The sequence below is a fragment of the Streptomyces sp. NPDC041784 genome (assembly GCF_055591025.1).
On record NZ_JBVJAB010000005.1, the window covers coordinates 397,844 to 453,818 of the forward strand.

Annotated in this window: 53 protein-coding genes (1 of these 53 only partly in view); 26 read left to right on the plus strand and 27 right to left on the minus strand. The window is 72.2% G+C overall.

Annotated features, from left to right (window positions below):
* Positions 1–182: 182 nt before the first annotated feature.
* The 3 genes from ACZ6D7_RS14100 to ACZ6D7_RS14110 form a co-directional block, all read right to left on the minus strand.
* The gene (locus ACZ6D7_RS14100) at positions 183–1,781 is read right to left on the minus strand and encodes an alpha/beta hydrolase (protein WP_469489182.1); all 1,599 of its coding nucleotides are present in this window, start codon (positions 1,779–1,781) and stop codon (positions 183–185) included.
* A gap of 187 nt (positions 1,782–1,968) precedes the next feature.
* A complete protein-coding gene (locus tag ACZ6D7_RS14105) occupies positions 1,969–2,148 on the minus strand; it encodes a DUF397 domain-containing protein (RefSeq protein WP_469489185.1) in 180 nt (59 codons plus the stop codon).
* Positions 2,145–3,014 (minus strand): helix-turn-helix domain-containing protein, encoded by an 870-nt coding sequence (locus ACZ6D7_RS14110; RefSeq protein ID WP_469489188.1) that lies wholly within the window; start codon positions 3,012–3,014, stop codon positions 2,145–2,147. The genes ACZ6D7_RS14105 and ACZ6D7_RS14110 overlap by 4 nt, the downstream gene beginning before the upstream one ends.
* A gap of 142 nt (positions 3,015–3,156) precedes the next feature.
* On the opposite strand from ACZ6D7_RS14110, the gene ACZ6D7_RS14115 reads away from it, so the two are divergent.
* Positions 3,157–3,573 (plus strand): ATP-binding protein, encoded by a 417-nt coding sequence (locus ACZ6D7_RS14115; protein ID WP_469489192.1) that lies wholly within the window; start codon positions 3,157–3,159, stop codon positions 3,571–3,573.
* Positions 3,574–3,877: 304 nt separating this feature from the next.
* Here ACZ6D7_RS14115 and ACZ6D7_RS14120 read toward each other — a convergent pair whose 3' ends face one another.
* From ACZ6D7_RS14120 to ACZ6D7_RS14130, 3 genes are all read right to left on the minus strand, one after another.
* Positions 3,878–5,380: a cellulase family glycosylhydrolase gene (locus ACZ6D7_RS14120; RefSeq protein ID WP_469489195.1), complete on the minus strand. Its 1,503-nt coding sequence runs from the start codon at positions 5,378–5,380 to the stop codon at positions 3,878–3,880.
* Between the two features lie 159 nt (positions 5,381–5,539).
* Entirely contained in the window at positions 5,540–6,361 is an 822-nt protein-coding gene (locus tag ACZ6D7_RS14125) for an ABC transporter permease (protein WP_469489198.1), read from the minus strand.
* Positions 6,358–7,320: an ATP-binding cassette domain-containing protein gene (locus ACZ6D7_RS14130; protein ID WP_469489201.1), complete on the minus strand. Its 963-nt coding sequence runs from the start codon at positions 7,318–7,320 to the stop codon at positions 6,358–6,360. Before ACZ6D7_RS14130 ends, ACZ6D7_RS14125 begins: the two co-directional genes overlap by 4 nt.
* Positions 7,321–7,407: 87 nt before the next feature.
* Between ACZ6D7_RS14130 and ACZ6D7_RS14135 the strand changes: the two genes are divergently transcribed.
* Positions 7,408–8,169, plus strand: coding sequence for a TetR/AcrR family transcriptional regulator (locus tag ACZ6D7_RS14135; protein ID WP_469489204.1), 762 nt, complete (start codon positions 7,408–7,410; stop codon positions 8,167–8,169).
* Positions 8,170–8,179: 10 nt separating this feature from the next.
* Here ACZ6D7_RS14135 and ACZ6D7_RS14140 read toward each other — a convergent pair whose 3' ends face one another.
* Complete coding sequence (locus tag ACZ6D7_RS14140; protein WP_469489207.1) at positions 8,180–9,175, minus strand: TolB-like translocation protein; 996 nt, start codon at positions 9,173–9,175, stop codon at positions 8,180–8,182.
* Positions 9,176–9,286: 111 nt separating this feature from the next.
* Here ACZ6D7_RS14140 and ACZ6D7_RS14145 point away from each other — a divergent pair, with 111 nt between their 5' ends.
* The 3 genes from ACZ6D7_RS14145 to ACZ6D7_RS14155 all read left to right on the plus strand — a co-directional run bounded on the left by ACZ6D7_RS14145 (position 9,287) and on the right by ACZ6D7_RS14155 (position 11,667).
* Positions 9,287–9,967, plus strand: a complete 681-nt coding sequence (locus ACZ6D7_RS14145) for an SGNH/GDSL hydrolase family protein (RefSeq protein WP_469489211.1) — start codon at positions 9,287–9,289, stop codon at positions 9,965–9,967.
* Between the two features lie 71 nt (positions 9,968–10,038).
* Complete coding sequence (locus ACZ6D7_RS14150) at positions 10,039–10,626, plus strand: Uma2 family endonuclease (protein ID WP_469489214.1); 588 nt, start codon at positions 10,039–10,041, stop codon at positions 10,624–10,626.
* 48 nt (positions 10,627–10,674) lie between these two features.
* Positions 10,675–11,667, plus strand: a complete 993-nt coding sequence (locus ACZ6D7_RS14155) for an aldo/keto reductase (RefSeq protein ID WP_469489217.1) — start codon at positions 10,675–10,677, stop codon at positions 11,665–11,667.
* A 280-nt stretch (positions 11,668–11,947) separates the two neighbouring features.
* Here ACZ6D7_RS14155 and thpR read toward each other — a convergent pair whose 3' ends face one another.
* The gene (gene thpR, locus ACZ6D7_RS14160; protein ID WP_469489220.1) at positions 11,948–12,520 is read right to left on the minus strand and encodes an RNA 2',3'-cyclic phosphodiesterase; all 573 of its coding nucleotides are present in this window, start codon (positions 12,518–12,520) and stop codon (positions 11,948–11,950) included.
* Positions 12,521–12,571: 51 nt separating this feature from the next.
* Between thpR and ACZ6D7_RS14165 the strand changes: the two genes are divergently transcribed.
* Positions 12,572–13,099: a GNAT family N-acetyltransferase gene (locus ACZ6D7_RS14165; protein WP_469489223.1), complete on the plus strand. Its 528-nt coding sequence runs from the start codon at positions 12,572–12,574 to the stop codon at positions 13,097–13,099.
* A 24-nt stretch (positions 13,100–13,123) separates the two neighbouring features.
* Here the strand turns inward: ACZ6D7_RS14165 and ACZ6D7_RS14170 are convergent, their stop codons facing one another.
* Both ACZ6D7_RS14170 and ACZ6D7_RS14175 read right to left on the minus strand, forming a co-directional pair.
* Positions 13,124–14,476, minus strand: a complete 1,353-nt coding sequence (locus tag ACZ6D7_RS14170; protein WP_469489226.1) for an MFS transporter — start codon at positions 14,474–14,476, stop codon at positions 13,124–13,126.
* A gap of 26 nt (positions 14,477–14,502) precedes the next feature.
* The gene (locus ACZ6D7_RS14175; protein ID WP_133912015.1) at positions 14,503–14,940 is read right to left on the minus strand and encodes a MarR family winged helix-turn-helix transcriptional regulator; all 438 of its coding nucleotides are present in this window, start codon (positions 14,938–14,940) and stop codon (positions 14,503–14,505) included.
* Between the two features lie 225 nt (positions 14,941–15,165).
* On the opposite strand from ACZ6D7_RS14175, the gene ACZ6D7_RS14180 reads away from it, so the two are divergent.
* On the plus strand, positions 15,166–15,348 hold the full coding sequence (locus tag ACZ6D7_RS14180; protein ID WP_359581242.1) for a ribbon-helix-helix protein, CopG family: 183 nt from the start codon (positions 15,166–15,168) through the stop codon (positions 15,346–15,348).
* 48 nt (positions 15,349–15,396) lie between these two features.
* Here ACZ6D7_RS14180 and ACZ6D7_RS14185 read toward each other — a convergent pair whose 3' ends face one another.
* The gene (locus ACZ6D7_RS14185) at positions 15,397–16,782 is read right to left on the minus strand and encodes an NCS2 family permease (RefSeq protein ID WP_469489230.1); all 1,386 of its coding nucleotides are present in this window, start codon (positions 16,780–16,782) and stop codon (positions 15,397–15,399) included.
* A gap of 134 nt (positions 16,783–16,916) precedes the next feature.
* Here ACZ6D7_RS14185 and ACZ6D7_RS14190 point away from each other — a divergent pair, with 134 nt between their 5' ends.
* Together ACZ6D7_RS14190 and ACZ6D7_RS14195 are read left to right on the plus strand one after the other, a co-directional pair.
* Positions 16,917–17,168, plus strand: a complete 252-nt coding sequence (locus tag ACZ6D7_RS14190) for a DUF2530 domain-containing protein (RefSeq protein ID WP_469489233.1) — start codon at positions 16,917–16,919, stop codon at positions 17,166–17,168.
* 143 nt (positions 17,169–17,311) lie between these two features.
* Positions 17,312–19,678, plus strand: coding sequence for an HAD-IC family P-type ATPase (locus tag ACZ6D7_RS14195; RefSeq protein ID WP_469489236.1), 2,367 nt, complete (start codon positions 17,312–17,314; stop codon positions 19,676–19,678).
* A gap of 30 nt (positions 19,679–19,708) precedes the next feature.
* Here ACZ6D7_RS14195 and ACZ6D7_RS14200 read toward each other — a convergent pair whose 3' ends face one another.
* The 5 genes from ACZ6D7_RS14200 to ACZ6D7_RS14220 form a co-directional block, all read right to left on the minus strand.
* Positions 19,709–20,488 carry a hypothetical protein gene (locus ACZ6D7_RS14200; protein ID WP_469489239.1) on the minus strand — a complete coding sequence of 260 codons (780 nt, stop codon included), beginning with the start codon at positions 20,486–20,488 and terminating at the stop codon, positions 19,709–19,711.
* A 214-nt stretch (positions 20,489–20,702) separates the two neighbouring features.
* Positions 20,703–21,515: a hypothetical protein gene (locus tag ACZ6D7_RS14205; protein WP_469489242.1), complete on the minus strand. Its 813-nt coding sequence runs from the start codon at positions 21,513–21,515 to the stop codon at positions 20,703–20,705.
* A gap of 59 nt (positions 21,516–21,574) precedes the next feature.
* Positions 21,575–22,507, minus strand: coding sequence for a hypothetical protein (locus ACZ6D7_RS14210; RefSeq protein WP_469489246.1), 933 nt, complete (start codon positions 22,505–22,507; stop codon positions 21,575–21,577).
* A 189-nt stretch (positions 22,508–22,696) separates the two neighbouring features.
* Positions 22,697–24,238 carry an FG-GAP-like repeat-containing protein gene (locus ACZ6D7_RS14215; RefSeq protein WP_469489249.1) on the minus strand — a complete coding sequence of 514 codons (1,542 nt, stop codon included), beginning with the start codon at positions 24,236–24,238 and terminating at the stop codon, positions 22,697–22,699.
* A gap of 108 nt (positions 24,239–24,346) precedes the next feature.
* Positions 24,347–24,880 carry a hypothetical protein gene (locus ACZ6D7_RS14220; RefSeq protein WP_469489253.1) on the minus strand — a complete coding sequence of 178 codons (534 nt, stop codon included), beginning with the start codon at positions 24,878–24,880 and terminating at the stop codon, positions 24,347–24,349.
* A gap of 407 nt (positions 24,881–25,287) precedes the next feature.
* Here ACZ6D7_RS14220 and ACZ6D7_RS14225 point away from each other — a divergent pair, with 407 nt between their 5' ends.
* Positions 25,288–28,896 carry an ALF repeat-containing protein gene (locus ACZ6D7_RS14225; RefSeq protein ID WP_469489258.1) on the plus strand — a complete coding sequence of 1,203 codons (3,609 nt, stop codon included), beginning with the start codon at positions 25,288–25,290 and terminating at the stop codon, positions 28,894–28,896.
* A gap of 7 nt (positions 28,897–28,903) precedes the next feature.
* Positions 28,904–29,293, plus strand: a complete 390-nt coding sequence (locus tag ACZ6D7_RS14230; protein ID WP_469489261.1) for a hypothetical protein — start codon at positions 28,904–28,906, stop codon at positions 29,291–29,293.
* Positions 29,294–29,373: 80 nt separating this feature from the next.
* On the opposite strand, the gene ACZ6D7_RS14235 is transcribed toward ACZ6D7_RS14230, so the two are convergent.
* Entirely contained in the window at positions 29,374–32,523 is a 3,150-nt protein-coding gene (locus ACZ6D7_RS14235; protein ID WP_469489264.1) for a sacsin N-terminal ATP-binding-like domain-containing protein, read from the minus strand.
* 272 nt (positions 32,524–32,795) lie between these two features.
* Entirely contained in the window at positions 32,796–33,710 is a 915-nt protein-coding gene (locus tag ACZ6D7_RS14240) for a DUF3027 domain-containing protein (RefSeq protein ID WP_469489267.1), read from the minus strand.
* Between the two features lie 380 nt (positions 33,711–34,090).
* Between ACZ6D7_RS14240 and ACZ6D7_RS14245 the strand changes: the two genes are divergently transcribed.
* From ACZ6D7_RS14245 to ACZ6D7_RS14260, 4 genes are all read left to right on the plus strand, one after another.
* A complete protein-coding gene (locus ACZ6D7_RS14245) occupies positions 34,091–35,524 on the plus strand; it encodes an MFS transporter (protein WP_469489270.1) in 1,434 nt (477 codons plus the stop codon).
* 116 nt (positions 35,525–35,640) lie between these two features.
* Positions 35,641–36,153, plus strand: a complete 513-nt coding sequence (locus tag ACZ6D7_RS14250) for a DUF2771 domain-containing protein (protein ID WP_469489273.1) — start codon at positions 35,641–35,643, stop codon at positions 36,151–36,153.
* Positions 36,123–36,872, plus strand: coding sequence for a futalosine hydrolase (locus ACZ6D7_RS14255; protein WP_469489276.1), 750 nt, complete (start codon positions 36,123–36,125; stop codon positions 36,870–36,872). The genes ACZ6D7_RS14250 and ACZ6D7_RS14255 overlap by 31 nt, the downstream gene beginning before the upstream one ends.
* Positions 36,862–37,713: a 1,4-dihydroxy-6-naphthoate synthase gene (locus ACZ6D7_RS14260; protein WP_469489279.1), complete on the plus strand. Its 852-nt coding sequence runs from the start codon at positions 36,862–36,864 to the stop codon at positions 37,711–37,713. Before ACZ6D7_RS14255 ends, ACZ6D7_RS14260 begins: the two co-directional genes overlap by 11 nt.
* Positions 37,714–37,749: 36 nt before the next feature.
* On the opposite strand, the gene ACZ6D7_RS14265 is transcribed toward ACZ6D7_RS14260, so the two are convergent.
* The gene (locus tag ACZ6D7_RS14265; protein WP_073497962.1) at positions 37,750–38,133 is read right to left on the minus strand and encodes a cold-shock protein; all 384 of its coding nucleotides are present in this window, start codon (positions 38,131–38,133) and stop codon (positions 37,750–37,752) included.
* 175 nt (positions 38,134–38,308) lie between these two features.
* Here ACZ6D7_RS14265 and ACZ6D7_RS14270 point away from each other — a divergent pair, with 175 nt between their 5' ends.
* On the plus strand, positions 38,309–38,560 hold the full coding sequence (locus ACZ6D7_RS14270) for a hypothetical protein (protein WP_469489283.1): 252 nt from the start codon (positions 38,309–38,311) through the stop codon (positions 38,558–38,560).
* Here ACZ6D7_RS14270 and ACZ6D7_RS14275 read toward each other — a convergent pair.
* Complete coding sequence (locus ACZ6D7_RS14275) at positions 38,536–39,162, minus strand: HAD family hydrolase (RefSeq protein ID WP_469489286.1); 627 nt, start codon at positions 39,160–39,162, stop codon at positions 38,536–38,538. The genes ACZ6D7_RS14270 and ACZ6D7_RS14275 overlap by 25 nt on opposite strands.
* Before the next feature lie 76 nt (positions 39,163–39,238).
* Positions 39,239–40,147, minus strand: coding sequence for a hypothetical protein (locus ACZ6D7_RS14280; RefSeq protein WP_469489290.1), 909 nt, complete (start codon positions 40,145–40,147; stop codon positions 39,239–39,241).
* An 80-nt stretch (positions 40,148–40,227) separates the two neighbouring features.
* On the opposite strand from ACZ6D7_RS14280, the gene ACZ6D7_RS14285 reads away from it, so the two are divergent.
* A complete protein-coding gene (locus ACZ6D7_RS14285) occupies positions 40,228–42,768 on the plus strand; it encodes a helicase-associated domain-containing protein (RefSeq protein ID WP_469489294.1) in 2,541 nt (846 codons plus the stop codon).
* 41 nt (positions 42,769–42,809) lie between these two features.
* Here ACZ6D7_RS14285 and ACZ6D7_RS14290 read toward each other — a convergent pair whose 3' ends face one another.
* Positions 42,810–43,355 carry a hypothetical protein gene (locus ACZ6D7_RS14290; protein WP_469489299.1) on the minus strand — a complete coding sequence of 182 codons (546 nt, stop codon included), beginning with the start codon at positions 43,353–43,355 and terminating at the stop codon, positions 42,810–42,812.
* 130 nt (positions 43,356–43,485) lie between these two features.
* On the opposite strand from ACZ6D7_RS14290, the gene ACZ6D7_RS14295 reads away from it, so the two are divergent.
* A complete protein-coding gene (locus tag ACZ6D7_RS14295) occupies positions 43,486–45,132 on the plus strand; it encodes a DNA repair helicase XPB (RefSeq protein WP_469489306.1) in 1,647 nt (548 codons plus the stop codon).
* An 80-nt stretch (positions 45,133–45,212) separates the two neighbouring features.
* Here ACZ6D7_RS14295 and ACZ6D7_RS14300 read toward each other — a convergent pair whose 3' ends face one another.
* Positions 45,213–45,392, minus strand: coding sequence for a hypothetical protein (locus ACZ6D7_RS14300; RefSeq protein WP_469489310.1), 180 nt, complete (start codon positions 45,390–45,392; stop codon positions 45,213–45,215).
* A 267-nt stretch (positions 45,393–45,659) separates the two neighbouring features.
* Here ACZ6D7_RS14300 and ACZ6D7_RS14305 point away from each other — a divergent pair, with 267 nt between their 5' ends.
* On the plus strand, positions 45,660–47,723 hold the full coding sequence (locus ACZ6D7_RS14305; RefSeq protein WP_469489313.1) for a HelD family protein: 2,064 nt from the start codon (positions 45,660–45,662) through the stop codon (positions 47,721–47,723).
* Between the two features lie 72 nt (positions 47,724–47,795).
* On the opposite strand, the gene ACZ6D7_RS14310 is transcribed toward ACZ6D7_RS14305, so the two are convergent.
* Positions 47,796–48,500 (minus strand): copper homeostasis protein CutC, encoded by a 705-nt coding sequence (locus tag ACZ6D7_RS14310; protein WP_469489315.1) that lies wholly within the window; start codon positions 48,498–48,500, stop codon positions 47,796–47,798.
* A 90-nt stretch (positions 48,501–48,590) separates the two neighbouring features.
* Here ACZ6D7_RS14310 and ACZ6D7_RS14315 point away from each other — a divergent pair, with 90 nt between their 5' ends.
* On the plus strand, positions 48,591–49,235 hold the full coding sequence (locus ACZ6D7_RS14315; RefSeq protein ID WP_469489318.1) for an HD domain-containing protein: 645 nt from the start codon (positions 48,591–48,593) through the stop codon (positions 49,233–49,235).
* Entirely contained in the window at positions 49,232–49,732 is a 501-nt protein-coding gene (locus ACZ6D7_RS14320; RefSeq protein ID WP_469489321.1) for a GNAT family N-acetyltransferase, read from the plus strand. Before ACZ6D7_RS14315 ends, ACZ6D7_RS14320 begins: the two co-directional genes overlap by 4 nt.
* 32 nt (positions 49,733–49,764) lie before the next feature.
* Here the strand turns inward: ACZ6D7_RS14320 and ACZ6D7_RS14325 are convergent, their stop codons facing one another.
* Complete coding sequence (locus ACZ6D7_RS14325; protein ID WP_469489324.1) at positions 49,765–50,037, minus strand: DUF4031 domain-containing protein; 273 nt, start codon at positions 50,035–50,037, stop codon at positions 49,765–49,767.
* The gene (locus ACZ6D7_RS14330; protein ID WP_469489328.1) at positions 50,034–50,429 is read right to left on the minus strand and encodes a hypothetical protein; all 396 of its coding nucleotides are present in this window, start codon (positions 50,427–50,429) and stop codon (positions 50,034–50,036) included. Before ACZ6D7_RS14330 ends, ACZ6D7_RS14325 begins: the two co-directional genes overlap by 4 nt.
* Positions 50,430–50,483: 54 nt before the next feature.
* Here ACZ6D7_RS14330 and ACZ6D7_RS14335 point away from each other — a divergent pair, with 54 nt between their 5' ends.
* The 5 genes from ACZ6D7_RS14335 to ACZ6D7_RS14355 all read left to right on the plus strand — a co-directional run bounded on the left by ACZ6D7_RS14335 (position 50,484) and on the right by ACZ6D7_RS14355 (position 55,068).
* Entirely contained in the window at positions 50,484–51,452 is a 969-nt protein-coding gene (locus ACZ6D7_RS14335) for a MurR/RpiR family transcriptional regulator (protein ID WP_469489331.1), read from the plus strand.
* 111 nt (positions 51,453–51,563) lie between these two features.
* The gene (murQ, locus tag ACZ6D7_RS14340; protein ID WP_469489336.1) at positions 51,564–52,493 is read left to right on the plus strand and encodes an N-acetylmuramic acid 6-phosphate etherase; all 930 of its coding nucleotides are present in this window, start codon (positions 51,564–51,566) and stop codon (positions 52,491–52,493) included.
* 16 nt (positions 52,494–52,509) lie between these two features.
* Positions 52,510–53,970 (plus strand): PTS transporter subunit EIIC, encoded by a 1,461-nt coding sequence (locus ACZ6D7_RS14345; protein ID WP_469489339.1) that lies wholly within the window; start codon positions 52,510–52,512, stop codon positions 53,968–53,970.
* A 15-nt stretch (positions 53,971–53,985) separates the two neighbouring features.
* The gene (locus tag ACZ6D7_RS14350; RefSeq protein ID WP_469489342.1) at positions 53,986–54,336 is read left to right on the plus strand and encodes a hypothetical protein; all 351 of its coding nucleotides are present in this window, start codon (positions 53,986–53,988) and stop codon (positions 54,334–54,336) included.
* A 162-nt stretch (positions 54,337–54,498) separates the two neighbouring features.
* Entirely contained in the window at positions 54,499–55,068 is a 570-nt protein-coding gene (locus ACZ6D7_RS14355) for a hypothetical protein (RefSeq protein WP_469489345.1), read from the plus strand.
* A gap of 172 nt (positions 55,069–55,240) precedes the next feature.
* On the opposite strand, the gene ACZ6D7_RS14360 is transcribed toward ACZ6D7_RS14355, so the two are convergent.
* Positions 55,241–55,975 carry the final stretch of a carboxylesterase/lipase family protein gene (locus ACZ6D7_RS14360; RefSeq protein ID WP_469489348.1) on the minus strand. The gene runs 816 nt beyond the window's last position, so only the last 735 of its 1,551 coding nucleotides appear in the window; its start codon lies beyond the right edge, outside the window — the gene reads right to left on this strand; the stop codon is at positions 55,241–55,243.

The following is a 55,975-nucleotide window of genomic DNA, read 5'->3' on the forward strand; positions in this document are numbered from 1 at the left end:
GCACCCCAGGAACCTCGCGCATCCACCACCGACCTAAACCACCCCCCCACCCCCCCCCCCCCCCCCCCCCCCCCCCCCCCCCCCCCCCCCCCCCCCCCCCCCCCCCCCCCCCCCCCCCCCCCCCCCCTCTGCGTTCTCACTCACCGATGAGCTCCCAGGCGCCCTCCTCGGTGACAGGTGGCTCAGCCGCGGAAGCCCAGCAGCCCGTGCAGGGTGTCGCCGGGGGCCGCGGTGGCCGACCGGTCCGCGGTCAGGGCGGACGTCGCCGTGGTCGCCGGCTTGGGGTCCGCGGTCTTCTTGCAGACCGCGTCGGCCACGCCGCTGCCGTGCGGGACCGTGCCGTCGGTGAGGTACTTGGCCAGGTACTTGTCCAGGCAGGCGTTGCCGCTCAGCGTGATGCCATGGTTGCCGCCGCCCTGCTCGACCACCAGGCTGGAGTGCTTGAGCAGGCGGTTGACGGTGACGCCGCCCTGGTACGGGGTGGCCGCGTCGTCGGTCGCCTGGAACAGCAGCACCGGCGGGAGCTTGCTGTTGGCGACGTTCACCGGCTTCAGCGTCTTGGTGGGCCAGTACGCGCACGGCGCGTTGTACCAGGCGTTGTTCCAGGCCATGAACGGGGCCTTGGAGTACACGGACCAGTTGTCCTTGCGCCACTGGTTCCAGTCACGCGGCCAGGAGACGTCACGGCACTGGACGGCGGTGTAGACGCTGTAGCCGTTGTCGCCGGAGGCGTCGACGGCCGCGAAGTTCTCGTACGCCTCGACCAGCGGAGCGGACTTCTTGTCGTTCACGTAGGCCGCGAACGCCTCGGCGAGGGACGGCCAGTAGCCGTTGTAGTAGCCGCCGGGGATGAAGGTGTCCTCCAGCTCGGAGGCGCCCACCTTGCCGCCGGCCGGCTTCTTGGCGAGTTCCGCCCGCATCGCGTACCACTTGGCCTCGATCGCGGCCGGGTCGGTGCCGAGCTTGTACGTGCTGTCGTACTTGGCGATCCACGCCATGAGCGCCTTGTGACGGGCGTCGAAGGCGTAGTCCTGAGAGATGTTGGCGTCGTACCAGACCCCGTCGGGGTCGACGATCGAGTCCAGGACCAGGCGGCGCACCCGGGTCGGGAAGAGCTTGGCGTAGACCTGGCCCAGGTAGGTGCCGTACGAGTAGCCGAAGTAGTTGATCTTCTTGGCGCCGAGTGCCTTGCGGATCTGGTCCATGTCCTTCACGGCGCTGACCGTGTTGATGTACGGCAGGACGTCCGCGTACTTCGTGCCGCAGGCCTTGGCGAAGGACTTGGCGCGCGCGAGGTTGGCCTTCTCGATCGCGGAGGTGCTGGGCACGGAGTCCGGGCGGACCGGGTTGAAGTGGCCCGGCTTGCAGTTCAGGGCGGGCTTGCTCTTGCCCACGCCACGCGGGTCGAAGCCGATGACGTCGTACTGGGACGCGACCGCCTTGGGCAGCGAGGACGCCACGAACCCGGCGAGGGTCAGACCGCTGCCGCCGGGGCCACCGGGGTTGACCAGCAGCGGCCCCTGGTACTTCCGCGCGGTGTGCGGAACCCGGGACAGGGCCAGGGTTATCTTCCGGCCCTGCGGCTTGGCGTAGTCGAGCGGCACCTTCACCGACGCGCACTGGAGCGTCGGGTACTCGTCCGTGGCGCACTTCTTCCAGGCGACCTTCGGCGCCTGGGCTGCCTGCGCGGACTGCGGCGTGGCGGCCTCGGCCGGGACGGCCGTGAGAGATCCGGCCAGCACGACGGTCGCGCCGCACAGCACGGCTGTGCTTCTTCTCATGAAGTTCCTTCACAGCATGGGGGGTTCGACAGGACCGAAAGGTTCACGGCCCTGGCGGGATCCTGCCGAAGAAGCACGGCCGCAAGAAGCATTTCGACCGAAAATTGGAACTCATTTGGTTCAGGGGCGCCTGACACGCAGGGGAAAGCTGTCACCACGTCAGGGCGGTACGGGCTGACGCCGACCGTCACCCGAACTGCCGGAGAAACGCCTGCCAGCCTTCGCGGGAGACGGTGAGGAGGGGGCCGGCGGGGTGCTTGCTGTCGCGGACGGCGCGGCCACCGGAGGCCGTGTCGGCGACCTCGACGCAGGCGTTCTCCTGTCCCGAGTACGACGACTTCCAGAACGGGCTTACGACCTCGGTCACGATGCGTCTTCCTTCAAGCTCCGAAGTATGCCCCGGATGAGCTTCGCGCTCGTGTCCGGCGCCAATGCCGACGATCGTAGTAGGTCGTATGCATTGGCGTAAGCGGCAAGGTCCTCGGGCCCTTCGAGCACCGAAGCGCCTCGCAGATTGTCCATGGCGACCGCTTCGACGGTCGGCTCCGCGCCGAAGCTGAAGGAGTAGAACGCGGAGGAGTAACCAGCCAACACGCCTGCGCTGAACGGCAGTACCTGCACAGTGACGTTCTTCCGCTTCCCGATCTCAAGGATCGCGGACAACTGCTCCCGGTGAATCTCGACGCCGACCAGCGGGTGGGTGACGACCGCCTCCCAGAGGATGGCCGTGTACGAGGCGCCGCCCTCAGCGATCTTCGCCTGCCGCGCCATCCGGACCTTCACCAGATGCGCAACCCGCTCCGGCTCGATGTAGTGAGGGCCACCGGAGATGGCCGCCTCCGCATACTCCGGGGTCTGCAACAGCCCCGGCACCATGACCGGCTGCCACTCACGGATGTACGTGGCATCGTCTTCCAGCGCGATGTGATCGACGTAGTCCGGCCTCAGGTGCTCTGCGTGCTCGAGCCACCAGCCGCGGTTCTTCGAGTGCTTGGCCAACTCTTCCAGCTTGTCGCGGACTTCTTCGCCCGTGACGCCGTACGCGTCCAGCAGCAGTCGCACCTCGATGACGCGCGGTGTCGCATGCCCGCTCTCAACGCGGCTGATCCTGGCCTGACTTGACGCGATGACCTCTGCGGCCTGCGGCTGGTCCAGCTTGGCCGCCTGACGGTACTGGCGGAGCGCCGTACCCAAACGCCTGCTGCGTACCGTCGGCCGTCCACCTGCGGGCATGCCTGTCTCCCCTCTAGCTTTCCGCAGCACCCTGCCACAGGCACGGCAACTTTGCGGGTGCATCACCCGATCGAGTGGCACGCATGCATGTATTCATTGGTTGGCATTGTGCGGGTGCCGGATCCGCCCCTAGCTTCAGCCCATGCCCACAACCGAAACCTTCACCATCCCCAAGCGCAGAGACCACGTGCCCGCCGCCCGGCACAGCGTCCACAAGGCCCTCGGGAACTGGGGGATCAGCGGCGGCCTCGCCGACGACGTGACCCTCTCGGCGAACGAACTCGTGACCAACGCCGTGACCCACTGCCAGGTGTCCTGCGCCCAGGTCAGGATCACGCTCACGCTGCGGGGGCCGTACCTCTTCCTGGAGGTCTACGACCCGGACCGGGACCGCCTCCCGGAGGTGCGGGAGCGCGGCCCGGACACAGAAGGCGGTCGCGGGCTCACGCTGGTCGGGGAGCTGGCCCACGGCTGGGGACACACACGTCAGCGGCACACGAAGTGCGTGTGGGCGCGGTTCCTGCTCCCGGAGGGGACGTATGTTCCGGCGGACGCGTGAGGCGCCGGCGCGGCGCCCCGCGCCGGAAGGCCGCCCCCCGGACCCGTGCGTGCGGCCGCTCCCCAGCCCCTACGAGGCCCGCTGGCGCCGCTGGGCCAGACGCTCCTGCGCGGCCGGGCGCCGCCTGGCCCCGCCGCGTGATGACGAGTGCTGGCACACCCCCGAACGCTCTCGCCCGCCTCGATGGGAGGCCGGCGACGACATGGTCCGGCTGTACGTACTCGAGCCGTGACCACGGGGACGGGTCACGCACGCGAAGACGGCCGCCCGGCCGCACACCCCGTGCGCGACCGGGCGGCCGGGCTCACGCCGCCGTGCAGCTCACGCTCGGCGTACCCCCGCCGCCGGGCGCGCCCCCGAAGCCGAAGCTCGTCGAGCCGCCCGCCGCGATCGAGCCGTTGTGGGAGGCGTTCGTCGCGGTGACCGCGGACCCCGTCTGCGTGTACGACGCGTTCCACATGCTCGTCACCTGCTGCGAGCCGCTCCAGGTCCACGTCACCCTCCAGGACGAGATCGCCGTCGTCCCGGTGTTGGTGACCTTCACGTCGGCGTTGAAACCGCCGCCCCAGTCGCTGGTGACGGTGTAGGCGGCCGAGCAGGCGGCCGTACCGCCACCACCCCCGCCGCCCCCGCCGCCCGTGCCCGGAAAGCCCGGTGCCTTGACGCTCGTCAGGTAGCCGTCCTTCACCGTGTCCACGGTCTGCCAGTCGTCCTTCAGGATGCCTCCCGTGTCACCGGAGTTGGGGTTCCAGGACCAGAAGGTCCAGTGGAAGGAGTCGGCGCCGTACGTCGACGTCGGGCGGAGGTAGCTCACCAGGGCCGCGAGCCACTTCTGGTCCACCGTCGAGGCGAGCGTCGTGCCGAACTCGCCCACCCACACCGGCGCGATGTTCTGCTTGAAGATGTAGCCCCAGTACTTGTCCCAGATCCCCGGCATGTTGGCGGGGAAGGTGGGGTCGCTGAACCAGCTCTGCTGGGCCACGCTCGTCGCGTAGTCGTGCGCCGAGTACACCACCCGATTGGCCACGCTCAGCTGCACCGGGTACTGGGCGACGCCCATCAGGTTGCCGCCCCACCAGCCGGAGACGCCGTTGAAGGTCTGCACGCCCTCGACGAAGATCAGCAGGTCCGGGTTGACGGAGAGGACCGCGTTGCCGGCCCGCTGCGCGGCCAGCCGCCAGTCGGTCGCGGTGTCGCCGCAGCCCCAGCAGGCGGGGTCGTGGGGCTCGTTGTGCAGGTCGATGCCGATGACCGTGGGCTGACCGGCGTAACGGGCCGCCAGGGACTTGAGGTTGGTGATCCACGTCGACTCGGGGACGGCCGAGGTGTACCAGAGCGCGGACTGGCCGCCGGCGTCCGGGCGGTGCCGGTCGAGGATGACCTTGAGGCCGCCCTGACCGGCGTACGCGACGATCTTGTCGAGGATGCCCAAGGAGCTGAGTCCTTGCAGGTCGGCGTTCTTGCCGCCGCTGAAGTCGATGCTGTCGGGGACGGTCGAGCTCTTGAAGATGTCGTCGCTGTAGGGGATGCGGATCGTGTTGTAGCCCAGCGACTTCATCTGGTCGATCATGCTCTTGTAGTCGCGGGACCACAGGCCGTGGACGACGTGGTTGCCGGTCTCGAAGCCGAACCAGTTGATCCCGGCGATCCGGACCGGCTGCCCGGCGGCGTCGAGGATCTGGCGGCCATTGGTGTGCCAGTAGCCGGCGCCGGCATCGGCCGCGTGGGCGGTCTGCGCGCCTGCCGCCAGGGGGAGCAGCAGGGCCGCGACGGCGGCGCACAGCGCTCTGCGGAGGTTGCGGAACATGGCGTTGCTTCCTCTCGGGGGCGGCGCGGGCCCGGAACATGGGAGCGCTCCCATACACCGCGCACCACCCAGGAAACTGACACACCATGACCACGTCAAGGAGGGCGGCAGGGGAGACCGGAAGCGGCGGCACCGGGAAGGCGCCGCCGCTTCCGGAAGTCACCGCCCGAGCTTGTGGAACCTGCGCACGGCCAGCGGCAGGAAGACCAGCGTCAGCACCAGCGGCCACACCCCCGCCATCAGCAGCGCGTGCTGCTCGACCCAGGAGTCACCGCCCCCGACCGGCGTCCCGAACAGGTCGCGCGCGGCGGCGGCCGTGGACGAGATCGGGTTCCAGGCGGCCACGAAGCCCAGCCAGTCCGGCATCAGCTGGGGCGCGACGAAGATGCTGGAGATCATCGTCAGCGGGAAGGCCACGGCGAACAGTCCGCCCGCCGCCTCCGGGTTGGGCACCAGCAGCCCCAGCCACACCCCGACCCAGATCAGCGCGAACCGCAGCCACAGCAGCAGCCCGAACGCGGCGAGGAAGCCCCAGCCCGCGTCCGGCCGCCAGCCCATGGCCAGCGCGGTGAGCATCATGATCCCCAACTCGGCGCAGGCGACGAGGAGATCGGTGACCCCGCGCCCGGCGACCACCGCGGAGGACGCCATCGGCATGGAGCGGAACCGGTCGATGACGCCCTTGGTGGAGTCGTACACCACCACGGTGGCCGTGTTGATGAAGCCGAAGGCCATCGTCATCACGAACATCCCGGGCATCAGGAAGTCCTTGTAGTCCCCGCCGCCGGGCACCGTCATGGCGCTGCCGAAGACATAGCCGTACAGCAGCACGGAGAGGATCGGGAAGCCCAGTTGCCAGGCGATGTTGACGGGCTGGCGCTGGTAGTGGGTGAGGCCGCGGCGGACGATGTTCCAGCAGTCGGAGAACAGCCAGTACACCGGCCCCCGGGCGCTGTCGACCGTACTACTGCTGCTGCTCATGCCGCCGCCTCCTTCTCCGTGCGGTGTCCGGTCAGGCGCAGGAAGACGTCGTCGAGGCTCGGCCTGCGCAGTCCGATGTCCTCGGCGTGGACGCCCTCGTCGCGCAGGGCGCGGGCCACCTCGGTGAGGGCGGCCACCCGGTCGGACACGGGGGCGTGCACCCGCAACTCCCGCTCGTCCGCCTCGGGTTCGCCGTCGGAGACGCGCGCCACCACCTTCACCACGGCCGGGATCTCGGAGCGCTCGGCGACCACGACCTCGATCCGGTCCCCGCCGACGGTGTCCTTCAGACCGTCCGGGGTGTCGTCGGCGATGGCGCGGCCCTGGTCGATGACGGTGATCCGGGAGGCGAGCCGGTCGGCCTCCTCCAGATACTGGGTGGTGAGCAGCACGGTCGTGCCGCCCTCCACCAGCGCCCGTACGGACTCCCAGACTTCGCCCCGGCTACGGGGATCCAGTCCCGTCGTCGGCTCGTCGAGGAAGAGGACGGCCGGGGCGAGGATCATCGACGCGGCGAGGTCGAGGCGGCGCCGCATGCCGCCGCTGTAGCCGCCGACGCCCTTGTCGGCGGCGTCGGTCAGGTCGAAGCGCTCCAGCAGCTCGGCAGCGCGCGCCCTGGCCCGCCCGCCGCCCAGGTGGAAGAGGCGGCCGAACATCTCCAGGTTCTGCCGGCCGGTGAGCACCTCGTCCACGGCCGCGTACTGCCCGGTGAGCCCGATCCGTGCCCGTACCTCGCGCGGTCGGCGGGCCACGTCGAGGCCGGCGACCTCCGCGCGCCCTCCGTCCAGCCGGACGAGCGTGGACAGGATGCGCACGGCGGTGGTCTTCCCGGCGCCGTTCGGCCCGAGCAGGCCGTGCACGGTGCCCTCCCGGACGGTCAGGTCGAATCCGTCGAGCGCCCGTTTGTCGCCGTACCGCTTCTCCAGTCCTTCGGCCCGTACGGCGTATCCGTCAGCCATCGGTTCCCTCCCTCGGTAACTGAGTACACCGTACCCGATTACGCGTACGCCGTACTCGGTTTTTTCGGGCGGAACTAAGCTGCCTCCATGACGAGCAGTACGGAGACCAGCGGCGGCGGCGACATCAACCGCACCCTCGAGCTGCTGTGGGACACCGGCCGGCGGCCCAGCCGCGGCCCGAAGCCGGGGCTGACGCTGGAGCGGATCGTGGAGACCGCGGTCGAGGTCGCCGACCGGGACGGCATCGCCGGGGTCTCGATGCGCCGGATCGCCACGGAACTGGGGACGGGCGCGATGTCCCTCTACCGGTACGTGCCCGGGAAGGCCGAGCTGTTCGACCTGATGCTGGACCGGGTCCAGCGGCCCTCCGAGAACCCGGCCGCCCTCGGCGACGGCACGTGGCGCTCCGCGCTGGAGGCGATGGCGCACGCCACCCTCGCCCTCTACCGCCGCCACCCCTGGCTGCTGGACATGAACCAGACCCGCCCGCTGCTCGGCCCGAGCGCGCTGGACGGCATGGAGAAGGTGCTCGGCCGGATCCGCCCGATGGGCCTGACCGATCCCGAGCTGGTCTCGGCGGTCATCATGGTCGACGGATACGTCGTCGGAGCCGCGCGCACCCAGGTCTACGAGGAGGCGGCCGAGCGCGTGACGGGCATGACGACCGCCGACTTCTACGCCGCCCAGGCGCCGTTCGTCGAGAAGATCATGGCCACCGGCCGCTACCCGGTCCTGGCCTCCCTCGCCGAGGACACCTGGAGCCCGGCGTTCGACCACTTCGGGTTCGGCCTGCAGCGGATCCTGGACGGGCTGGAAGTGCTGGTCGAGCGGCGGAGAGCGGCGGACTGAGGGTGAGGGCTCAGTCGCGGCGCCGCAGGCGCCGGAGGCCGAACACGGCGGCGAAGACCGCGGCGACGGCGAGCGCGCCCAGCTTGACGCTGCCGCCCGCCGAGGAGCCGCCGTCCTCGCTCCCGGAGTCGTCCGAACCGCCTCCGCCGGACGGCGACTTGGCATCGGCGGCGCCCTCGGGCGCGTCCTCCGCCACCACCGAACTGCCGGACCCCTCGCTGCCGTACATGAGCTTGCTGCCGTCGGCGGAGTAGCTGACGGACTCCCCCTGCCGCTGGAGGGGCACGTCGAGACGGCCCTCGCGCTTGATGGCGCCGCCGTTCCAGTCGTAGGAGATGCCTCCGAAGTAGCCGCGGACGGCGAGCTGGGTGCCGTCCGGGGAGAAGGCGGCGTCGGTGGCCCACAGCTCGACGGGGGCGGCGGGCTTGAAGATGTTCGAGCCGGAGGGCGAGAGCGTGGCCGGTCCCTCGTAGAGGTGTCCGCCGTCCTCGTTCTTGTCGATGAGGTAGACCCGCCCGGTCTTGGGGTGGACGAGGAGCGACTCGGCGTCCCGGGCCCCGTCGGAGTACTTGACGATGTACTGCGTGGCGCGGACGGTCGCGTCGGTGAGCGTCTTCGGCTCGGGCAGCCGGTAGATCCACACGTACTGCCAGCTGCCGCCGAGGTTGTCGCCGATGTCACCGACGTAGATCTGGTTGTCGGGCCCGATCGAGATCGCCTCGACGTCACGCGGGGTGCCGATGCCGGTGAGGGTGAGCCGGGCGACGGTCTTCCCGGTCGCGCTGTCGACGGCGTAGAGGTAGGGGCCGTCGTCGCTGTCGTTGTGGGTCCAGTAGATGCCGGGGTGCTGCCGGGAGGCGGCCAGGCCGCTGGACTCGGTGATGCGCGGATCCTCGATGGTGAACCCCTTGTCGCCGTCGGCGGCGGACGCGGGCACGGCGAACGCGCCCATGAGGAGGGCTCCGGTGAGGAGGGCTCCGGCACGGCCGGCGAAGGGTCGAGGCATGCCCCAAGCCTGCCATCCCGCCCGCCCGTTCCGGGTGGGGCCAGGTGTCGTGGCCAGCCTCACACGGTGCGGGGCTCCTGTGATCGTCCGACGATCCAGCATCATGAGCGGATGCTTAGGTTCATGCCCGTGGGCGACTCGATGACGATCGGCAGCGCGGGCGAGCACACCTGGCGCTACCGCATGTGGCGCCACCTGTGCGCGACGTACCGCGGGCCCTTCACCCTGGTCGGCCCGCGCGAGACGCTCTACGACAAGACGGCGGACGCGCCCACGTCGTACGCGTACGCCGAACCCGACTTCCCCCGCACCCATCTGGCCGGCTGGGGCGAGGGCTGGCTGCACATGGCTCCGCTGATCCGCGAGGCGGTACAGGCGTCCCGGGCGGACGTGCTGCTGGTCTCCCTGGGCCTGATCGACCTGGGCTTCTACACGAACGCGGAGCAGACGGCGGAGAACGTCCGGGCGTTCACGGCCGAGGCGCGCTCCGCGAACCCGCGCGTGCGCATGGTCTGGCTGCCGGTGATCCCGAACGTCCGCGCCGTGAACGACGCGCCCTTCGCCGCCGAGGTCGCGGCTTTCAACGAACGCCTGGCGAAGGCGGCCGCCGACCTGGACACCCCGGGCTCCCCGATCCTCCTGGCCTCGGTCCCGGAGACCTGGGACATCCACACCGACACCTACGACGGCACCCACCCCAACGCGGGCGGCGAACACAAGCTGGCGGGGACGTTCGCGGGGGCGATGCACCAGGCGTGGGGGGTGGGCGGGGAGTACGGGATCACCGCGTGACCGGGGCGCCGTGCGTATCGTTGTACTGCGCGGCCGCACCTGAGCGAGGGCGGCCGGGGAGGAGCGCCACGATGACCGTCCTTGAAGACAGGATCGCGATGGCCGACGCCAACACCCAGAGTTTGGACGAGTGGTTCGAGCGCCTGGAGCGGATGCCCGTCCCCGAAGGATTCAGGGTCGAGATCGTCGGGGGCAACGTCCACATGACACCTCAGAGGGCCACTCACTGGGAGATCATCTTCCAGATCGCCTGGGCCGTGCGCGAGAAGTTCGGGAAGAGCATCAAGGTCTTCTCCGGCGTCCGCATCGACTTCCCCGGCCACGAGAACGGCTTCTGCCCCGACGTGGTCAAGCTCCGCGACTCCGCGGAGGCCGACGACGAGGGCCGCTGGCGCCACGAGGACGTCGAATTTGTCGCCGAGGTCATCTCCAGTGGCACCGCCGCCAACGACTACGGCCCCAAAAAGACCGCCTACGCGACCGCCGAGGTCCCCGTCTACCTCATCGCCGACCCCTACCGAGGCCGTTGCTGCGTCCACACCGACCCCAAGGACGGCGACTACACCACGATGACGAGGGTCGACTTCGGCACCGACATCGACCTCACCGGAACCGTCGTCGACCTCACCCTCACGACGGACACCTTCCCCCGCGACTGACCGAACCCCCTTGCATGGAGCGCACTCCAAGTCGTTGGCTTGCGTTTCATGAAGTACACGCAGCTCGGACGTACCGGACTCAAGGTCAGCCGCCTCGTCCTCGGCACCATGAACTTCGGCCCGCAGACCGACGAGACCGACTCCCACGCGATCATGGACTCGGCCCTGGACGCGGGCATCAACTTCTTCGACACCGCGAACGTGTACGGCTGGGGCGAGAACAAGGGCCGTACCGAGGAGATCATCGGCAACTGGTTCGCGAAGGGCGGCGAACGGCGCGAGAAGGTCGTGCTCGCCACCAAGGTGTACGGCAACATGGCCGCCGAAGGCGACCCGTGGCCGAACCAGGACAAGCTCTCCGCGCTGAACATCCGGCGGGCCGTCGACGCCAGCCTCAGGCGGCTGAAGACCGACTACATCGATCTCTACCAGTTCCACCACATCGACCGCCTCACCTCGTTCGACGAGATCTGGCAGGCGATCGACGTCCTCGTCCAGCAGGGCAAGATCCTCTACGCCGGCTCCTCGAACTTCCCCGGCTACAAGATCGCCCAGGCCAACGAGACCGCCGCCCGGCGCGGCGGCACCATCGGCCTCGTCAGCGAACAGTGCCTCTACAACCTGGCCGAGCGCCGCGCCGAGATGGAGGTCGTCCCGGCCGCGCAGGAGTACGGGCTCGGCGTCATCCCGTGGTCGCCGCTGCACGGCGGTGTGCTGGGCGGGATCATCCGCAAGGAGATCGAGGGCGGCCGCCGCGCCTCCGGCCGGGCCGCCGACACCCTGGCCGACCCCACCGCCCGCGGCCGGATCCAGGCGTACGAGGACCTCCTCGACAAGCAGGGGCTGGAGCCCGGCGAGACCGCCCTGGCCTGGCTGCTCACCCGCCCCGGCGTGACCGGCCCGATCGTCGGCCCGCGCACCGCCGAGCAGCTGGAGTCGGCGATCCGCGCCGTCGACCTGGAGCTGAGCGAGGAGCTGCTGACCGGCCTGGACGAGATCTTCCCGGGCCCGGGGCCGTCGCCTGAGGCCTTCGCCTGGTAGACCCGGTGAGTGAACCGGTGGACCCCGGTGAGTCCACAGGGGGGCGGGGCCGCGACACTCCGCGGCTCCGCCGCCCTGCCACCCTGCCGCGATCGACCGCCGGCGGCCCGCAGCCGACGGACGACGGACGACGGACGACGGACGACGCGCGGTTCCCCGGCCCGGCTGCCGGTTCCCCGGCCTACCTGCCGACCGCCGCGGCCATCGCGACCACCACAAACATCAGCACGAGCGCACCGGCCATGATCCGGTTCCTGGTCTTCGGGTCCACACACCGAGCCTAACCGGCCCCGCCGAGCGCCCAGCGCCCGACCGGCTCATAGCGGGGCTGCTCCCCCGGCACCCCGGACCTCGGCAGGCTGCTGCGCACCAGCACCAGCTCCCCCACCGTCCAGGTCCGGCCCGCGAAGGCGTCGAGCGCCTCGACGTACGGCCGGACGTCCACCGCGTCCCGGCTGCGGGCCAGCGTCAGATGGGCCTTGTAGCGGCGGTGCTCCCCCATGTCGAGGCCCGCCTTGCGGGCCGCCGCCTCCGCCCGGTCGGCGAGCAGCCGCAGCGTGGCCATCTCCCCGGCGGCCCCGGCCCACAGCGCCCGCCCGTGCCCGAACTGGCCCCCGCCGCGCACGGCCAGCACGAAGGGGGCGGTGCGGTGCGCGGCCCGCGCCAGCCGCGCCGACAGCTCCGGTACGACGTCGTCGTCGACCTCGCCGTAGAAGGCGAGGGTGAAGTGCCAGCCGGGGCGGCCGGTCCAGCGCAGCGCGTCCGCGCCGGGCAGCGTGCGCAACTCCGCCACCTCGGCGGCGAGTTCACGGGCGATGTCGTCCGGGGGGAGCACGGCGGCGAAGAGTCTCATGTCCCCGATTTTCCCGGGTGGCGGCGCCGGACGCCCGGCATTATGGGCGTCATGGAGATCACCATCAGAGACGGCGGCCCCGACGACCTCCCCGCGATACTCGGCATGCTCGACAGCAGCGTGGAGTGGCTGGTCTCACAGGGGCGTACGGGCCAGTGGGGGTCGAAGCCGCTGTCGGAGAACCCGAAGACGGTGGAGTCGGTGGTCCGGAACATGAACGAGGGCGAGGTGTTCATCGCCGAGGCCGACGGTGTGCCGGCCGCCACGCTCACCCTCACCGACGCGCCGGGCGCCTACCTGTCCCATCTCCCGCCGCCCGGCGAGCCCGAGCGGTACATCCACTGGCTCGCCTCCGACCGGCGCTTCAAGGGGCACGGGGCGGGCGCCGCGCTGCTCGCGCACGCCGCCGAGGCGACCCGCGCCGCCGGCGTCACCCTGCTGCGGGTGGACTGCTACGCGGGCGCCGACGGGAAGCTCGTCGCCTACTACGTGGCGCAGGGCTTCTCCCCGACGGAGACGTACACCGTCGGGGAGAAGGAGAAGGAGTGGCCGGGTCAGGTGCTGGCGCGGCGGGTGTAGGGCCTGCCGGCGGGGGGCGACCCGCTACGCCACCGGTGCCAGTTCCCGGCGCTCGCGGGGTACGAACCGCACCCGCGGATGGCCGTGCTGCCAGCCGACCGAGAGACGCAGGCCGCCGACGCGGGTCAGGACCAGGCCGATCGTGACGGCGGCCAGGGCGGCGATCGCGCCGCCCGCCGCGAGGCCCGCGCGGACGCCGTACACGTCGGTGACCCAGCCCGCTATCGGGGCGCCGACCGGGGAGCCGCCGAGGAAGACCATCATGTAGAGGGCCATGACACGGCCGCGCATGGCCGGGTCGGTGCCCATCTGGATGCTGGTGTTGGCGGTGACGTTGACCGTCATGCCGAACATGCCGATCGGGACCATGAGGAGGGCGAAGAGCCAGAGGGAGGGCGCGCCCGCCGCGGCGATCTCCACCGCGCCGAAGGCGACGGCCGCCGCGATCAGCACCCGCATCCGGGCCGTGCCGCGCCGCGCCGCGAGCAGCGCGCCGCCCAGTGAGCCGACCGCCATCAGCGTGTTGAAGAGGCTGTAGGAGCCGGCGCCGGCGTGGAAGACGTCGTCGGCGAAGGCGGAGAGGTAGACGGGGAAGTTGAAGCCGAAGGTGCCGACGAAGCCGACCAGGACGATGGTCCAGGTCAGGTCGGGGCGCCCGGCGACATAGCGCAGCCCCTCGCGCAGCTGGCCCTTGGCGCGCGGCGCCCGCTCGACGGCGTGCAGTTCGCGCGCCCGCATGAGCAGCAGGCCCGCCATGGGCGCGACGAAGGACAGGCCGTTGAAGAGGAACGCCCAGCCGGTGCCGACTCCGGTGATCATCACACCGGCGACGGCGGGGCCGACGAGACGGGCGGACTGGAAGTTCGCGGAGTTGAGGCTGACGGCGTTCTGGAGCTGGTCGGGGCCGACCATCTCGGAGACGAAGGACTGGCGGGCCGGGTTGTCGACGACGGTGGCGAGGCCGACGGCGAAGGCGGCGAGGTAGACGTGCCAGACCTCGACGTGTCCGGAGAGCGTGAGCAGCGCGAGCGCGATGCCGGTGACGGCCATCGCCGTCTGGGTGAACAGCAGCGTCGGGCGCTTGGGCAAGCGGTCGACGAGGACGCCGCCGTAGAGACCGAAGAGCAGCATCGGCAGGAACTGGAGGGCGGTCGTGACGCCGACGGCGGTGGCGGAGCCGGTGAGGCTCAGGACCAGCCAGTCCTGCGCTATGCGCTGCATCCAGGTGCCGATGTTGGAGACGACCTGGCCGGCGAAGAACAGGCGGTAGTTCCTGACCTTCAACGAGCCGAACATCGAGGTTCTGGCGGGAGGGGTGCGCGGGGTGTCGGGGGTGGTCGGTGCGGGTGCGGAGTCTGCTCCGGGTCCCGTACTCAAAAGGGTTCGCCTCCTCTTGGCGCTGCTTACAAGTGTGCGAGCTTCTCCAGCACGGGGGCGGCGGCGCGCAGTTTCGCCCACTCGTCCTCGTCGAGGCCGTCGACCAGGGTGGCCAGGAAGGCGTTCCGCTTGCGGCGGCTCTCCTCCAGCATGGCCTCGGCCTGCTCGGTCTTGGTGACGACCTTCTGGCGCCGGTCCTCGGGGTGCGGCTCCAGCCTGACCAGGCCCTTGGCCTCGAGGAGCGCCACGATGCGGGTCATCGACGGCGGCTGGACATGCTCCTTGCGGGCCAGCTCACCCGGGGTGGCACTGCCGCACAGGGACAGGGTGCCGAGCACCGACATCTCGGTGGGGCTCAGCGACTCGTCGACCCGCTGGTGCTTGAGCCGACGGGACAACCGCATCACGGCGGATCGCAGGGAGTTCACGGCGGCAGCGTCGTCGCCATGTGTAAGGTCCGGCATGTTCTTTAACATAACTCATTACCCTCGCTAAAGACCACTGGGGCACGCCGGGAGACTCGTGAGACCCGCCACCGGAAGCCGACGGGACCCGCCGTCAGGGCCGGGACCTGGGGACATCCCCGGACATCCCACGTCACCCGCGAGAAAACACAGAATCACTCATACGGGTGATACGACCGCGGAACGTCGCCCACCACCCCGAACCGTGCCGCGACCCTCGTAGGCATGGGGACCAGTGTGCTCAGCCTGCGGATAGACGGGGAGCTGCTCGAACGGCTCCGCCACCACGCTGCCAAAAGGGGAATGAGCGTCCAGGACTATGTCGTCCAGACGCTCATTCGGGATGACTTCGACGAGCGGTTCCAGGCCGCCGTCGAGGAGACGGAGAAGTTCTACGGGCTCACCTGAGCCCGTAGAACTCTCGGGTCGAGTCGGGTCGGGTCGGATCGGATCGGATCAGGTCAGGCCGAGGGCCGGCATCAGGTAGTAGAAGACGAAGACCGCCGAGACCACGTACATCGGGACCGGGACCTCCCGGCCCCGGCCGGCCGCCAGGCGCAGCAGCGCGAAGGTGATGAAGCCCATGCCGATGCCGTTGGTGATCGAGTAGGTGAACGGCATCATCACCATCGTGATGAACGCCGGCACGGCGATCGTGTAGTCGGCCCAGTCGATCTCCTTGACCGAGCCCGCCAGGATCAGGAAGCCCACCGCCAGCAGGGCGGGGGTGGCGGCCTGCGAGGGCACCATGGTGGCGACCGGCGTGAGGAACAGCGCGACGGTGAAGAGGCCGCCCGTGACGAGGTTCGCGAAGCCGGTCCGGGCGCCCTCGCCGACACCGGCCGTGGACTCCACGAACGCGGTGGTGGCGGAGGAGGAGCTGGCGCCACCGGCGGCGACGGCGAGACCGTCGACGAAGAGGACTTTGTTGATGCCGGGCATCTGGCCCTGGGCGTCGGTCAGCTTCGCCTCGTCGGAGACGCCCATGATCGTGCCCATCGCGTCGAAGAAGCACGACAGCAGGACCGTGAAGACGAAGAGGACGCCGGTCAGCGCGCCGACCTTGTCGAAGCCGCCGAACAGGCTGACCTCGCCGATCAGCCCGAAGTCGGGCGTGGCGACCGGGCTGCCGGGCCACTCGGGGGTGGTCAGACCCCAGGACGGGACGGTCGCGACGGCGTTGATGATCAGCGCGAGGACGGTCATGGCGACGATCGAGATCAGGATCGCGCCCGGCACCTTGCGGACGATCAGGGCCAGCGTGAGCAGCGCGCCCAGGATGAAGACCAGCACCGGCCAGCCGTCGAGACGGCCGTCGACGCCGAGCTGGAGCGGGACGGTGGTGTGCGCGGCGTCCGGGATCCGGCTGACGAAGCCGGAGTCGACCAGACCGATCAGCATGATGAACAGGCCGATACCGATCGAGATGGCCTTGCGCAGCCCGTACGGCACGGCGTTCATCACCCGCTCGCGCAGGCCGGTGGCGACCAGCAGCATGACGACGAAGCCCGCGAGGACGACCATGCCCATCGCGTCCGGCCAGGACATCCGGGGCGCGAGCTGGAGCGCGACGACGGAGTTCACACCGAGACCGGCGGCGAGGGCGATCGGCACATTGCCGACGACACCCATCAGCAGCGTGGTGAAGGCCGCCGTCACACAGGTGGCGGTGACCAGCTGGCCGTTGTCGAGCTGATGCCCGTACATGTCCTTGGCGCTGCCGAGGATGATCGGGTTCAGCACGATGATGTACGCCATCGCGAAGAAGGTGGCGAAACCGCCACGGATCTCCCTCGGCAGCGTGCTGCCCCGCTCGGAGATCTTGAAGTAGCGGTCGACCATTAGAGGTTCCTACGATCAGAAGTAGACAAACACAAAACGGTTTCAGTATGAACGTATAAATCCCCGCAACGCTATCTCCGCGCGTAGACCCGTGCGGCGCGTGGCGCCCGGAACCCGCCTCGTAAGCTGTCCCCATGGCGAAGTGGACCCCCAAGCACGAGGCGCCGGAGCCCCTGGAGGGCCCCGTGGTCGCCACCATCACCGGCGGCACGATCCTCTGGTTCGTCCTCTTCCTCGCCCAGCTCCCGTTCTACGGCTGGTTCGACGACCACGGACACACCTGGTGGCTGTGGACCTGCCTCGCGGGCGCCGGCCTCGGACTCATCGGCATCTGGTACGTGCGCAGGCGCGACGCCGCCATCAAGCGGGCCGCCGCACTCCGTTAGAGCCCGCGCGTACGACCCGGGGGCCCGCGCGTCCGACCGGCCGGACACGGCGTACGACCGCCGTACTACACCCGTCCTCCCGAGGTCGGATCTTCCGGTCCGCCAAGGGGTGAACCCCCAAATCCGCACGTACCGTCGATGGCATGACCCATATCGACGCCCCCGCCGGGCTGCCGACGGCCACCGGTCTCACCGCCGCCGAGGTCGTGGATCGGGTCGCGCGCGGTCAGGTGAACGACGTACCCGTCCGCAGCAGCCGGTCCCTCGGCGAGATCGTCCGGGCGAACGTCTTCACGCGGTTCAACGCGATCATCGGCGTCCTGTGGGCGATCATGCTCGTTGTCGCCCCCATCCAGGACGGCCTGTTCGGCTTCGTGATCCTCGCCAACACCGGCATCGGCATCATCCAGGAGTGGCGGGCCAAGCAGACCCTGGACTCCCTCGCCGTCATCGGGGAGGCCCGGCCCACCGTCCGGCGCGAGGGCATCGCCCTGGAGGTCGCCACCTCCGAGATCGTCCTCGACGACCTCATCGAGATCGGACCCGGCGACAAGGTCGTGGTCGACGGGGTGTGCGTCGAGGCCGACGGACTGGAGATCGACGAGTCACTGCTCACCGGCGAGGCCGACCCCGTCGTCAAACAGCCGGGGGACGAGGTCATGTCGGGCAGCTTCGTCGTCGCCGGCGGCGGCGCCTTCCAGGCCACCAAGGTCGGCCGCGAGGCCTACGCCGCCCAGCTCGCCGAGGAGGCCTCCCGCTTCACCCTCGTCCACTCCGAGCTGCGCTCCGGCATCTCCACCATCCTCAAGTACGTGACCTGGATGATGATCCCGGCCGCCGTCGGCCTGGTCATCACCCAGCTCATCGTCAAGGAGAACGACCTCAGGGACTCCGTCGCCCGCACCGTCGGCGGCATCGTCCCCATGGTCCCCGAGGGCCTGGTCCTGCTCACCTCCGTCGCCTTCGCCATCGGCGTCGTCCGGCTCGGCCGCAAGCAGTGCCTCGTCCAGGAACTCCCCGCCATCGAGGGCCTCGCCCGCGTCGACACCGTCTGCCTCGACAAGACCGGCACCCTCACCGAGGGCGGCATGGACGTCACCGAGGTCCGTGCCCTGGACGGCGGCGACGGGACGTACATACGCCGGGTGCTCGGCGCGCTCGGCGAGTCCGACCCGCGGCCCAACGCCTCCCTCCGGGCGATCATCGACGCCTACCCCGACGCCGACGACTGGCGCTGCACCGAGTCCCTCCCCTTCTCCTCCGCCCGCAAGTACAGCGGCGCCAGCTTCAGCGAGGGCAACGGCGAGTCCAGCTCCTGGCTGCTCGGCGCGCCGGACGTGCTCCTCGACCCCGGCGACCCCGCCCTCGACGAGACCGAGCGGCTCAACGAGCAGGGGCTGCGGGTGCTGCTGCTGGCCCGTGTCGCCCGCGACCTGGACGACCCCGACGTGGCCAAGGGCGCCCGGCCCACCGCCCTCGTCGTCCTCGAACAGCGGCTGCGGCCCGACGCCGCCGACACCCTGCGCTACTTCGCCGAGCAGAACGTCCGGGCCAAGGTCATCTCCGGGGACAACGCGGTGTCGGTGGGGGCGGTGGCCGCCAAGCTGGGGCTGAGCGGACACACGGTCGACGCGCGCCGGCTGCCCGACGAGCTGACCGAGATGGGGCGCGCGCTCGACGAGGGGACCGTGTTCGGACGGGTCACCCCGCAGCAGAAGCGGGACATGGTCGGCGCGCTCCAGTCCCGCGGGCACACCGTCGCGATGACCGGCGACGGGGTGAACGACGTCCTGGCGCTGAAGGACGCGGACATCGGCGTCGCCATGGGATCGGGCTCCGAGGCCACCCGGGCGGTCGCCCAGATCGTGCTGCTGAACAACAGCTTCGCCACGCTGCCGTCGGTGGTGGCGGAGGGCCGGCGGGTCATCGGCAACATCACCCGGGTGGCCACGCTGTTCCTGGTGAAGACGGTGTACTCGGTGCTGCTGGCGCTGCTGGTGGTGTTCTGGCAGGTCGAGTACCCCTTCCTGCCGCGCCATCTGACCCTGCTCTCCACCCTCACCATCGGTGTCCCGGCCTTCTTCCTCGCCCTCGCCCCCAACAAGGAACGGGCCCGCCCGCACTTCGTGCGCCGTGTGATGCGGTACTCGATCCCCGGCGGGGTGCTGGCCGGGATCGCGACCTTCGTGACGTATCTGATCGCCCGCCACTACTACACGGGCGAGGGCTCGCTGGACGCGGAGACCAGCGTCGCGACGCTCACGCTGTTCCTGATCTCCATGTGGGTCCTGGCGATCGTCGCCCGCCCCTACACCTGGTGGCGGGTGCTGCTGGTGGCCTCGATGGGCGGCGCGTTCCTGCTGGTGCTGGCGGTGCCGTGGCTCCAGGAGTTCTTCGCGCTGCGGCTGGTCGGGATGACGATGCCGTGGATCGCGGTGGGCGTGTCGGTGGTGGCGGCGGCCGCCCTGGAGATCATCTGGAAATGGGTCGACCGCCGCTTTCCCGTCTGATGGCGAGGCCTCTCACCTCACCTGTGCCGCCTACTGGACGTCGACGAAGTCGCCGGCCGCGCTGACCGCCGGGCTGGTCGCCGTCCCGGCGAAGGCGAAGCGGTAGTAGCCGTCCACGGAGGCCGTGACCGTGGTCCTCAGGGCGCCGGTCGAGCTGGTCCTGACGGTCTTGACGGTGGTGTAGGCGGTGGCGCCCTTCCTCTTGAACTGGAGCGTCACCGGCTGGCCGGTGTACCCGGCGTACCTGTTGTTCTCCCAGTCGGCGCGGGTCAGCTTGCCCGTGACCGTGATGGTCGCGCCCTTCCTCACCGGCTCGGGGGTGGTGTCGGCCGTCAGCTTGGTGCGGCGCAGCACCTTGACCGTGCCGAGGCCGCCCTGCCACTTCACATGGGCGTCGGCGTCGACGGCGAGGCCGCCCACGTTCCAGGTGCCGGCGTAGGAGTTGAGCAGGTCGCCGTCGGAGGGACGGATGGTGATCGTCGCCTTGCAGTTCAGGACGGTCGTCGAGGCGGCGGTGCAGGTGCCCCGGTCGTCGCTGACGATCTTGATCGCGGTGCTGGAGACCGAGGTGCCGCGGTAGATGACCGGGCCGGTCCGGAAAGTGGCGGCCTGCAGGGTCGCGGGGTGGGTCATGGTGTACGTGACCGGCACGGCGGCCTGGGCCGAGGCGTCGACCACGACGTTCTTGCCCTTGGTGAACTTCACGCCGGAGAAGGTGACGTCCGGCGTCGCCGTCCCGGCGGCCTGCGCGGCGAGGGCGGAGAGGGCCACGGCGCCGGAGACGGCGGCCACGATGGCGCGTATGCGCATGGGGTTCCCCAGATGGAGAGGAGTGATCTCGGGAGTCTTTTGACTCATGGGGTGAGATCCGTGACGTAGGTGGCGCGTCGTGGCGAAAAAGGTAAGAGGACGGCAGGGACAGGCAAGAAAAAACGGCCGGCTCCGGGACTCCCCGGGGCCGGCCGTTGCGGTACCTGACCTACTTCAGGTCGGTCTGCTTCGCGTCGATCTGCTTCAGGTCGGTCTACTTCACGTCGACGAAGTCACCCGCGGTGGTGACCGCCGGGGTGGTCGAGGTGCCCGCGAAGCTGTAGCGGAAGTAGCCGTCCACCGACGCCTTGACCGTGGTCTTCAGCGCACCGGTCGAGCTGGTCTTGATGGTCTTGACCGTGGTGTAGGTGGTGCTGCCCTTCTTCTTGAACTGCAGCTTCACCGACTGGGCCGAGTACCCGGCGTACTTGTTGCTGTCCCAGTTGGCGCGGGTCAGCTTGCCCGTGACGGTGAGGGTCTTGCCCTTCTTCACCGGCTCGGGGGTCGCGTCGACCGTCAGCCTCGAGGCGCGCTGGACCTTGGTGGTGCCCAGGTTGGACTGCCACTTGAAGTCGTCCTCGCTGTCGACGTCGTCGGGGACGGCGAGGGCGCCCACCTTCCAGGCGCCGGCCTGGCTGTTGGCCAGGTTTTCGAAGTCCTCGGAGGCGGTGGGCCGGAACTGGAGCTTGGCCGTGCACTTCAGGACCGTCGAGGAGGCCGCGGTGCAGGCGCCCGGCTCGTCACCGATGAGCACGTCGGACCCCGTGCCGAGCGTGGTGCCCCGGTAGAGCACCGGGCCGGTGAGGAAGGAGCTCGCGCTGAGGTTCGCGGGCTTCGTCACGGTGTACGTGGCGGTGACGGTCACCTTGGCCGAGGGGCCGACCACGATGGCCTTGCCCTTGTTGACCTTCATGTTGGAGAAGGTGACGTTCGGCGCGGCCGTGGGCGCGGCCTGTGCGGCCGGGACGGCGAGGGCGGACAGGGCGAGGGCGCCGGAGGCGGCGACCACGATGGCGCGTTTGCGCATGGGAACTCCCAGGTGGGACGAGTGGGGAACTACTTCGCGTCGATCTGCTTCGGGGCGGTCTACTTCACGTCGACGAAGTCACCCGCGGTGGTGACCGCCGGGGTGGTCGAGGTGCCCGCGAAGCTGTAGCGGAAGTAGCCGTCGGCGGACGCCTTGACCGTGGTCTTCAGCGTGCCGGTCGAGCTGGTCTTGATGGTCTTGAGGGTGGTGTAGGTGGTGCTGCCCTTCTTGCGGAACTGGAGCTTCACCGACTGGCCGGAGTACCCGTGGTACTTGCCGTCGTCCCAGTTCGCGCGGGACAGCTTGCCCGTGACCGTGATGGTCGCGCCCTTCTTCACCGGCTCGGGTGAGGCGTTGACGGTCAGCTTGGAGAAGCGCTGGAGCTTGGTGGTGGCGAGGCCGGCCTGCTCGGCGTAGCCGACCTTGGTGATGTCGATGTCGTCGCTGAACGGGTCCTGGCCGTTCCAGTCGATGACGTAGCCGCCGGCCTTCCAGGTGGTGGCGTCGGAGTTGCTCAGCTCTTCGCTCGGGTAGATGTCGATGGTGCCCTTGCAGCTGGCGAGCGTCGTCGAGACGGCGGAGCAGGTCGGCCAGTCGTCGCCGATCAGTTCGTGACCGGCCGGATCCCCGAAGGTGCCTCGGTAGATGACGACGTCCATCCAGACGTCATCCGCATTGAGGTCGAGGTCGGCGGGGTGGGTGACCCGGTACGTCACCGGGACGGTGACCTTGTTGGTGGTGCCGACGACGATCGGCTTGCCGTTGTTGACCTTCACGCTGGAGAACGTCACGTCCAGCGGGTACGGCTCGTCCGCGGCGGCGGTGGTTCCGGTGAACGTGGTTCTACCCGAGGCGGCCTGGTGCACGGCCTGAGCGATGTCGGCGGCGTCGGCCTTGCCAGGAGTGGTGCCCGCGGCCTGGGCGGCCGGGACGGCGAGGGCGGAGAGAGCCAGGGCGCCGGTGACGGCGGCCACGGTGGCACGGATGCGCATACAATCCCCCGGTGGTGAAAGGACCCTGGCGGTGGGCGTTCTACGGCTCGTCGTCGGACAGGACCCAAGTGATGGTGAAGCCTGTTGGCTCATCGGGTCAGATCCGTGACTGGTGTGAATAGTTGTACGAAGTGAAGAAGATTTTCTGACGGCCCCTCCGCCGGCCCACATCATCCCGTTCGCGTCCTCCTACACCTTCGGCCACATGGACTTGCCGGCCGCGAGCGCGCCCTTGCCGTCGCCCACGTGCAGGCGCAGGTCGCCTGCGGTCGTCACGGCGGCGAGGTCGGCCTTGCCGTCGCCGTCGAAGTCACCTCCCAGGACGACACGCATACCGCCCCAGGTCTTGTCGGGCCACATCGACTTGGCCTTGTCGAAGGTGCCGTCGCCCTTGCCCGGATACAGGTGCAGCGCCCCGTCGCTCGCGACGGCGGCGATGTCGTCGCGTCCGTCACCGGTGAAGTCGGCCGTGGCGATGAGCTTCTTCTTCCACGTCTTGTCCGGCCACATCGACTTCTTCTGGTTGACCAGGTTGCCGTCGGCGTCCCGCTTGTAGGTGTAGAGGGAGCCGTCGGGCCACTGGAACAGCAGGGTGTCGCGCGCGGCGGTGCCTGTGCGCAGGTTGGCGACGGGCAGGCCGTCCTTCCAGGTGGCGTCGGTCCACAGCTTGGTCCGCTCGAACAGGTTCGGCGGGAAGGGACGACGGCTCTGGCTGTGCAGGATGAGGTCGCCTTGGCTGTCGACCGAGATCACTTCGGTGCCCCGGGCGTCATCGAAGTCCCCGGCGACAAGCCGCTTCTGGTTACTGCGACCGACAGTGGCCAGGGAGCCCCCGAACTGCAGCGTCCCGTCCGCCCGCCCGTGGAACACCTGGGCGTACCCGGGCTTCATGAGGGAGACGACGTCCGTACGGCCGTCCCCGTTGAAGTCGGCCGCCGTCATGACGTCGGTGATCTGCTTCTGGCGTGAGCTGAGCCGTACCTGCTGGACCCAGTCCGCGATGTCGTCGACGCGGGTGGCGACGGCGCCGGTGCGGGTCTCCTGCGAATTGAGGCAGCCGGTGTCCCAGGAGCGGCTCACCACGCCGACGACCCGCCCAGAAGCATTGAGCACCGGCCCGCCCGCGTCCCCCTTGCACAGCGCCGCCCCGGCGGCGGGCGAGATCGCGAGGGTCGTCGGATCGACGAGGTCCACACCGAAGGCACCGGTGTGGGCGCGCTCGGGGGTCCACTCGAGCCTGGTACGGCCGTAGCCGACCGTCCTGAGCTGGTCGCCCTGGGCCGGGGCGGCCCCGCTGACCGTGGCGGAGGCGATGTCCGGGAAGGGGCCGCCGAGCGCGTCGTCGGCGGAGACCGGGTTGAAGCGGGCCATGACCAGATCACGGCCCGGATAGGGGACGATCTCCTGGACCTTCTGGTCCCGCTGGGCCTTGTCCTCGGGCTTGTTGCCGTCGGCGGTGACCACGGCGGGCAGCGGCGGGGCGCCCTTCGTGAGCGTAGTGGCCTGCTGCGGATCGGCGGCGAAGCAACTGGCCGCAGTGAGGACCCACTGCGGGTCCACCAGGGTGCCGGAGCAGGCGCGTTCGTCGTCGGTGCCGCCGGCGACATGGACCTTGACCGTGGACTGGTCGGCGCCGTCGGCGACCTGGTCGCCGACGACGGACTGGGCCGGGGCCGCGGCCAGCAGACCGCTCGTCAGACCGGCGGCGGCGAGTCCAGTGGCCCACACCATGCGCGTCCTGCTCGGACGGGCGTCTTTCACGATTTCCCTCGAATCTCGTCTCGAATCCCGGAGTCGGGGTGTCTGCTTGGCCGTATGTCGGGGTGGTGCGGGGGCCAGTCAGCCGGTGACGCGGAGCTCGACGAGCACCGAGCGCGGTCCGCCACTGGTCCCTTCACCGACGGACTTCCATGTGTTCTTGGGGACGTCGACCGAGGTGGTCTGTCCGTTCGCCGTGAGGTCGGCGCTGATCGGGTGGTCCGCGGCATCCAGGCCGAACACACGGGGCAGCTCCAGCGTGAGGTGGCCCGTCGTACCGATGGTCCTGAAGCAGTAGGTGTCCGCGCGGCCGGCGGCCGGGTCGCCGATGGTCTGGACCCGGATCTGCTGGGCGGCCAGGTCGCAGTCGGCCAGCAGGATGCGGCCGTCGCCCTTCTTCAGCTTGATTCCTTTTTCCGCCAGGATTTTGTCGGCACCCGGATAACCGTAGTCCTCGACCGCAGAAGGCGGGTTCGAGTTTTCCGGCGATGGTGGCGGATCATCGGCGGAAGCCACGGAAATACCGGTGAGCGTGGCGCACGTGACCACGATTCCGGAGACGATGAGATTTCGGGCACGGAAAGGCACCGAGAAGTCCCTTCTGGACATGGACATGCGTGGGCGGCAACCGGTCACGGTCGCAAAAATGCCCTGATAAGCCGGTGCGCGCAGGCGCCACCGGTCCCCCGTTCAAACCCCCTGAAGATATGAGCACGGCTGAGACATCGGCTGGTCAGGCCGGTCATCCGAAGCAAAGTCGAGGCATAGCATATATATAGAGCCGGCCAACGTCAACACATAATTCACCACCCCGCGCCAAGCCTGACGCAACACACCACAAAGCACCCATTGCCCGATCTGCACACTGTCGAAAAATGGCCTCCATAACGCGGTGAACGATAACTATTCTTACCCGTCGACCATTCGGCGACTCGTATTTCGGGGGTCGTCGCCGATTAACAGACAGGTACCCAGTGAATCGAAGAACTGACCAGTTCGATACCGCCGGGAAAGCCACACGTGTGATACGCAGAACGGCTCTGGGCCTGCTGCCCCTGGCCCTCGCCCTCGGCCTGCTGGGCGCACCGCCCGCAGCGGCGGCGGCAAGCACCGCAGCCGGTGTCCGGCTCGCCGCAGCCGGTGTCCGGCTCGCCGCCGCCGGGTCGGAGGTCACCGCCGCCGACCGCGGCCTGGTCCTCGACTACTGGCGGGAGGGCGGGCCCGGTGTCCGGGCGGCCGCCGAGGCGGCGCTGACCGGCAGCGACGCCGATGTGCAGACATTCCTCGCCGCCGCTGACAACCTGGTCTTCCAGGACGAGCGGGTGACCGCCGCGCAGATCGCGAGCGTCGGCGGTCCGGAGCTCATCGCCACGGCCCGCAAGGCGCTCGCCGGGACCCGCGAGGAGCTGGAGAGCTTCGTCAGCTGGGGCTGGGAAGCGCCGATGCGGCAGGACAACCGGGTCCGCGTCGCCCAGATCATCGACACGGCCGGGCCCAACGTCCAGGAGGCCGGGCGGAACGCGCTCAAGGGGAGCCCGGACGACGTACGGAAGTTCCTCACCGAGTTCCAGTACACCCAGCGCGAGCAGGACGAGCGCGTCCAGCTCGCCCAGGTCATCAGCGTGGGCGGCACCAACGTACGGGCGGCCGGGCGCATCGCGCTGAACGGCGGTGCGGCGGACATCCGGGAGTTCCTGGAGGTCGGTCAGTTCGTCGCCCGGGCCAAGGACCAGGAGCACGCCACCGTCGCCCAGCTCGCCGAGCAGGCGAAGGAGGCGGGACGGCAGGCCGTCGCGCAGACCGCTGCCGCCAAGGCAGAGTCCGCCAAGGCGGTGCAGGCTTCCCAGCTGGCCAAGGAGGCCGCACTGAAGGCCGCGGCCGAGGCCAAGGCCGCGAAGGACGACACGAACGAGGCCGCGCGAGCCGCCAAGCGTGCTGCCGCGGCCGCATCCCAGGCCGCCGTGTCCGCGCAGCGTGCCATCGACGCCGCGAACGCGGCGAACAACTCGGCCCGGGTGGCGGCCAACGCGGCCTCCCAGGCGGCCGCCGCTGCGGCCGGTGCCTCCCAGGCCGCCTCGCGTGCCCGTAACGCCGCCGCCGACGCCGCCGTGGACGCCAAGAACGCGGATGCCGCGAAGGTCGCCGCCGAGGCCGCGCAGAAGGCCGCCGACGGCGCCAACCTGGCCGCCGACGCCGCCGACCAAGCCGCCAAGGCCGCCGACGCGGCGGGCGACGCCGCCCACTCTGCGGCGAGCGCGGGCGCCAACGCCAACGCCGCCGCCGACGCCGCCGCCGACGCCGGCACCTACGCGGGCCAGTCGAGCGCGGCCGCCGCCGAGGCACGGGCCGCCGCCGCGGCCGCCAAGAGCCAAGCGGCCGAGGCGAACCGCGCCGCGAGCGCCGCCGAGACCCTTGCCCGCAAGGCGGCTACGGCGGCCCGCGAGGCCCGGGACGCGGCGAGGTCCGCGGCCACGCACGCGAAGAACGCCGGCGACGCGGCCCTGGACGCGGCCAAGCACGCCGGTGAGTCCGCGAAGGCCGCGGCGAGGTCCACGGAGCACGCGAACGCCGCGACCACGGCGGCGACCGCGGCCACCAACGCCGTGACCAAGGCCCAGCAGATCTTCACCCTCGCCCGTGAGGTCGAGACCGAGGAACTGCTCGGCCGCACCAACGCGGGCATCGAACTGGCCAAGCAGGACAAGGCCGAGGCCGACGCCCGCGCCGACGCGCAGGCAGCGCGGGTAAGGGCCACCAAGGACCGGGACACCGAACGGGACCGGCTGGTGGCCGAGGCCGCGAAGCCCGGCGCCGACCTCGCGGCCGTCGCTGAGCAGGGCCGCGACCTGGCCGTCCAAGTGATGAAGAACGGCACGGCATGGGGCCGCGTAGCCGCCGAGGCCGCCCTCGGCGGTACGGACGAGGTGGTCGTCGACTACCTGCGCAACGGCTGGAAGACCGCCAAGCAGCAGGACGAGCGCTCCTACGTCGAGCGGCTCGCGGAGGAGAGCGCCGACAAGGCCGTGCGCGACGCGGCCGAGACCGCGCTGGACGGCGACGCCGCCACCGTCTCCGAGTTCGTCGCCAACGGGCAGTACCAGGTCGGCGCGCAGGGCATGCGGGTCGCCATCGCCAAGGTCCTCGACGGCGCCGGCCCCGTCCTCACCGACGCGGGCCGGGCCGCCCTCGCCACGGGCGACCCGAAGAAGTACAGCGAGTTCCTCATCACCACCCAGCACCACGCGCGCACCCAGGACGAGCGGGTGCGGGCGGCACAGCTCATCGACAGCGGCACCCCCGAGGTGAAGTCTGCGGCCCGGGTCGCCCTGGCGGGCTCACCCCAGGCGCTGCACGCCTTCGTCGTCTCCGGGCAGTACAAGGCGCTGCGCAAGGATCACCTGTCCGCCACCCACGTGGCCCAGGTGCAGAAGCTGATCGCGGACGCCGCGAAGGTCGCGGCCACCGCCCAGCAGAACGCCGCGACCGCGCAGAAGGTCGCCGCCACCGCCCGCAAGGCGGCCGCCGAGGCCACCGAGTGGGCGAAGAAGGCGAACGACTCCAAGACCAAGGCGCAGGGGTACGCCGATCAGGCCGACCGGTACGCCAAGGACGCCGAGGCGTCGGCGGCCCAGGCGGCGGCCTCCGCCCGGACGGCCCGGGACGCCGCGAACCGCGCGGACGCCGACGCGGCGAGCGCCGCGAAGTCGGCGGCAGACGCCACGCTGTCCTCCGAGTCCGCGCAGGCTTCTGCGTCCACCGCGGCGTACCACGCCGACGAGGCGCGCAAGTCGGCCGTCGAGGCGGGCAAGGACGCGGACGCCGCGCTCAAGGCGGCCACCGAGGCGTTCACCATCGCGATCACCAAGTACCGCGAGGAGGAGGAGAAGCGGCGCAAGGCCGCCGTCGAGGCGAAGGAGGAGGCGGAGAACGGGCCGAGCCCGGCCGAGCAGTACCGCTGCCAGGGGTACATCCCGTGCGATCCGGAGGGCTTCGCCCGCTGGTGCCAGCACAAGGAGACCTACTGCGACATCCTCGCCCACGGCAAGGAGTTCGGCGACGCGATGGAGGAGCTCTGGAACATCCAGAAGGAGCTCCTCGGCATCAGCGGGTTCGAGGAGTGCCTCCAGAAGAAGGACTTCGACAGCTGCAAGGGCCTCGCCGTGGACGCCTTCCTCGGCGGCAAGCTCAAGGCGCTGGAGCGGGTCTACGACGAGCTGAAATGGCTGAAGCGCGGCTGCAAGATCGTCGACAAGGCACCGCTGCGGACGGCGACCAGGGCCGCGTTCACCACCGCTGCGGCAGCGGCGTCGAAGGGGGTGCCGTGCGGGGAGCACAGCGTTCCGGGGCTGCCCCGGGACGTCTCCGAGATCCCGGACTCCTTCGGCTGCGAGGCGTGCGCCGAGAAGATCCGGAAGAGTCTCGGGGGCGGCACGCTGTTCACGATCGAGCCGAAGCCCGGGGAGGACTTGCACCTTCCCCATTACCGGGAAAAGGACTCGGGTTGGTACCACCATGTGGTGGTGGTGTACAACGACCGGGTCTACGACGCCTGGACCGGGCGGGGCGGCGAGACCATCGCCGAGTACAAATCACGCTGGCGAAAGCCGCACACGCTCGACTTCGGTTTCTAGGAGCCTCATGATCGACAAGGATTTCGTCGAAGCCATCCGCGACAAGCCGGAAGCGTTCGGCCTGAACGGCACCTACTACCCGACCACCATGTTCCTCACGGGCGTGGACGTCAGCAGGTCGGGCGGGATGCTGCGCGGCTTCCGGGAGTGGCTGGTCGTCCGCCGGGACGAGTGCAACGGCCTCCAGTGGCATCAGCTCGTCCTCCTCGACCTGTTCCCCGACATGAAGCTCCAGGGCTGGAAGAACCCTGACCACTTCACCCCGGAGCAGCACGTCCGGGCCGTGGAACACCTCTTCTCGCTCGTTCTCGAATTCCTGTACGTACGGAGCAATCCGCGAGAGCTGGGACGCATGTACACGCGATACGAGGCGATGTACTCGCACATCCAGGGATAGGTCCGACCGGGAGAAAGCCCGGCGGCAAAGTCCGCCCCACCGAAACCCACCGGTGGGGCGGACTCTGTCGTGCGCCCGCCTCAGTCGAACCAGCGGTCCCGCGCCAGCTCCCCCGTCCGGGACGGGTCCTCCAGCAGCGCGGCCACCTCGAAGCGCCGCGGCCACTGCCCCGCCGCCCAGGCGAGGCCCGCGGCGACGCCCTCCAGGGTCGCGGCGTGCAGGACGCCGTCGTCGGTGAGGCGCCAGTCGATCTCCACGCCGTCGACGACGAGTTCCTCGTGTTCGACGTAGACGGACGGGGTGCGCGGGCCGAGGAGGACATGGACCGCTTCCGGGACGTCGTGCTCCGCACCCTCCGAGTCGATCCGTCCCGTCACGGACTCGCTCAGCCGCCGCACCTGGAACAGCTCGGCCAGCTCGGCGGCGCGGGCCGGCCGGACCGGGAGCAGCGGGACACCCTCGGTGAAGGGGAGCAGATCGGGCGAGTCGACGACGACCGCGTCGGCCGCGTCCACCACCTCCACCCGTCCGTCGACGACGGCCCGCAGGTCGTCCGGCAGGGTCACCCGCTCGGGGTCAAGCTCGGCCAGCGCGCCGTACAGGCCGTGCAGTTGGGCGGCGGACACGGGGCGCTCGGGGTCGGCGAGGCGCTCCAGCAGCTCGGCCGCGCCGCCGGGCTCGTCCAGGAGCGCGGCGACGGAGGTGCGCACGCCGAGCGCCCGCAGCACCTGCTCGTCGTCGAAGCCGGTCGCGTCGGCCTCGTCGTACAGGCCGTGCAGGAGGGGGTCCCCGCCCGCGGCGAGGAGGCCCGCCGGGCGGCGGCCGTCCAGGACCGGGTGCCCGCGCAGCCACCAGGCCGTGTAGGGCCGTACGACCTCGTGGGTGCCGTCGGGCAGCAGGACACGGACGGGCTGGGTGAGGGCGTCGCGCAGGGGCGGCTGGGCGAGCAGGGCGAGGGCCTGCGGCCAGCGGTCGTCGTCGACGAGGTCGAGATCGCGGACGGCGACGAGTTCGGTGGCCACGGGCGGCACCGGGGAGTCGGGGAAGCGGTCGAGGATGTCCTCGGACCAGACGTCCACGGCGTCGAGCAGACCGGCGTCGTCGGGTTCGGCGAAGTCGCCCTCGCGCGGCTCCAGTTCGTCCGGGTCGAGGACGACGTCCGTGGCGCGGACGAGCGCGAAGTTGGCGAGGACACCGCAGGCGGCGAGCGGCTGCTCGCCCCACCTGTCCGCCAATTCGGCGTCCACGGCGGCGAGTTCGTCCTCGCGGATGACGGAGGCGAACGGGCTGCCGGGCAGGACGAGTTCACCGGCGGGGACGAGTTCGCCGTCCTCGTCGGGGAGGGCGAGCGCGCCCAGCCAGGGTTCGTCGCCGGGCTCCAGGCCCGCGTCGCGGACCAGGGCGAGGACGGTGTCCGCCAGTTCCTCGGCGTCCGGGGTGCCCCGGTCGTCGTCCCAGGCGCCGGTGTCGTCGTCCAGGGACGCGGCGACGGCGGCCCGCACCTGCGGGGTGGTGAGCACCGCGCGGGGCGTGGCGGGCAGGGCGCCGAGCTTCTCCAGGAGCGGGTGCGCGGCGTCCGGGTGGGCGACCTTGAGGCCGAGCCGGGCCAGGAGGTCCGGGTCGGCGCTCGCCGTGTCCGTGGTGGGCAGCAGGACCTGGCGGGGGCCGATGGTGGTCCTGCCGTCGGCGAGCGGCACGGGCAGGCCGGAGAGCCGGTCCGGGTCGACGCCGGCCAGGCTCTCGTAGAGCCGGTGCCACCAGTCCGCGGACTTCTCCAGGCCCGCCAGGCGGTCGATCGCGTCGGCGAGCGGGATCCGGGCGACCTCGAGGGTGCGCAGCTCCACCCGCCGTTCGAGACCGGCGGGCAGCAGGGTGGGGAGTACCTCGGCCAGCACCCGTACGGTGTCGGCGCCGGCGCCCTCGACGACCTCGGCGTCCCGGGGGCGGAGGGCCTCGGGGAGGTGGTCCGCGTCGCCCTCGCCGGCCTCGCCGTCCTTGGCGGGAGCCACGGCGGGCGGCAGGAACGCCGTGCGGGGCAGCCTGTCGAGGATGGCCCGGCGCAGGGCGCCGTCCAGCTCGCCCTTGCCCAGCGGGCCGGGCACGAGGTCGATGACACCGGCGGTCACCGGCCGCCACTCGGCGAGGAGGCCGGCGTACGCGTCCGCCGCGCGCTCCACCAGGTGGTCGGTGAGCGGTCCGGGAGCGGCGTGCCGACGGGTGGTGTCGAGCGGGAAGGAGGCGATGAGCAGGGCGGGGACGCCGAGCTGCTCGTCGCTGGGGGTCGGGGCGTGCACGACCGGGCTGGTGCGGGGGCGCGCCGGGGCGCCGTCCGGGGTGACGGGTACGGCCCAGGTGACCGACCAGTGCGGACGCAGCCGCTCCTCGACCGGGCGGTCGGCGAGGAGGTCGGGGGCGAGCGGGCCGTGCGCGGCGGTCGTACGCCAGTGAGTGGTGCCGTGTTCCGTGTCCGCCACGACGGTGAGGGGGCCGTCGGCGGAACGCAGCAGGGTGCGCGGGGCGCCGCCGTCGATCTCGATCACGACCTCCTCCATGCCCGGGAGGGCGAGGAGCAGGGCGTCGTCCACGGCGGTGAGCAGCCGCTCGGCGAGGTCGGCCGCGGCCGCGTCGCGCAGCGGGAGGATGACGGCCGTGTCGTACGGGTCCGGGGCGGTGCCCTCCGCGGCGAAGGGGAGCCTCAGGAGGGGCACGTGGCCGTCGCGGCGGCGGATCTCGTCGCCGAGGCCGGGGCTGTGCCGGGCGGTGTCCCTGGCCAGCTCGCGGGCCTCGGCGAGGGCCCAGCGGACGCCGCCGTGCCGGCCGACGACGGCGGGCTCGTCGGTGACGGCGAGCACGGCGGCGAAGCCGACGCCGAAGCGGCCGACCGCGCCCTGGTGCGTCTCGCGCTTGGCGGAGGCGCGGAGGGTGGCGAGGGACTCGACGCCGGCGGCGTCCAGGGGAGCGCCGGTGTTCGCGGCGACGAGGACGCCGTCGCGGAGGGTGAGGCGGAGCCGGCCGGGGACGCCGGCGCGGGCGGCGGCGTCGGCGGCGTTCTGCGCGAGCTCCACGACGAGGCGGTCGCGGTAGCCGCCGAGGACGAGATCCTCCTCGGCGTTGGCGTCCTCCCGGAAACGGGCGGGACTCGTGGCCCAGGCGTCCAGAACTCCGCGGCGTAGGCGGGCCGTACCGAAGGGGTCAGCGCCCTCGGCAGCCGGCCGCACGAACTTGCTCACGTTCACTCTCCTCGTCGGCGTGAGGACGAAGGTACCGGGTGCCGCGACGGGGCCCGCCCGCTCGGTGAGCCGAGAGCTCCCCCCACCCCGGGGCTCCGCCCCGGACCCCGGCGGGCGCTCCGTCCCCTGCGCCCCTGAGGGACACTCCCGCGCCCCTGGTGCCCCCTGGGGGCATCAGGCCGCCTCTGGGGGCAAGGCGGGCCCAGCCGCCTCGCCCGGCCCCCTCCGCCCGCCTACAAGGCTTCCGGGGCCGGCCCGAAAAACATCCGCCCCTACGAGTGCCCCAGCTCCGCCGCGTCCTCGTCCGTCGTCGGCGGGACCGAGCCCGAGTCGGGGGCCGGGCGCAGGGGGAACGGGTCCACCCGGGTCTCGTCGATCACCGGCGGAGCCGGCCGCGGGGGCGTGGGCATGACCGCCGCCTCCGAGTGGCCGCCGCAGCCGTAGGAGAGCGCGACGACCCGGCCGTCCGCCGGGGCGAACTCGTTGGCGCAGACGCCGAAGGCCTGGCCGAGGGAGCCGCCGATCGGCTGGAGGAAACCGCAGCTGACACAGGACGCGGGGGCCGCCTGGGCCATGGGGGTCTTGGGGCCGTAGGCCTCCTCCCAGCGGTCGGCGGCGGTGTGCAGGCCGTAGCGGGAGAGGACCCGGGCGCGGCGCATGCCGAGTTCCTCGGCGACCGCCGAGATCGAACCCCGCTTCGGCGCGGCCCGCAGCGCGGCCGTCAGGTCCGCGTCCTCCGCCTCGGCCAGTTCCGCCATCTCCTCGGAGACCGGAGAGTTCGGCGGGGGCTCCTCCTCGCCGGTGTAGCCCGGTTCGAGACGGAGATCCTCGGCGTCGGTGGGCAGGAGGTCGCCCGGACCCATGTCGCCGGGGCGCAGCCGCTCGCTCCACGGGACCCACTCGGGCGCGAGGACCGCGTCGGGGCCGGGGAGCAGGACCACCTCGTTCAGCGTGACGATCTTGGCGCGGGAGGCGCGGGCCACCGTCGCCGCCCAGCGCCAGCCGCGGTAGCCGAGTTCCTTGCACTCGAAGTAGTGCGTGACCACACGGTCGCCCTCGGCGAGCAGGCCCACGTGCTCGCCGACGACGCCGGGCGCGGCGGCCTCCTCGGCTGCGGCGCGGGCGAGGTCGACGGCCTCGGCGCACAGGCGGTCGGGGGTGCGGCTTCGCGTGGTCGCTGCGCTCACAGGTATCGCTTCTCTCCTACGCCGTCTCTCGAGTGCGCCGGCCTGAAGGCGTGGGTGCGGACGGAGCGGACCAGGGGGCCGCGTCGACGTCCGCGCCCGATCGCGCTCGGGCGCACCTGCTGTCATCCATTCTGCGGGATGGCCGGGAGGCGCGCGGCCGAGAACAATCGCCACGGCGCGCTACGCACGCTACCTGTTCGCGGACGCTCGGCCTACACCGACGGGACGTTTCCCGCCCCTCGTCCGGTCCCCGGACCGTCCCCGACCCCCGCCATCAGCGGTCTCATGCCACCCCGCGCGCCCCCGGAAACTCAGAAACCGACACCGCCGTACGCGCGGTAACCGCACTACGGACGGCTTTCTCGGGGCACTATGACGGGGTGGCAGCCGCACGAACACCCCAGGGCGCCACCGGGACCGGTGGGACCAAGGGGTTCAAGGGGAGGAGCCGGACCGGCGGTTCGGGCCGGGTCGGTGGATCCGTGCGCGCTGTCGGACGTGCCCTGCACTTCCCGTTCACCGGCACGGCCCGCGGTATCCGGAAGGCCACGCACGCGCACGGCGCCGGTGAGTCCGGCCTCGGCAAGCTGATCGAGCTGCACGCGGTGAACGGCGCCGGCGATGTGATGATCACCATCGCGCTCGCCTCCACGGTCTTCTTCTCCGTCCCGACCGACGAGGCCCGCGGCCGGGTCGCGCTCTACCTCGCGATCACGATGGCGCCCTTCACGGTCCTGGCCCCGGTGATCGGCCCGCTCCTCGACCGGATTCCGCACGGGCGGCGGGCCGCCATGGCGGGCGCCATGTTCGCGCGGGCGCTGCTCGCGCTCGTCCTGTCGGGGGCGGTCGTCACCGGCAGCATCCAGCTGTATCCGGCGGCCCTCGGGGTGCTGGTCGCCTCGAAGGCGTACGGAGTGGTGCGCAGCGCGGTCGTGCCACGGCTGCTGCCGCCCACGTTCTCCCTGGTCAAGGCGAACTCCCGGGTGACCCTCGGCGGCCTGCTGGCCACCGGGGTCGCCGCGCCGATCGGGGCGGGGCTCCAGGCGCTCGGGCCGCGCTGGCCGCTCTACGGCGCGTTCGTGATCTTCATCGCCGGTACGTTCCTGTCGTTCACGCTGCCCCACAAGGTCGACTCCGCCAAGGGCGAGGACGTGGCACTGCTCGCCGCCGACGAGCAGCATCTGCACGGCCCTCACCGGCAGCCGGTCAAGCGGCCGAGCCTCAGGACGGTCGGCATCGCCGTCACCCACGCGCTGGGCGCCAACGCGGCGCTGCGCTGGCTGTCCGGGTTCCTGACCTTCTTCCTGGCGTTCCTGCTGCGCGAGCACCCGATGACCGGACAGAGCGCGGCGCTGTCGCTGGGCATGGTGGCGGTCTCGGCGGGCGTGGGCAACGCGCTCGGTACGTCGGTGGGGGCGGCGCTGCGGTCGCGGGCGCCGGAGCTGATCATCGTGACGGTGCTGGCGGTCGTACTGGGCGCGGCGATCACGGCGGCCGTGTTCTTCGGGGCGGTGGTGGTGGCGGGCCTGGCGGCGGTCGCCGGGTTCTCGCAGGCACTGTCCAAGCTGTCGCTGGACGCGCTGATCCAGCGGGACGTGCCGGAGCTGGTGCGGACGTCGGCGTTCGCCCGCTCGGAGACGCTGCTCCAGGTGTCCTGGGTGTTCGGGGGCGCGGTCGGCATCGCCATGCCGCTGAACGGAACGCTGGGCCTGTCGGTGGCCGCCTGTGTGCTCGCCACCGGCTGGCTGACGACCGCCCGCGGGCTGATCGGCTCGGCCCGGCACGGCAGCTCGCCCAGGTCCCGGGTGGAATGATCACGCACCCGCCCCGACCCCGGCCCCGACCTCGGCCGGGCCCCGCGTGGCGTAACACACAGCCACGCCGTACCCCGCGTAGGGAGCGGGCCGCGCGTGCCCGATAGCCTTCGGCCATGACCTCGATGCCCTGCGGCGGAGCCGCTGATGTACACGGCGTTGCCCGACGCCGCCGCGCCGTCGCCGTCGCCGGCGCCGTGTCCGCCGGACTGCTCGTCCTGTCGGCCTGCGACAAGCCGACGCCGATGTCCACGATCACCGTCGGCCGCACCTCGGTCAGCTCCGAGGCCACCTGTGGCGGCCACGACAAGGCGCTGAGCGCCGCGGACCTGACGAAGTGCCTGAAGGACGAGGACATCAAGTCCATCAGCGTCGACCCGGACGAGACCGTCCGTTTCGGCGTCGACCCGGACGTCGCCGACCAGCGCTGGACGATCCTGATGAACGGCCAGCCGCTCACCGAGGACAGCGGCAAGACCTACCGCACCATCCCGGGCAGCGTGTTCTTCAACGCCCAGTACGGCGCCCAGGGCGACTCCACCCTCGTCTCCATCAAGGCGGGCGACGGCAAGAAGGACAGCCAGACGGTGACCGGCCTGTGGTCGTTCAAGCTCAAGAAGGACGACTGACCACGTCCCGCGTCCGAGTCCTCGTCGCCACCGCGGTCCCCGCCGAACGGGACGCGGTGGCGGAGGCGTTCCCGGATCCCGGCCGGGAGGTACGGCTGCCCGGCGTGACCCTGCGCCGCACCGGTGCGGGATGCGACCTCCTCGCCGCCGGTGTCGGCCCCGCGCTCGCCGCCGCGTCCGTCTCCGCCGCCCTCACCGCCGCCGCCCTCGACCGCACCCCGTACACGCTCGTGGTCTCGGCCGGGATCGCCGGCGGCTTCGCGCCCGGGGCGCCCGTCGGCTCCCTGGTCGTCGCCGACGAGATCACCGTCGCCGACCTGGGCGCCGAGAGCCCCGACGGCTTCCTGCCGGTGACCGAGCTGGGCTTCGGGACCGTCACCCACCGCCCGCCCGCGTCCCTCGTACGGGAGGCCGCGACCGTCACCGGGGCGCACGCCGGCGCCGTGCTGACCGTGTCCACGGTCACCGGGACCGCCGAGCGGGCCGCCGTACTGCGCGCGCGCCACCCGGGGGCGCTGGCCGAGGCCATGGAGGGCTTCGGGGTCGCCGAGGCGGCCGCCGCGCACGGCACGCCCGTCCTGGAGATCCGCGCGGTCTCCAACCCCGTCGGCCCCCGCGACCGCGCGGCCTGGCGCATCGGCGACGCGCTCGCCGCGCTCACCGCGGCCTTCGGGAAGCTCGCGCCCGTCCTGGAGAGTTGGCACCCGTATGACCAGTGACCAGAAGCTGCGCATCGCGTACTCGCCCTGTCCCAACGACACCTTCGTCTTCGACGCCCTCGCGCACGGCCGGGTGCCGGGTGGGCCGGCGCTCGACGTGACGTTCGCGGACATCGACCTCACCAACGGCATGGCCGAGCGCGGCGAGTTCGACGTCCTGAAAGTGTCGTACGCGGTGCTGCCGTACGTCCTCGGCGACTACGCGCTGCTGCCCTGCGGGGGCGCGCTGGGCCGGGGCTGCGGGCCGCTGGTGCTGACCCGGGAGGCCGGGCTCGAACTGACGGGGCGGACGGTCGCCGTGCCGAGCGAGACGTCGACGGCGTATCTGCTGTTCCGGCTGTGGGCGGCGGACACCGTCCCCGGCGGGGTCGGCGAGATCGTGGTGCTGCCGTTCCACGAGATCATGCCGGCCGTCCGGGACGGCCGGGTCGACGCGGGGCTCGTGATCCACGAGGCACGCTTCACGTACCAGAACTACGGGCTGCACAGGCTCGCCGACCTGGGCGAGCACTGGGAGTCGACGACCGGGCTGCCCATCCCGCTCGGCGCGATCATCGCCCGGCGGTCCCTGGGCGCCGAGACCCTGACCGGGCTCGCCGACGCGATCCGCGCCTCGGTGCGCGCCGCCTGGGACGCCCCGGAGGTCTCCCGCCCGTACGTCATGGAGCACGCCCAGGAGATGGACCCGTCCGTCGCCGACCAGCACATCGGGCTGTACGTCAACGAGTTCACGGCGGAACTCGGCGAGGACGGTTATGCCGCGGTGCGCGGGCTGCTGACCCGCGCGGCGGCCGAGGGGCTGGTACCGCCCCTCGGTCCGGACGCTCTTTCGTTTCCCTGAACCGGACGTGAGCCCGACCTGAGCCGGACGTCCGAGCTACACGTCCAGTTGGTCGGCGACGGCGCGCAGCAGGCCGGCGATCTTCTTGCCGGAGGTCTTCTCGGGGTAGCGGCCCTTCTCGAGCATCGGCGTGATGTTCTCGAGAAGGGTCGTCAGATCCTGGACGATGGAGGCCAGTTCGTCGGGCTTCTTGCGCTGGGCCGCCGCGACCGACGGGGTCGGGTCGAGGACGACGACGGAGAGTGCCTGGTCACCGCGCTGTCCGGCGACGACGCCGAACTCCACTCGCTGGCCCGGCTTCAGCGTCTCGACTCCGGCGGGGAGGACCGAGGAATGGACGAAGACGTCACCGCCGTCGTCGCGGGAGAGAAAGCCGAAGCCCTTCTCGCTGTTGAACCACTTGACCTTGCCGGTAGGCACGTCTGTCCTCGTCCTCGTACTCGTCGGAAAACTGCTTCGGAAAACAGTTCTGGAACGGCTCTTGATAGCAGTCGGGCGGGTCGACCATGACCCGCCGGTCCAAGGCTAATGGTCTTCGGGCGGCTGACAAGACGTCGCCCGGTTGTTCCTTCGCGCTGGGAACTACCCTGGTCCGGTGCGTGACAAAACCCAAACGAATTCCGCCGCTCCCGGTGACCGACTGATCCGTGCCGGTGCCATCGTGTTCTTCGTCGGCACCGTGGCCACCCTCGTCACGGTCGCCCCTCTGTTCCTCGGTACGACGCCATTTCCGACGTACATGTTCGGATTGAGCATGCTCATGGGCGTCGGCTTCCTGATCGCGGGCGCCGGAGTGCTGCGTTCCGCCGCGGCGGGACGGCGTCAGGCGCGCGGCGCCGCCAGGTAGCCGGCCAGCCAGTCCGGGAACTCCGTGAGGTCGGCGAGGACGACGTCCGCGCCCGCCTCCCACAGTTCCTCGGCCGGGCACGGTCCGGTCGGCACGGTGACCGACAGGGCGTCGGCACCGCGCGCCCCGCGGACGTCTCCCACGTGGTCGCCGACGTACACGCGCGCGCCGTGCTCGCGCAGCGCCGCCGACTTCTGCTCGGCCCACAGGTTGCCGATGACCGCGTCGGCGTCGATGCCGAGGTGCTCCAGGTGCAGCTTGGCGTTGGGCTCCCACTTGGCGGTGACGACGATCGCGCGCCCGCCCGCGGCCCGCACGGCCCGGACCGCCTCCCGGGCGCCGGGCATCGCGAGCGTGCCCTCGACGGCGTGGGCCGGATAGATCTCGCGGTAGAGGGTGGTCACGGCCGCGACCCGCTCGGCCGGGAACCATTGGGCTATCTCCGTCTCCAGCGGCGGCCCGAGCCGGGTGACGACGAGGTCGGCGTCGATGTACGTCCCCGTCCGCGCGGACAGTTCCACGTAGCAGGCGTGGATGCCGGGCCGGGAGTCGATGAGGGTCATGTCGAGGTCGAAGCCGACGGTGGGGGCAGGAGACGTCATGGGGCCATTCTGCCCATCCCGCGCCCGGCCCCCTTTCCCCGGGCGTTCCTCTCGTCGTTCTCGCTCGTCTCGTCGGCTACTTCTGCCGGCGTGAACGCCAGACCAGGAACAACGCCGTCGCGACGGCCGCGCCCCGCACGACCCAGGGCCAGGTCTCGGCGAGCGCGTCGCTCATCCGCCCCTCGGCGATGGGCTCGCCCCAGCGGCCGTCGGACCGGCCCCACAGCCAGACGATCCCGGCGGCGACCGCGAGCCCCGGCAGCCACATGACGGCGAACTTCGTCTCCCGCTCCGTCAGCCGGTGCGAGGCGTAGGCGATGAGCCAGCCCAGGATCAGCGCGAACCAGTTGCCGAGCACCGCGCCCGCGACGAGCGACGCGGCGGCGAGGAGCAGCAGGGGGTTGTTCCAGCCACCGCCACCGCCGCCGCCGGAGCGCAGGGGGCGCAGCAGTCGGCGGCGGCCGGCCGGGGCGTCCTCGTCGGCGGCCGGCTCCGCCTCCTTCACGGCCGTCGGCGCGGGCTCCTCGGGCCGCGGCGGCTTCAGCAGGTCCGGGATCTCCACGCCCCCGACGAAGCCCGGCACCTCGTCGCCGGCCGCGAAGGAATCCGGTTCGCCGCGCCACCAGTCGGGCGGCTCCACCCCGTCGCCCGGCCGGGGACGGGGCACCCTGCCCCGGATCTCCTCCGGCCGCGGCCGGGCCTCGTCCTCGCGTTGCACGGGCACGGAGGGCGCCGGTGCCTGCGGCGCGCCGGTACCGCCGTCGGCGGCGGCCGCGACGACGTCGTCGGGGTCGCCGAGGCGCTCGATGATGCGGCGGACGGCGGCGGGCGAGTCGACGGGCGCCTTGGCGCGGCGCCGGTCGATCTCGTTGCGCAGCTCGGAGACGAGCCGCATCCGGGTGGCCGAGGACAGTTGTTGCTGCTGGGCGACGTCACCGACGCGGCTCAGATACTCGTAGACGACCTGGTCGCTCTCGATCCCCACGGGGGCACGTTATCGCGCGGGCCGAAGCGGGGGTCCGGGGACGCAGCCCCCGGCGGACGCCAACCGCTACCGTGGGCAAGATGAGCACCGAGGACCACCCGGCCCCGCGGTCCCTCGCGGAAGCGCTCCGCGGCAGGGACGACACCTCCCTTGCCGCCCTTCTGCGCAGCCGCCCCGACCTCATCACCCCGGTCCCCACGGACCTCACCCAGCTCGCGACCCGCGCCGGCACCCGCGCTTCCGTGGTGCGCGCGCTGGAGCGCCTCGACCGGTTCACCCTCCAGACGGCGGAGGCGCTGGCGGTGGCCGGGGAGCCGGCGACGTACGAGGAACTGCTCGGCCTGATGGCCGGGGACGCCCGCGACCCCGAGGTGGGCGCCGCGCTGCCCGCCGCCCTGGCCGCGCTGCGCGAACAGGCCCTGGTGTGGGGTGGCGACGACCGGCTGCGGCTGGTGCGCACCGCCCGGGAGCTGCTCGCGCCGTCGCCGCAGCATCCGTCGCCGACAGGGCTCGGGCCGAGTGTGCGGGAGGCGACGGCGGGCATGTCGCCGGGGCGGATCCAGGAGATCGTGGCGACGGCCGGTCTGCCGTCCACGCACGACTCGGTCTCCGCCGTGAACGCGCTGACCTCGCTCTTCAGCCACCGCAAGAAGATGGCCCGGCTGCTCGCCGGTGCCCCGGCCGAGTCCCTGGACGTGCTGGAGCGGCTGGTGTGGGGGCCGCCGTACGGGCAGGTCACGCATGATCCCGCCGCCCGGCTGCGCTGGCTGCTGGACCGGGGGCTGCTGCTGCCGACGGCACCCGGGACGGTCGTCCTGCCCCGTGAGGTCGCCCTGCATCTGCGGGCGGGCCGGGCGCACCGCGCGCCGGAGCCGGCGGCGCCGGCCCTCGCGGCGGCGGCCGGTCACCGTCCGCAGGTGGTGGACGCGACGGCGGCCGGGCAGGCGTACACCGCGCTGGCGACCGTCGAGGAGCTGCTGAAGGACTGGGACGAGGGCGGGCCCGCGGTGCTGCGGGCGGGCGGGCTGAGCGTCCGCGACCTCAAGCGGACCGCCGTCGCCCTGGACCTGCCGGAGCCGGTGGCCGCGTTCTGGGTGGAGCTGGCGTACGCGGCCGGGCTGCTCGCCTCCGACGGCGAGGCCGACGAGCGGTACGCGGCTACCCCGGCGTACGACGAGTGGCTGGAGCGTCCGCCCGCCGAACGCTGGGCGCGCCTCGCGGAGGCCTGGCTGGCGGCGACCCGGACGTCCGGGCTGGTCGGCGGGCGGGACGCGAAGGAACGGGCGCTGTCGGCGCTGGGCCCGGGGCTCGACCGGTCCGCCGCGCCCGAGGTACGGCACCGGGTGCTGGCGCTGCTGGCCGGGCTGCCCGAGGGCGCCGCGCCCGACGCGGAGGCGGTGCTGGCCCGGCTGCGCTGGGAGCGGCCGCTGCGGGGCCCGCAGACCGCGCAGGGCGAGGACGACCTGCGCACGCGCCTGGCCCGCTGGACGCTGGCCGAGGCCGAGCTGCTGGGCGTGACCGGGCGGGGCGCGCTGGCCGCGCACGGGCGGGCGCTGCTCGGGGCGCCGGCCGGTAGGGCCCCGCGCCCGCAGCCGCAGGGTCCCGGCGACAAGCTGCCCGTGCACCACCACCGGGCGCCGGGCGCCCTGGAGCCCCTCTCCCCGGCCGAGCGGTCCGTGGCCGCGGCGGCCGCCGCCCGGATCCTCGCGCCGCTGCTCCCCGACCCGCTGGACCACGTGCTGCTCCAGGCCGATCTGACGGCGGTCGCCCCGGGCCCGTTGCAGCGCCCGCTCGCCGCCGTGCTGGGGGTTCTCGCGGACGTGGAGTCGAAGGGCGGGGCGACCGTCTACCGGTTCACGCCCGCCTCGGTGCGCCGGGCCCTGGACGCCGGCCGCACCGCGTCCGACCTGCACGCCTTCCTCGCCACGCACTCGCGCACGCCGGTGCCGCAGCCGCTGGCGTACCTGATCGACGACGTGGCCCGCCGGCACGGCCATCTGCGGGTGGGCGCGGCTTCCGCGTACGTGCGCTGCGACGACGACAGCGTGCTGAACGAGATCCTCGCCGACAAGCGGGGCGCCGGCCTGCGGCTGCGCCGGCTCGCGCCGACGGTGCTGGCGGCCCAGGCCGACCCGGCGGCGCTGCTCGACGGGCTGCGCGCGATGGGCTACGCGCCGGCCGCCGAGTCCGCCGAGGGCGATGTCCTGATCACCCGGGCCGACGCCCACCGCACCCCGCCGCGCACGGCCCCCGAGCCGGTGCCGGACGGCCCGCCGGTGCCCGATGCCACGCTGCTGTCGGCGGCGATCCGCGCGATCCGGGCGGGCGACCTGGCATCGACGGCCCCGCGCAAGCCCGCGGACCCGGCGGACCCGCCGGCCCCCGGTGAGCTGCCCCGCACCAGCTCCGCCGAGACCCTCGCCACCGTGCAGGCCGCCGTCCTCACCGGCGAGGCCCTGTGGATCGGCTACGTCAACGCCGACGGCGCCGCCAGCCAGCGGGTCATCGCCCCCGTCCGGGTCGAGGGCGGCTTCGTCACGGCGTACGACCACACGGCGGACGAGGTACGGACGTATCCGCTGCACCGGATCACCGGGGTGGCGGAGCTGGCGGGCGACTGACGGGCGACCGACCGTCGACCGACGGGGCCGGGGGGCCTGTCCTAGCAGTCTCCGACGGGGGCGTCCGTGGGCAGGCCGAAGTGGGTGCGGGCCGCAGTCTCCAGGCCGGCCGCGTCCGCGGTGCCGTCGAGCCGGTAGGCGGCGAGGACACCGAAGTGGTCCTCCTCCCAGTCGCCGTAGCCGGCGCCGTCCGGGGGCTCCTCCTGTGCGACGACGCGATAGCCGCCCTCGGTGTCCCGCTCCAGCCGCATCACCCGCGGGACGTGCGCACCGCTGCACTCCTGGAGGGCGCCGTCGCGCACCCCGTACTCCATGCACAGGGTGTCGACGCCCGCCCGTACCCGGCCGTCGTTCTCCCGGAGGTCCAGCGCCCGCGCCTCGCAGAACCACCGCGCCCGCAGCGCGGGCCGGCTCTCGCCGTACCCGTCCCCCTTGGCCTCCGCCACCAGCCGGGCCTCGATCGCGGGCCGTACGGCGTCCCACAGCCCGGCGTCCACACCGGTCGTCGAGCCGCGCGCCCACGCTCCGGTCGCCACCAGCACCACCACGGCCCCGACGCCGGGTCCCCAGACGCGTACGGAAGTCACCGCGAGCTCCTCACCGAGCCGCGCGCGCTGCGCGGCTTCCCCCGGACAAGACCGTCGAGACGGGCTCGGGGTTGCACGCGGGATGGGGCACACTGGACGTTTGGCCGTGCCGAAAGGATGTGCGTACCACGTGAACGGACCGCTGATCGTCCAGTCGGACAAGACCCTGCTGCTGGAGGTCGACCACGAGCGGGCCGACGAATGCCGTCGCGCCATCGCCCCGTTCGCCGAGCTGGAGCGGGCGCCGGAGCACATCCACACCTACCGGGTGACCCCGCTGGGCCTGTGGAACGCGCGGGCGGCCGGGCACGACGCGGAGCAGGTGGTGGACGCGCTCGTGGAGTACAGCCGCTACCCGGTGCCGCACGCGCTGCTCGTCGACATCGCGGAGACGATGGACCGCTACGGCCGGCTGACGCTGTCCAGGCACCCCGCGCACGGGCTGGTCCTGACGACCACCGACCGGCCGGTGCTGGAGGAGATCCTGCGCAGCAAGCGAGTCACTCCGCTGGTCGGGGCGCGGATCGACCCGGACACGGTGGCCGTGCACCCCTCCGAGCGCGGGCAGATCAAGCAGACGCTGCTGAAGCTGGGCTGGCCGGCCGAGGACCTCGCCGGATACGTGGACGGCGAGGCGCACCCGATCGAGCTGGACGAGGACGGCTGGGCGCTGCGGCCGTACCAGAAGCAGGCGGTGGAGAACTTCTGGCACGGCGGGAGCGGGGTCGTGGTCCTGCCGTGCGGTGCGGGCAAGACGCTCGTCGGCGCCGGCGCGATGGCCCAGGCGAAGTCGACCACGCTGATCCTCGTCACGAACACGGTCTCGGCCCGGCAGTGGAAGCACGAGCTGGTGAAGCGGACCTCGCTGACCGAGGAGGAGATCGGCGAGTACAGCGGGACGAAGAAGGAGATCCGCCCGGTCACCATCGCCACCTACCAGGTGCTGACGACCCGGCGGAAGGGCGTCTACCCGCACCTGGAGCTGTTCGACTCCCGGGACTGGGGGCTCATCCTCTACGACGAGGTGCACCTGCTGCCGGCGCCGGTCTTCAAGTTCACCGCCGACCTCCAGGCACGGCGGCGGCTCGGGCTGACCGCGACCCTGGTCCGGGAGGACGGCCGGGAGTCGGACGTCTTCTCGCTCATCGGGCCCAAGCGGTTCGACGCGCCGTGGAAGGAGATCGAGGCGCAGGGCTACATCGCGCCCGCCGACTGCGTCGAGGTCCGGGTGAACCTCACCGACTCCGAGCGGCTCGCGTACGCGACCGCCGAGGCGGAGGAGAAGTACCGCTTCTGTGCGACGACCGCGACGAAGCGGAAGGTGACGGAGGCGATCGTGCGGCGGTTCGCCGGGCAGCAGATCCTCGTCATCGGGCAGTACATCGACCAGCTCGACGAGCTGGGCGAGCATCTGAACGCGCCCGTCATCAAGGGCGAGACGTCCAACGCCCAGCGCGAGAAGCTCTTCGACGCCTTCCGCGAGGGCGAGATCAGTGTGCTGGTGGTGTCGAAGGTCGCGAACTTCTCGATCGACCTGCCGGAAGCGACGGTGGCCGTCCAGGTGTCGGGCACCTTCGGCTCCCGGCAGGAGGAGGCCCAACGGCTCGGCCGGGTGCTGCGGCCGAAGGCCGACGGCCACCAGGCCCACTTCTACTCGGTCGTCGCCCGGGACACCATCGACCAGGACTTCGCGGCCCACCGCCAGCGCTTCCTGGCGGAACAGGGCTACGCGTACCGGATCATGGACGCGGACGAGCTGCTGGCGGAGAACGGCTGAGGCCGGGCGAGGCCGGGGGCCGAGCGGGCGGGGCCGGGGGCCGAGCGGGCGGGGCCGGGGGCCGAGCGGGCGAGGCGGGGCTACCGGCGGCGGACGCCGGCCTCCTCGCCGTACTCGCCGAGGACGATCACGTCGAAGGCGGCACCGGCGAAGACCTTGATCGCGCGCAGGGCGTCGCCGAGGCGGTGGCGGTGGGCGCCGGACAGGGGGGTCGCTCCGGACGGGCGACCGGGGGCTGGGGTGAGGGTCGCTGCACTCATGTCTCCATGGTGCGTTCCGAGGGGTAAAGAGGGCATCGGTCCCAGGTCCCCATTTGGCCTACTACCTGAGTACACCCGCTGGGCGCGGCCTCCCCTAGGGGGCACGGGGCGCGGCCTCCCCCGGGGGCGGAAAACCGTTCGCCTCCGGCTCGGCCCCTCGCCTACAATCTCCGCTCTTGCCCGCCTCCCCCTCGGAGTGCCGTCGTCCGGACGGAAACCGGACGGCATCGCCGTAGCCACCCCTTCAGCAGGCCCGGAGGCACCGCCTTGTCCACGTCGGCCCCCGACTCCCTCGACCCCCTCGGCGATCCCCTCGGCCGGGAGCGCGCGCATCTGCTCTCCTCCCGCGCCGCGCTGCGTGCCATGCGGGAGGACGTGGAGTCCCTCGACATCAGCGACGTCACCGCGAACTGGGTCAACGCCCAGATCCTGGAGCGCCAGATCGGGGAGCGCATCAAGGCGCTCGCCGACCTCAGCGACACCCCGCTGTTCTTCGGCCGGCTCGACTATCTGCACGCTCCGGGCGCCGATCGGGCGGAGGGCGCGGAGGGCGAGCAGTTCTACATCGGGCGGCGCCATGTGCACGACGGGGACGGCGACCCGATGGTCATCGACTGGCGCGCGCCGGTCTCCCAGCCGTTCTACCGGGCCTCGAAGAAGGACCCGATGGACGTCGGGCTCAGGCGCCGCTTCGGCTACACCGGCGGCGACCTCACCGCGTACGAGGACGAGCACCTCTCCGACCCGCGGGAGGGCGCCCGCACCAGCAGGCTGCTCCAGCAGGAGATCGAGCGGCCGCGTGTGGGTCCGATGCGGGACATCGTCGCCACCATCCAGCCCGAGCAGGACGAGATCGTCCGCTCCGAGCTGGGCGGGACCGTGTGCGTGCAGGGCGGCCCGGGGACCGGGAAGACGGCCGTCGGCCTCCACCGCGTCGCGTATCTGCTGTACGCCCACCGGGAGCGGCTCGCCCGCACCGGCACCCTGGTCATCGGGCCGAACCGGTCCTTCCTGCACTACATCGAGCAGGTGCTGCCCGCCCTGGGAGAGCTGTCGGTGCGCCAGGCGACCGTCGACGACCTGGTGGCGCATGTGGAGGTGCGGGGCGCGGACGACGCGGCCGCCGCGATCGTGAAGGGCGACGCGCGGATGGCGGAGGTCGTGCGCCGGGCCGTGTACGCGCACGTCAGCATGCCCACCGAGCCGGTCGTCGTGGTGCGCGGCTCCCGGCGCTGGCGGGTCGCGGCGTACGAACTGGAGGACATCGTCCGGGAGTTGCTGGACCGGGACATCCGCTACGGCGCCGCCCGGGAGGCGCTGCCGCAGCGTGTCGCGCACGCGGTGCTGGTGCAGATGGAGCGCTCCGGCGAGGCCCCGGACGACCGGGTGCAGGACGCCGTGGCCCGCAACAGCGCGGTGAAGGCGGCCGTGAAGGCGCTCTGGCCACTGGTCGACCCGGCCAAGCTCGTGCTGCGGCTGCTCTCGGACGCGGACTTCCTCGCCGAGCACGCTGCGGGGATCCTCACCGAGGACGAGCAGAAGACGATCCTGTGGGCGAAGCCGGTGCGGTCGGTGAAGTCCGCCAGGTGGTCGGCGGCCGACGCGGTGCTGATCGACGAGGCGACGGACGTCGTCGAGCGCACCGGCTCCCTCGGTCATGTCGTCCTCGACGAGGCGCAGGATCTCTCCCCGATGCAGTACCGGGCCGTCGGCCGCCGCTGCACGACCGGCAGCGCGACGGTCCTGGGCGACCTGGCGCAGGGCACCACGCCGTGGGCGACGCGGAGCTGGGCGGAGGCCCTCGGCCATCTCGGCAAGCCGGAGGCGGTGGTCGAGGAGCTGACGGCCGGTTTCCGCGTGCCGACGGACGTCATCACGTACGCGTCCCGGCTGCTGCCGCACATCGCGCCCGGCCTGACCCCGGTCGCCTCGGTCCGTGAGAACCCCGGCTTCTTCGACCTGCGGCCGGTCGGGGACACCGCCGAGGTCGTGGCGGCCTGCGAGGAGCTGCTGCGCAACGAGGGCTCGACCGGCCTGATCGCGGCCGACGCCCGGATCCCCGTCCTCGCCGAGGCCCTCACGGCGGCCGGTCTCGCCCACCTCGCCCCCGGCGAGGAGACCACGCAGGAGACCCGCCTCACCCTGGTCCCGGCCTCCCTCGCCAAGGGCCTGGAGTACGACTACGTGGTCCTCGACGAGCCCCGCGCGATCGTCGACGGCGAACCGGACGAACGCACGGGCCTGCGCCGCCTGTACGTGGCCCTGACCCGAGCGGTGTCGGGCCTGATCGTGACGCACGGGACCGCCCTGCCGGAGCAGCTCGCGGGCTGAGACGGCGCGGCTCGACGGCGCGGCTGAACCGGCGGGGGGCCTGTGTGGGACCCCAGCGGGACCTACGCGGATCTACGGGCCGACCCGCGCCCCGTCCAGCACCGCCCGCCACTCCTCCACCGCCGCCGCCGACACCGGGCCCGTCCAGCCCTCGGGGCGGGCCGCGCCGCCGATGTGGAAGGCGTCGACGCCGGCGGCGCGCAGGGTCGGCACGTGGTCGAGGCGGAGGCCGCCGCCGACGAGGAGCCGCTGCTCGTAGCCCTGCTCGCCGGAGCGGGCGGCCTCGGCGAGGAGGGTCGGCAGGCCCTCGTCGACGCCGACCGCCGAGCCGGCCGTGAGGTAGGTGTCGAGGCCGGGCAGGCCCTCCAGCTGCTTGCGCAGGGCGTCGCGGTCGGCGGTGTGGTCCAGGGCCCGGTGGAAGGTCCAGGGGCAGCCGTCCAGCTCGGCGAGGACCCGCTCCAGCGCGGCCAGGTCCGGCCCGCCCTCCGCGTCGAGGAAGCCGAGCACGAACTCCTCGGCGCCGGCCGACCGCAGCTCGCGGGCGGCCCGGACGAGCCGTTCGACGTCCCCCGCGGCGAAGCCGTCCGCCAGCCGCAGCATCACGCGCAGCGGAAGGCCGACGGCGGCCCGGATCCCGGCGAAGACCTCGACGCGCGGGGTGAGCCCGTCCGCGGCGATGTCGGTGACCAGCTCCAACCGGTCCGCGCCCCCCGTCTGCGCGGCGACGGCGTCCTCGGCGTCGAGGGCGATCACCTCCAGAACTGCACGCTCGCTCATGGAACCCCATTCCTCGACGGCGACTACGGCACCCACCACAACAGGTCTAAACCAATTCAAGGGTATCCCCGTCCGCGCGACAATGAGGCCATGGCCGACCTCGACGCGCTGCGCGCCCGCTTCGCCCACACCCTCCAGGCAGCCCGGGACCACCGCGAGGGCCCCGATCCGGCGCCCTACGCCGACAGCCTGCTGACCCGCTGGCAGGAACCCCAGCGGCACTACCACACGCTCACGCACCTCACGGCGGTCCTCGACCACGTCGACGTGCTGGAGCGGTACGCCGCCGACCCGGCCGCCGTCCGGCTCGCCGCCTGGTTCCACGACGCGGTGTACCTCCCCGACCGCTCCGAGAACGAGGAACGCTCGGCCCGCCTCGCCGAGCGCGCCCTTCCGGAGGCCGGCGTGCCGGACGCCCGCACCGCCGAGGTCGCCCGCCTGGTCCGGCTCACCGTCACCCACGACCCGGCCGACGACGACCGCGACGGCCAGGTGCTGTGCGACGCCGACCTCGCGATCCTCGCCGCCCCGCCGTCCGCGTACGCCGCGTACACGGCCGCCGTCCGCGAGGAGTACGGCTTCGTGCCGAACGACGCCTTCCGCTCGGGCCGCGCCGCGATCCTCCGCCAGCTCCTGGACCTCCCCCGGCTGTTCCGGACGCCGCACGGGGCGGCGCGGTGGGAGCCGACCGCCCGCTACAACCTGCGCGGCGAGCTGGAGCTGCTGACGTCGTGATCCGGACCGCGACCGGCCGCCTCACCCTCCGGGCCGCCGCCCTCCCCGCACTCGCCGACCTGCGGGCGGGCGGGGACGGCGGCTTCGTCTGGCTCGGCGGCGCGCCCTACGAGGGCACGCGCGGCGCCGCCGGCATGGTGCTCAGGGCCCACGAAGCGGGTGTCCTGCGGCCCGACTTCGGCCTCTACGTCCTCGTCCGGACCGGGGACGGCCGCGCCCTCGGCAGCATGGGCTTCCACGCCGCGCCCGACGAGGACGGCCGCACGGAGATCGGCTACGACCTCGTCGAGCCCGCCCGCGGCCACGGCTACGCGACCGAGGCGCTGCGCGCGCTGGCCGGCTGGGCGCTGGCACGAGGCGACGTACGGCGCCTGTTCGCGACCGTCGCCCACGCCAACGCCCCCTCGCGGGCCGTGCTCGAACGGTCGGGGTTCGTCTTGGTCGGGGAGAGCGAGCAGGAGTACGCCTACGAGCTGCGGCACGCCGGCGTCGGCTGAGCGCCAGCGGCTGTGCGCCAGGCGGCCGAGCGCTACCGGCCGGCCCCGCCGCCCTTGCGTCTGCGCAGCCCCGCCCCGTGCAGCAGCCGCACCACCTCGCGGCTGCTGACCTCGACCGCCCCGGCGGCGACCACCTCGGCGTACCGGTGGGACGGGATGTCGTAGTGGTCCCGCTCGAAGGCGCGCCGGGGCACGCCCAGCACTTCGGCGAAGCCGTGCAGTTCCTCGTACGAGACGTCGCTGACCAGGTGGGACCACATCCGCCCGTGCCCCGGCCAGTTCGGCGGGTCGATGTAGACCGTCACGGCGCGGACGGTCCCCCGCTCGCCCGGCCCAGCGTCCCCACCGCCGCGACCTTCACGCCCGCCAGGTGGCACACCCAGTGCGGGTCGGGGCCCAGCTCCGGCTCGACCTCGAGCGCGTGCGGGTCGCCGGAGCCGCACACCGGGCACAGCGGCCAGCGCCCGTACCGCTCCAGCAGCGCGTCCTGCACGTCCTGCGCCACCAGCCCGGCCACGTAGTGCACGCCCTCCGGCCACTGCTCCACCCACCAGCGTCGCTGCGCCACGGAGTCCTCGACCAGGGACACCACATCCGGCGCGGCAACCTGATCCGCGGCCAGATCGGCCAGGACGAGGGCGCGCGCGGCGTGCAACGCCTGCTCCAGGGGGCTCAACGGGTCAGCGGAGGGATCCATGTCCCCATTGTGCGCACGCTTGACCGCCCCCAGAACCGAAAATACCTTTCATAGGTGACCCAGGATGTGAAGGAAACTTTCAGCCCGGCACCGCCACCACCCCCCTCGACACCCACAGCGACGCCCACACCGGCGCTCGCACCGGCGCTCGCACCGGCACCCGCACCCGCCGCCCTCGCCGCCAAGGTCCGCACGATGGCGCCGTCCATGACCCGCTCCATGCAGCGCGTCGCCGAAGCTGTGGCCGGCGACCCCGCGGGCTGCGCCGCCCTCACCGTCACCGCCCTGGCCGAACGCACCGGCACCAGCGAGGCGACCGTCGTCCGTACCGCCCGGCTCCTCGGCTACCCCGGCTACCGCGACCTGCGGCTCGCCCTCGCCGGGCTGGCGGCCCATCAGCAGTCCGGGCGGGCCCCCGCCCTCACCACCGACATCGCCGTCGACGACTCCCTCGCCGACGTCGTCGCCAAGCTCGCCCACGACGAGCAGCAGACCCTCGCCGACACCGCCGCCGGCCTCGACACCGCGCAGCTGGAGGCGGCGGTCGGTGCGGCGGCCGTCGCGCGGCGCATCGACGTGTACGGCATCGGGGCGTCCGGGCTGGTCGCCCAGGACCTCACCCAGAAGCTGCTGCGGATCGGGCTCATCGCCCACGCCCACGGCGATCCGCACCTCGCGGTGACGAACGCGGTGCAGCTGCGCGGCGGCGACGTGGCGATCGCGATCACGCACTCCGGGTCGACCGGTGACGTCATCGAGCCGTTGCGGGTCGCCTTCGCACACGGGGCCACGACCGTCGCGATCACCGGGCGGCCGGAGAGCGCGGTGACGCAGTACGCGGACCATGTGCTGACCACGTCGACGGCCCGGGAGAGCGAGCTGCGTCCCGCGGCGATGTCCTCACGGACGGGGCAGCTGCTGGTCGTGGACTGTCTGTTCGTGGGCGTGGCCCAGCGGACGTACGAAGCGGCGGGGCCGGCGCTGGCCGCGAGCTACGAGGCGTTGGCGCATCGGCACCGGTAGGCCGTAGGGCTGATCGTTCGTGGTTCTCCGCGGGTCGTGCGCGGCCGGCGACACGGTTCCCCGCGCCCCTTGGCAGGACATCGCACCGAAGTCGAAAAGAGCTGTCTCTCCATGACCTCCACCCCTCATGAACTGCGCGCCCAGCTGAACTCCCTCACCACCGAGGCCTTCCGGCCGGAACTCGCCGACATCGACCAGCTCCCCACCCTCGCCATCGCCCGGCTGATGAACGGCGAGGACGCCGCCGTCCCCGCGGCCGTCGGCGCGCAGCTGCCCCGGATCGCCGCCGTGATCGACGCCGTGGCCGAGCGGATGGCACGGGGTGGGCGGCTCGTCTACGCCGGCGCCGGGACGGCGGGCCGGCTGGGCGTGCTCGACGCGTCCGAGTGCCCGCCGACCTTCAACACCGTCCCCGGGCAGGTCGTCGGGGTCCTCGCGGGCGGCCCCGCGGCCCTGGTGACCTCGGTCGAGGGCGCGGAGGACTCCCCGGAGCTGGCCGCCCGGGACCTGACGGCGCTCTCCCTGACTCCCGAGGACACGGTGATCGGCGTCTCCGCCTCCGGCCGCACGCCGTACGCCGTCGGCGCCGTGCGGTACGCCCGGTCCCGGGGTGCGCTGACCGTCGGGCTGGCCTGCAACGCGGGCAGTGCGCTGGCCGCGGCCGCCGAGCACGGGATCGAGGTGGTGGTCGGCCCCGAGCTGCTCACCGGTTCGACCCGGCTGAAGGCGGGCACGGCCCAGAAGCTGGTGCTCAACATGGTCTCGACGATCACGATGATCCGCCTGGGCAAGACGTACGGGAACCTGATGGTCGACGTCCGCGCCTCCAACGACAAGCTGCGCGCCCGCTCCCGGCGGATCGTCGCCCTGGCCACGGGTGCGGCGGACGCGGAGATCGAGGCGGCCCTCGCGGCCACCGGCGGTGAGGTGAAGAACGCGATCCTGGTGCTGCTGGCCGGGGTGGACGGGCCGTCGGCCGCCCGCCTTCTGGAGGAGTCCGGGGGACATCTGCGTGCCGCGCTCGGCTCGGCGGGCGGCTGAGCCGCACGCTCGGGGGGTGCCTATCGACGCCTCCTCCACCGCCGCCGCGATCCTGCCACTCGTCGGCGGCCCCGCGAACGTCACCTCCGTCGCCCACTGCATGACCCGGCTGCGCCTCGGCCTGGCCGACCCGTCCTCGGTGGATGGGGAGGCACTGCGGGCGCTGCCCGGCGTGCTCGGGATCGTCGTGGACGCCGACACGTACCAGGTGGTGCTCGGCCCCGGGGTGGTGACACGGGTGACGGCCGAGTTCGAGAAACTGACGGCCGAGTTCGAGGGACTGACGGCCGAGCCAGGGAAACCGAGCGCGGCCGAACCGACCGCCGCCGGTGCCCTGGCCGCGCGGGGCGAAGCGTCGAGGGCGGCGCGGAAAGAGCGCAATGCGACCCCGCTGAAGACCGTGCTGCGCCGCCTCGCCGCCGTGTTCGTCCCGCTCATCCCGGCCCTGATCGGCTGCGGGATCTTGGCCGGCCTCAACGGCCTGCTGGTCAACGCCGGTCGGCTGCCCGGCCTCACCCCCGCCCTGGCCGCCGTCGCCGCCGCGTTCATGGCCCTGATCGCCGTGTTCGTCGGCTTCAACACGGCGAAGGAGTTCGGCGGGACCCCGATCCTGGGCGGCGCGGTCGCGGCGATCGTCGTCTACCCGGGGGTGGCGAAGGTGACGGCGTTCGGGGTGACGCTCTCCCCCGGCCAGGGCGGCGTCCTCGGCGCCCTGGCCGCCGCGCTGCTCGCGACGTCCGTCGAGAAGGCGTGCCGCGGCCGGATCCCGGAGACCCTGGACGTGCTGCTGACCCCGGCGCTGACGGTCCTCGTCGCGGGCCTGGGCACCCTGTACGGGATCATGTACGCGGCCGGCGCGGTGTCCACGGCGATCGGCACGGCGGCCAACTGGCTGCTGGCGACCACCGGCGCCTTCGCGGGCCTGGTCCTGGGCGGCCTCTTCCTGCCGCTGGTGATGCTGGGCCTGCACCAGGCCCTCATCCCGATCCACACCACGCTCATCGACCAGCAGGGCTACACGGTCCTGCTCCCGGTCCTGGCCATGGCGGGCGCGGGCCAGGTCGGCGCGGCGGTCGCCGTCTACGTCCGGCTGCGCCACGACGTGTCCCTCGGCACCTCGTTGCGTACGACGATCAGGTCAGCGCTCCCGGCGGGCCTGCTCGGCGTCGGCGAGCCGCTCATCTACGGCGTCTCCCTGCCTCTGGGCCGGCCCTTCCTCACCGCCTGCGCGGGCGGCGCGGCCGGCGGGGCCTTCGTCGGCTTCTTCGCGATGCTCGGCGACAAGGTCGGCGCGACGGCGATCGGCCCGTCGGGCTGGGCCCTGTTCCCGCTGCTGGCCGGCAACCGGGGGCTCGGCGCGACCGCGGCGATCTACGCGGGCGGGCTGGCGACGGGGTACGCGGTGGGCTTCGCGGCGACCTACGCCTTCGGCGGCGTGCGAGCGGCGGCCGCCGCCCAGGGCGCGCACAGCTCCTGAGGGGAGGATGGGCCCATGCCCGTCGTAGAGATCCACGTACCGCTGACCTCCCCTCCCGGCCTGGCCGACGGCGCCTACCCGTACCCCTGGATCGACGAGGTCGAGGACTTCCTGGCCGGGCTGGAGGAGGACGGTGCCGCGGAGGTCTTCGACGAGGGCGTGGAGTACGGGGACTTCTACGTCTTCTTCGTCACCGGCGCGCCGGAGCCGGACCTGCTGGAGGTGGCCGCCCGGGTGGCCGCGCTGCCCGGGGTCCCGGCCGGGGCCCTCGCGGTGGTGAGCGACGGCCCGGACGGGGAGGACGAGGAGGACGGGGAGATCGGGCGCGGCCGACGGCTGGAACTGCCACCGCCGCCCACGCCCTGATCCGCGCCCTTGATCCGCGCCCTTGATCCGCGCCCCCGATCCGGCTACCTCCGGTGCCCGCGGTGGCCCGTCACCTTCGCGATCAATCACAGCTCCGCAGCTCAACTTGGCCGAGACCCTCCACCTGACCGCACCACGGGCCGCCCCCCTACCCTTGGTGCCATGAACCACGCCCAGCTCACCGCTCTGGGCCGCGCCCTCCGGCTGCTCGGGGAGCACGGCGAGGCCCTGACCTCCGACACGCCCGACGCCCGGTTGCACGAGATCAAGGCCGATCTGCGGCGCGCCCTGGAACTGCTGGACGAGAGCGTCACCGGTGCCGCCCCCACCACCCGCTGCGCCGAGCACCCGAACGGCCCGGTCGACGAGGCCGCCCCCGATCTGTGCCTGCTCTGCGAGACCCGGCGCCGCGCGGCCCGCCGCGCCGAGTTCAACGGCCCCGCGCCGCAGCCCGCGCACAGCTCCACCGCCCCCTCCCGGTACGGCACCCGCGCCGACCGGCCCCAACCCCAGCAGCGCTGGCTGGCGGAGCTGTGGAACGGCCAGGAGTGGCAGCTGTGCGGGACACCGCGCCGGGACCGGCGGGAGGCCGAGCTGTATCTCGCCGCCCTGCGCCGCGGATCCCGGCCCGCCATGGCCTACCGGCTGGTGCACGAGTTCACCGACTACGAGGTGCTCCGCGTCTGGGGCACCCCGCTGAAGGTCGACATCGAGCCCCTGGGCAACCTGTAGACCCACCCTCAGCCCCCTGGGCCCCGTCAGGCCGCCTCAGCCACCAGCGCGTCGATCTGGCCGAGCGCCTCGGACATCCCTCGACCATGCCCATGGCCACCACCACCGCTCAAGAGAGATATGACACGTTCGCGGTGACTTGGCCTCGAAGCAACCCCAGTTCGGGCCGGCCCTAGCCCTGGCCCTGGCCCGCCAGCAGCGGCAGTGGCGGGAAGTCCCTCCCCTCCCAGATCCGGCGGGACGTCTCCTCCGGGTAGGGGACCGTCTCCGGTCGCGTGTCCAGCACCCGCACCAGCCTCCGCTCCCCGTCGTACGCCTCCCAGCCCGGGTCGCCCGTTCGCGCGAAGGACGTCCAGGACGTACGGAAGACCTCCGACAGTGCCCGCGCCTCGTCCGTCACCTCCGCCCCGGCGAACAGCAGGTTCCCGAGGTCCGCGTCGAACGTGCCGAACAGCAGCGGGATGTCCAGGCCGTGGCAGGCGCCCAGGGTGCCGCCCATGCCGGGGGCCTGCCAGGTCAGCTCGTAGACATGGGCCCGCCCGCCCGCCGCCACCTGCGCCTCGGCCAGATGCAGGGAGGGCATCTGGAACAGCCAGTCCGACTGGACGCGCTCGAACAGCTCGGCCGGCCCCGCGTCCGGATAGGCCTCGCGGTAGGCGCGCTCCCCCGCCTCGCCGTCCGGGGCGAACAGCCGCAGCACGCCCGCCGCCTGTTCCTCCGTCACCTTGTCCAGCAGGCCGCCCAGGACCATGAACAGGCGCCACTCCTGCGCGTTGTGCCCGACGAGGAGGTCGATGTCCCGGGCGGCGCCCTCGGACAGCGCCCGCCAGGGGGTCGTCGGCAGCACCTCGCCGTCCACCACCGGGGAGAACGGGGTGACCGTGGGCGCCACCCGGCCCCAGCGGTC

Bases quoted from the DNA above. Each gene is read 5' to 3' on its own strand.
- ACZ6D7_RS14140 (WP_469489207.1), bottom strand. From the start codon at position 9,175: ATGCCTCGACCCTTCGCCGGCCGTGCCGGAGCCCTCCTCACCGGAGCC.
- ACZ6D7_RS14130 (WP_469489201.1), bottom strand. From the start codon at position 7,320: ATGGCTGACGGATACGCCGTACGGGCCGAAGGACTGGAGAAGCGGTAC.
- ACZ6D7_RS14230 (WP_469489261.1), top strand. From the start codon at position 28,904: ATGATCGACAAGGATTTCGTCGAAGCCATCCGCGACAAGCCGGAAGCG.
- murQ (WP_469489336.1), top strand. From the start codon at position 51,564: ATGACCTCCACCCCTCATGAACTGCGCGCCCAGCTGAACTCCCTCACC.
- ACZ6D7_RS14180 (WP_359581242.1), top strand. From the start codon at position 15,166: ATGGGGACCAGTGTGCTCAGCCTGCGGATAGACGGGGAGCTGCTCGAA.
- ACZ6D7_RS14215 (WP_469489249.1), bottom strand. From the start codon at position 24,238: ATGGTGTGGGCCACTGGACTCGCCGCCGCCGGTCTGACGAGCGGTCTG.
- ACZ6D7_RS14100 (WP_469489182.1), bottom strand. From the start codon at position 1,781: ATGAGAAGAAGCACAGCCGTGCTGTGCGGCGCGACCGTCGTGCTGGCC.
- ACZ6D7_RS14200 (WP_469489239.1), bottom strand. From the start codon at position 20,488: ATGCGCATACGCGCCATCGTGGCCGCCGTCTCCGGCGCCGTGGCCCTC.
- ACZ6D7_RS14355 (WP_469489345.1), top strand. From the start codon at position 54,499: ATGAACCACGCCCAGCTCACCGCTCTGGGCCGCGCCCTCCGGCTGCTC.
- ACZ6D7_RS14350 (WP_469489342.1), top strand. From the start codon at position 53,986: ATGCCCGTCGTAGAGATCCACGTACCGCTGACCTCCCCTCCCGGCCTG.
- thpR (WP_469489220.1), bottom strand. From the start codon at position 12,520: ATGAGACTCTTCGCCGCCGTGCTCCCCCCGGACGACATCGCCCGTGAA.
- ACZ6D7_RS14120 (WP_469489195.1), bottom strand. From the start codon at position 5,380: ATGTTCCGCAACCTCCGCAGAGCGCTGTGCGCCGCCGTCGCGGCCCTG.
- ACZ6D7_RS14150 (WP_469489214.1), top strand. From the start codon at position 10,039: ATGACCGTCCTTGAAGACAGGATCGCGATGGCCGACGCCAACACCCAG.
- ACZ6D7_RS14145 (WP_469489211.1), top strand. From the start codon at position 9,287: ATGCTTAGGTTCATGCCCGTGGGCGACTCGATGACGATCGGCAGCGCG.
- ACZ6D7_RS14185 (WP_469489230.1), bottom strand. From the start codon at position 16,782: ATGGTCGACCGCTACTTCAAGATCTCCGAGCGGGGCAGCACGCTGCCG.
- ACZ6D7_RS14195 (WP_469489236.1), top strand. From the start codon at position 17,312: ATGACCCATATCGACGCCCCCGCCGGGCTGCCGACGGCCACCGGTCTC.
- ACZ6D7_RS14300 (WP_469489310.1), bottom strand. From the start codon at position 45,392: ATGAGTGCAGCGACCCTCACCCCAGCCCCCGGTCGCCCGTCCGGAGCG.
- ACZ6D7_RS14260 (WP_469489279.1), top strand. From the start codon at position 36,862: ATGACCAGTGACCAGAAGCTGCGCATCGCGTACTCGCCCTGTCCCAAC.
- ACZ6D7_RS14175 (WP_133912015.1), bottom strand. From the start codon at position 14,940: ATGCCGGACCTTACACATGGCGACGACGCTGCCGCCGTGAACTCCCTG.
- ACZ6D7_RS14205 (WP_469489242.1), bottom strand. From the start codon at position 21,515: ATGCGCAAACGCGCCATCGTGGTCGCCGCCTCCGGCGCCCTCGCCCTG.
- ACZ6D7_RS14210 (WP_469489246.1), bottom strand. From the start codon at position 22,507: ATGCGCATCCGTGCCACCGTGGCCGCCGTCACCGGCGCCCTGGCTCTC.
- ACZ6D7_RS14125 (WP_469489198.1), bottom strand. From the start codon at position 6,361: ATGAGCAGCAGCAGTAGTACGGTCGACAGCGCCCGGGGGCCGGTGTAC.
- ACZ6D7_RS14165 (WP_469489223.1), top strand. From the start codon at position 12,572: ATGGAGATCACCATCAGAGACGGCGGCCCCGACGACCTCCCCGCGATA.
- ACZ6D7_RS14190 (WP_469489233.1), top strand. From the start codon at position 16,917: ATGGCGAAGTGGACCCCCAAGCACGAGGCGCCGGAGCCCCTGGAGGGC.
- ACZ6D7_RS14220 (WP_469489253.1), bottom strand. From the start codon at position 24,880: ATGTCCATGTCCAGAAGGGACTTCTCGGTGCCTTTCCGTGCCCGAAAT.
- ACZ6D7_RS14110 (WP_469489188.1), bottom strand. From the start codon at position 3,014: ATGCCCGCAGGTGGACGGCCGACGGTACGCAGCAGGCGTTTGGGTACG.
- ACZ6D7_RS14115 (WP_469489192.1), top strand. From the start codon at position 3,157: ATGCCCACAACCGAAACCTTCACCATCCCCAAGCGCAGAGACCACGTG.
- ACZ6D7_RS14330 (WP_469489328.1), bottom strand. From the start codon at position 50,429: ATGGATCCCTCCGCTGACCCGTTGAGCCCCCTGGAGCAGGCGTTGCAC.
- ACZ6D7_RS14315 (WP_469489318.1), top strand. From the start codon at position 48,591: ATGGCCGACCTCGACGCGCTGCGCGCCCGCTTCGCCCACACCCTCCAG.
- ACZ6D7_RS14135 (WP_469489204.1), top strand. From the start codon at position 7,408: ATGACGAGCAGTACGGAGACCAGCGGCGGCGGCGACATCAACCGCACC.
- ACZ6D7_RS14310 (WP_469489315.1), bottom strand. From the start codon at position 48,500: ATGAGCGAGCGTGCAGTTCTGGAGGTGATCGCCCTCGACGCCGAGGAC.
- ACZ6D7_RS14275 (WP_469489286.1), bottom strand. From the start codon at position 39,162: ATGACGTCTCCTGCCCCCACCGTCGGCTTCGACCTCGACATGACCCTC.
- ACZ6D7_RS14155 (WP_469489217.1), top strand. From the start codon at position 10,675: ATGAAGTACACGCAGCTCGGACGTACCGGACTCAAGGTCAGCCGCCTC.
- ACZ6D7_RS14250 (WP_469489273.1), top strand. From the start codon at position 35,641: ATGACCTCGATGCCCTGCGGCGGAGCCGCTGATGTACACGGCGTTGCC.
- ACZ6D7_RS14285 (WP_469489294.1), top strand. From the start codon at position 40,228: ATGAGCACCGAGGACCACCCGGCCCCGCGGTCCCTCGCGGAAGCGCTC.